Source organism: Mycobacterium sp. ITM-2016-00318 (assembly GCF_002968285.2).
Classification (GTDB): domain Bacteria; phylum Actinomycetota; class Actinomycetes; order Mycobacteriales; family Mycobacteriaceae; genus Mycobacterium.
Map to the genome: position 1 here is coordinate 2,732,343 of NZ_CP134400.1, position 56,447 is coordinate 2,788,789.

54 protein-coding genes, 2 rRNA genes and 1 pseudogene (2 of these 57 cut by a window edge) are annotated in these 56,447 nt (G+C 66.2%); 35 read left to right on the plus strand and 22 right to left on the minus strand.

Annotation, left to right across the window (positions count from 1 at the left end):
* Together uvrA and C6A82_RS13360 are read left to right on the plus strand one after the other, a co-directional pair.
* Positions 1–709, plus strand: the final stretch of a protein-coding gene (gene uvrA, locus C6A82_RS13355) for an excinuclease ABC subunit UvrA (protein ID WP_105346372.1). Its footprint begins 2,198 nt before the window's first position; the window shows 709 of its 2,907 coding nt (coding positions 2,199–2,907); its start codon lies beyond the left edge, outside the window; the stop codon is at positions 707–709.
* A 65-nt stretch (positions 710–774) separates the two neighbouring features.
* Complete coding sequence (locus C6A82_RS13360) at positions 775–1,506, plus strand: SDR family oxidoreductase (protein WP_105346390.1); 732 nt, start codon at positions 775–777, stop codon at positions 1,504–1,506.
* Positions 1,507–1,511: 5 nt separating this feature from the next.
* Here C6A82_RS13360 and C6A82_RS13365 read toward each other — a convergent pair whose 3' ends face one another.
* A complete protein-coding gene (locus C6A82_RS13365) occupies positions 1,512–2,369 on the minus strand; it encodes a GNAT family N-acetyltransferase (RefSeq protein ID WP_105346370.1) in 858 nt (285 codons plus the stop codon).
* Positions 2,369–3,538, minus strand: coding sequence for a winged helix DNA-binding domain-containing protein (locus C6A82_RS13370; RefSeq protein ID WP_105346368.1), 1,170 nt, complete (start codon positions 3,536–3,538; stop codon positions 2,369–2,371). Before C6A82_RS13370 ends, C6A82_RS13365 begins: the two co-directional genes overlap by 1 nt.
* Before the next feature lie 118 nt (positions 3,539–3,656).
* Between C6A82_RS13370 and C6A82_RS13375 the strand changes: the two genes are divergently transcribed.
* Genes C6A82_RS13375 through C6A82_RS13385 form a run of 3 tightly spaced genes read left to right on the plus strand, consistent with a single transcriptional unit; the run spans position 3,657 to position 7,044 of the window.
* The gene (locus C6A82_RS13375) at positions 3,657–4,139 is read left to right on the plus strand and encodes a lipoprotein LpqH (RefSeq protein ID WP_105346366.1); all 483 of its coding nucleotides are present in this window, start codon (positions 3,657–3,659) and stop codon (positions 4,137–4,139) included.
* 59 nt (positions 4,140–4,198) lie between these two features.
* Positions 4,199–5,830, plus strand: a complete 1,632-nt coding sequence (locus C6A82_RS13380; RefSeq protein WP_105346364.1) for a hypothetical protein — start codon at positions 4,199–4,201, stop codon at positions 5,828–5,830.
* Positions 5,812–7,044, plus strand: coding sequence for a CHAT domain-containing protein (locus tag C6A82_RS13385; RefSeq protein WP_105346363.1), 1,233 nt, complete (start codon positions 5,812–5,814; stop codon positions 7,042–7,044). The genes C6A82_RS13380 and C6A82_RS13385 overlap by 19 nt, the downstream gene beginning before the upstream one ends.
* Before the next feature lie 3 nt (positions 7,045–7,047).
* Here C6A82_RS13385 and C6A82_RS13390 read toward each other — a convergent pair whose 3' ends face one another.
* Positions 7,048–7,674: a hypothetical protein gene (locus C6A82_RS13390; protein WP_105346361.1), complete on the minus strand. Its 627-nt coding sequence runs from the start codon at positions 7,672–7,674 to the stop codon at positions 7,048–7,050.
* Positions 7,675–7,757: 83 nt separating this feature from the next.
* On the opposite strand from C6A82_RS13390, the gene C6A82_RS13395 reads away from it, so the two are divergent.
* A complete protein-coding gene (locus C6A82_RS13395; protein WP_105346359.1) occupies positions 7,758–9,065 on the plus strand; it encodes a hypothetical protein in 1,308 nt (435 codons plus the stop codon).
* Positions 9,062–10,153: a hypothetical protein gene (locus C6A82_RS13400; RefSeq protein WP_105346357.1), complete on the plus strand. Its 1,092-nt coding sequence runs from the start codon at positions 9,062–9,064 to the stop codon at positions 10,151–10,153. Before C6A82_RS13395 ends, C6A82_RS13400 begins: the two co-directional genes overlap by 4 nt.
* Here C6A82_RS13400 and C6A82_RS13405 read toward each other — a convergent pair.
* Positions 10,150–10,470: a hypothetical protein gene (locus C6A82_RS13405; RefSeq protein WP_199193824.1), complete on the minus strand. Its 321-nt coding sequence runs from the start codon at positions 10,468–10,470 to the stop codon at positions 10,150–10,152. The genes C6A82_RS13400 and C6A82_RS13405 overlap by 4 nt on opposite strands.
* 87 nt (positions 10,471–10,557) lie before the next feature.
* Here C6A82_RS13405 and C6A82_RS13410 point away from each other — a divergent pair, with 87 nt between their 5' ends.
* The gene (locus C6A82_RS13410; RefSeq protein ID WP_105346386.1) at positions 10,558–11,928 is read left to right on the plus strand and encodes an adenylate/guanylate cyclase domain-containing protein; all 1,371 of its coding nucleotides are present in this window, start codon (positions 10,558–10,560) and stop codon (positions 11,926–11,928) included.
* A gap of 6 nt (positions 11,929–11,934) precedes the next feature.
* Here the strand turns inward: C6A82_RS13410 and C6A82_RS26980 are convergent.
* The 3 genes and pseudogenes from C6A82_RS26980 to C6A82_RS13420 all read right to left on the minus strand — a co-directional run.
* Positions 11,935–12,087: pseudogene (locus tag C6A82_RS26980) on the minus strand (hypothetical protein); the annotation flags it as partial.
* Between the two features lie 15 nt (positions 12,088–12,102).
* The gene (lysX, locus tag C6A82_RS13415; RefSeq protein ID WP_105341797.1) at positions 12,103–15,408 is read right to left on the minus strand and encodes a bifunctional lysylphosphatidylglycerol synthetase/lysine--tRNA ligase LysX; all 3,306 of its coding nucleotides are present in this window, start codon (positions 15,406–15,408) and stop codon (positions 12,103–12,105) included.
* 70 nt (positions 15,409–15,478) lie between these two features.
* The gene (locus C6A82_RS13420) at positions 15,479–15,814 is read right to left on the minus strand and encodes a DUF1844 domain-containing protein (RefSeq protein ID WP_105341799.1); all 336 of its coding nucleotides are present in this window, start codon (positions 15,812–15,814) and stop codon (positions 15,479–15,481) included.
* Between the two features lie 220 nt (positions 15,815–16,034).
* Here C6A82_RS13420 and infC point away from each other — a divergent pair, with 220 nt between their 5' ends.
* The 5 genes from infC (at position 16,035) to C6A82_RS13445 (ending at position 18,535) form a co-directional block, all read left to right on the plus strand.
* Positions 16,035–16,649 (plus strand): translation initiation factor IF-3, encoded by a 615-nt coding sequence (gene infC / locus C6A82_RS13425; protein ID WP_199193585.1) that lies wholly within the window; start codon positions 16,035–16,037, stop codon positions 16,647–16,649.
* A 12-nt stretch (positions 16,650–16,661) separates the two neighbouring features.
* Positions 16,662–16,856 carry a 50S ribosomal protein L35 gene (rpmI, locus tag C6A82_RS13430; RefSeq protein ID WP_105341800.1) on the plus strand — a complete coding sequence of 65 codons (195 nt, stop codon included), beginning with the start codon at positions 16,662–16,664 and terminating at the stop codon, positions 16,854–16,856.
* A 49-nt stretch (positions 16,857–16,905) separates the two neighbouring features.
* A complete protein-coding gene (gene rplT, locus C6A82_RS13435; protein WP_311101327.1) occupies positions 16,906–17,295 on the plus strand; it encodes a 50S ribosomal protein L20 in 390 nt (129 codons plus the stop codon).
* 23 nt (positions 17,296–17,318) lie between these two features.
* The gene (locus tag C6A82_RS13440) at positions 17,319–18,065 is read left to right on the plus strand and encodes an RNA methyltransferase (protein WP_105342382.1); all 747 of its coding nucleotides are present in this window, start codon (positions 17,319–17,321) and stop codon (positions 18,063–18,065) included.
* Between the two features lie 143 nt (positions 18,066–18,208).
* Positions 18,209–18,535, plus strand: coding sequence for a hypothetical protein (locus C6A82_RS13445; RefSeq protein WP_105342380.1), 327 nt, complete (start codon positions 18,209–18,211; stop codon positions 18,533–18,535).
* On the opposite strand, the gene C6A82_RS13450 is transcribed toward C6A82_RS13445, so the two are convergent.
* Both C6A82_RS13450 and C6A82_RS13455 read right to left on the minus strand, forming a co-directional pair.
* Positions 18,532–19,773 (minus strand): acyl-CoA dehydrogenase family protein, encoded by a 1,242-nt coding sequence (locus C6A82_RS13450; protein ID WP_105342378.1) that lies wholly within the window; start codon positions 19,771–19,773, stop codon positions 18,532–18,534. The genes C6A82_RS13445 and C6A82_RS13450 overlap by 4 nt on opposite strands.
* Positions 19,774–19,811: 38 nt before the next feature.
* Entirely contained in the window at positions 19,812–20,843 is a 1,032-nt protein-coding gene (locus C6A82_RS13455) for an oxygenase MpaB family protein (protein ID WP_233216767.1), read from the minus strand.
* A gap of 97 nt (positions 20,844–20,940) precedes the next feature.
* On the opposite strand from C6A82_RS13455, the gene C6A82_RS13460 reads away from it, so the two are divergent.
* Genes C6A82_RS13460 through pheT form a run of 4 tightly spaced genes read left to right on the plus strand, consistent with a single transcriptional unit; the run spans position 20,941 to position 25,623 of the window.
* Positions 20,941–21,807, plus strand: coding sequence for an adenylate/guanylate cyclase domain-containing protein (locus C6A82_RS13460; protein ID WP_105342374.1), 867 nt, complete (start codon positions 20,941–20,943; stop codon positions 21,805–21,807).
* Between the two features lie 10 nt (positions 21,808–21,817).
* Positions 21,818–22,057 carry a hypothetical protein gene (locus tag C6A82_RS13465; RefSeq protein WP_105342372.1) on the plus strand — a complete coding sequence of 80 codons (240 nt, stop codon included), beginning with the start codon at positions 21,818–21,820 and terminating at the stop codon, positions 22,055–22,057.
* Positions 22,058–22,093: 36 nt separating this feature from the next.
* A complete protein-coding gene (gene pheS, locus C6A82_RS13470; protein WP_105342371.1) occupies positions 22,094–23,137 on the plus strand; it encodes a phenylalanine--tRNA ligase subunit alpha in 1,044 nt (347 codons plus the stop codon).
* A complete protein-coding gene (gene pheT, locus C6A82_RS13475) occupies positions 23,137–25,623 on the plus strand; it encodes a phenylalanine--tRNA ligase subunit beta (RefSeq protein ID WP_311101332.1) in 2,487 nt (828 codons plus the stop codon). The genes pheS and pheT overlap by 1 nt, the downstream gene beginning before the upstream one ends.
* A 56-nt stretch (positions 25,624–25,679) precedes the next feature.
* Here the strand turns inward: pheT and C6A82_RS13480 are convergent, their stop codons facing one another.
* The 7 genes from C6A82_RS13480 to C6A82_RS13510 form a co-directional block, all read right to left on the minus strand.
* Positions 25,680–26,519: a fumarylacetoacetate hydrolase family protein gene (locus C6A82_RS13480; RefSeq protein WP_105347174.1), complete on the minus strand. Its 840-nt coding sequence runs from the start codon at positions 26,517–26,519 to the stop codon at positions 25,680–25,682.
* A 6-nt stretch (positions 26,520–26,525) separates the two neighbouring features.
* Positions 26,526–26,678: an SDR family oxidoreductase gene (locus C6A82_RS13485; RefSeq protein ID WP_199193885.1), complete on the minus strand. Its 153-nt coding sequence runs from the start codon at positions 26,676–26,678 to the stop codon at positions 26,526–26,528.
* A gap of 97 nt (positions 26,679–26,775) precedes the next feature.
* Positions 26,776–27,312 carry an SDR family NAD(P)-dependent oxidoreductase gene (locus tag C6A82_RS13490; protein WP_199193884.1) on the minus strand — a complete coding sequence of 179 codons (537 nt, stop codon included), beginning with the start codon at positions 27,310–27,312 and terminating at the stop codon, positions 26,776–26,778.
* 12 nt (positions 27,313–27,324) lie between these two features.
* Positions 27,325–27,540 carry a hypothetical protein gene (locus tag C6A82_RS13495; protein WP_199193883.1) on the minus strand — a complete coding sequence of 72 codons (216 nt, stop codon included), beginning with the start codon at positions 27,538–27,540 and terminating at the stop codon, positions 27,325–27,327.
* A 309-nt stretch (positions 27,541–27,849) separates the two neighbouring features.
* Complete coding sequence (locus tag C6A82_RS13500; protein WP_199193882.1) at positions 27,850–28,221, minus strand: dihydrodipicolinate synthase family protein; 372 nt, start codon at positions 28,219–28,221, stop codon at positions 27,850–27,852.
* A gap of 18 nt (positions 28,222–28,239) precedes the next feature.
* Positions 28,240–29,445, minus strand: coding sequence for an L-2-hydroxyglutarate oxidase (gene lhgO / locus C6A82_RS13505; RefSeq protein WP_105347179.1), 1,206 nt, complete (start codon positions 29,443–29,445; stop codon positions 28,240–28,242).
* 100 nt (positions 29,446–29,545) lie between these two features.
* The gene (locus C6A82_RS13510; protein WP_233217058.1) at positions 29,546–30,640 is read right to left on the minus strand and encodes a cytochrome P450; all 1,095 of its coding nucleotides are present in this window, start codon (positions 30,638–30,640) and stop codon (positions 29,546–29,548) included.
* Positions 30,641–30,905: 265 nt separating this feature from the next.
* Here C6A82_RS13510 and argC point away from each other — a divergent pair, with 265 nt between their 5' ends.
* From argC to argH, 8 genes are read left to right on the plus strand one after another with little or no spacing between them, the layout of a single operon-like run.
* Positions 30,906–31,940, plus strand: a complete 1,035-nt coding sequence (argC, locus tag C6A82_RS13515) for an N-acetyl-gamma-glutamyl-phosphate reductase (RefSeq protein ID WP_105347171.1) — start codon at positions 30,906–30,908, stop codon at positions 31,938–31,940.
* 29 nt (positions 31,941–31,969) lie between these two features.
* A complete protein-coding gene (gene argJ / locus C6A82_RS13520) occupies positions 31,970–33,154 on the plus strand; it encodes a bifunctional glutamate N-acetyltransferase/amino-acid acetyltransferase ArgJ (RefSeq protein WP_105347177.1) in 1,185 nt (394 codons plus the stop codon).
* A complete protein-coding gene (argB, locus tag C6A82_RS13525; protein ID WP_105347169.1) occupies positions 33,151–34,023 on the plus strand; it encodes an acetylglutamate kinase in 873 nt (290 codons plus the stop codon). The genes argJ and argB overlap by 4 nt, the downstream gene beginning before the upstream one ends.
* Positions 34,020–35,186, plus strand: a complete 1,167-nt coding sequence (locus C6A82_RS13530) for an acetylornithine transaminase (protein ID WP_105347167.1) — start codon at positions 34,020–34,022, stop codon at positions 35,184–35,186. Before argB ends, C6A82_RS13530 begins: the two co-directional genes overlap by 4 nt.
* Entirely contained in the window at positions 35,186–36,109 is a 924-nt protein-coding gene (gene argF / locus C6A82_RS13535; protein ID WP_105347166.1) for an ornithine carbamoyltransferase, read from the plus strand. The genes C6A82_RS13530 and argF overlap by 1 nt, the downstream gene beginning before the upstream one ends.
* Positions 36,106–36,603: an arginine repressor gene (locus C6A82_RS13540; protein ID WP_105347164.1), complete on the plus strand. Its 498-nt coding sequence runs from the start codon at positions 36,106–36,108 to the stop codon at positions 36,601–36,603. Before argF ends, C6A82_RS13540 begins: the two co-directional genes overlap by 4 nt.
* Before the next feature lie 26 nt (positions 36,604–36,629).
* Complete coding sequence (locus C6A82_RS13545; RefSeq protein WP_105347163.1) at positions 36,630–37,832, plus strand: argininosuccinate synthase; 1,203 nt, start codon at positions 36,630–36,632, stop codon at positions 37,830–37,832.
* Positions 37,822–39,228 (plus strand): argininosuccinate lyase, encoded by a 1,407-nt coding sequence (gene argH, locus C6A82_RS13550; RefSeq protein ID WP_105347161.1) that lies wholly within the window; start codon positions 37,822–37,824, stop codon positions 39,226–39,228. The genes C6A82_RS13545 and argH overlap by 11 nt, the downstream gene beginning before the upstream one ends.
* On the opposite strand, the gene C6A82_RS13555 is transcribed toward argH, so the two are convergent.
* A complete protein-coding gene (locus C6A82_RS13555) occupies positions 39,223–40,011 on the minus strand; it encodes an alpha/beta hydrolase (RefSeq protein ID WP_105347159.1) in 789 nt (262 codons plus the stop codon). The two genes, argH and C6A82_RS13555, sit on opposite strands and share 6 nt — an antisense overlap.
* Positions 40,012–40,066: 55 nt before the next feature.
* Here C6A82_RS13555 and C6A82_RS13560 point away from each other — a divergent pair, with 55 nt between their 5' ends.
* From C6A82_RS13560 to C6A82_RS13570, 3 genes are read left to right on the plus strand one after another with little or no spacing between them, the layout of a single operon-like run.
* The gene (locus C6A82_RS13560) at positions 40,067–40,672 is read left to right on the plus strand and encodes a hypothetical protein (protein WP_311101336.1); all 606 of its coding nucleotides are present in this window, start codon (positions 40,067–40,069) and stop codon (positions 40,670–40,672) included.
* Positions 40,669–41,238: a hypothetical protein gene (locus tag C6A82_RS13565; RefSeq protein ID WP_158261658.1), complete on the plus strand. Its 570-nt coding sequence runs from the start codon at positions 40,669–40,671 to the stop codon at positions 41,236–41,238. The genes C6A82_RS13560 and C6A82_RS13565 overlap by 4 nt, the downstream gene beginning before the upstream one ends.
* The gene (locus C6A82_RS13570) at positions 41,235–41,747 is read left to right on the plus strand and encodes a hypothetical protein (protein WP_142406014.1); all 513 of its coding nucleotides are present in this window, start codon (positions 41,235–41,237) and stop codon (positions 41,745–41,747) included. Before C6A82_RS13565 ends, C6A82_RS13570 begins: the two co-directional genes overlap by 4 nt.
* Here C6A82_RS13570 and C6A82_RS13575 read toward each other — a convergent pair.
* Positions 41,725–43,029, minus strand: coding sequence for a hypothetical protein (locus C6A82_RS13575; RefSeq protein ID WP_105347153.1), 1,305 nt, complete (start codon positions 43,027–43,029; stop codon positions 41,725–41,727). The two genes, C6A82_RS13570 and C6A82_RS13575, sit on opposite strands and share 23 nt — an antisense overlap.
* Positions 43,030–43,050: 21 nt before the next feature.
* Positions 43,051–44,829 carry an ABC-F family ATP-binding cassette domain-containing protein gene (locus C6A82_RS13580; protein ID WP_105347151.1) on the minus strand — a complete coding sequence of 593 codons (1,779 nt, stop codon included), beginning with the start codon at positions 44,827–44,829 and terminating at the stop codon, positions 43,051–43,053.
* Positions 44,830–44,936: 107 nt separating this feature from the next.
* Here C6A82_RS13580 and C6A82_RS13585 point away from each other — a divergent pair, with 107 nt between their 5' ends.
* The 3 genes from C6A82_RS13585 to C6A82_RS13595 all read left to right on the plus strand — a co-directional run bounded on the left by C6A82_RS13585 (position 44,937) and on the right by C6A82_RS13595 (position 48,674).
* On the plus strand, positions 44,937–47,900 hold the full coding sequence (locus C6A82_RS13585) for an acyl-CoA synthetase (protein WP_105347149.1): 2,964 nt from the start codon (positions 44,937–44,939) through the stop codon (positions 47,898–47,900).
* 67 nt (positions 47,901–47,967) lie between these two features.
* The gene (locus C6A82_RS13590) at positions 47,968–48,456 is read left to right on the plus strand and encodes a hypothetical protein (RefSeq protein WP_142406013.1); all 489 of its coding nucleotides are present in this window, start codon (positions 47,968–47,970) and stop codon (positions 48,454–48,456) included.
* Positions 48,457–48,464: 8 nt separating this feature from the next.
* Complete coding sequence (locus C6A82_RS13595; protein WP_105347145.1) at positions 48,465–48,674, plus strand: Trm112 family protein; 210 nt, start codon at positions 48,465–48,467, stop codon at positions 48,672–48,674.
* 68 nt (positions 48,675–48,742) lie between these two features.
* Here C6A82_RS13595 and C6A82_RS13600 read toward each other — a convergent pair whose 3' ends face one another.
* From C6A82_RS13600 to C6A82_RS13610, 3 genes are read right to left on the minus strand one after another with little or no spacing between them, the layout of a single operon-like run.
* On the minus strand, positions 48,743–49,363 hold the full coding sequence (locus C6A82_RS13600) for a TetR family transcriptional regulator (RefSeq protein WP_105347143.1): 621 nt from the start codon (positions 49,361–49,363) through the stop codon (positions 48,743–48,745).
* Positions 49,364–49,367: 4 nt separating this feature from the next.
* Positions 49,368–50,186 carry an ABC transporter permease gene (locus C6A82_RS13605; protein WP_233217056.1) on the minus strand — a complete coding sequence of 273 codons (819 nt, stop codon included), beginning with the start codon at positions 50,184–50,186 and terminating at the stop codon, positions 49,368–49,370.
* Positions 50,120–50,884 (minus strand): ABC transporter ATP-binding protein, encoded by a 765-nt coding sequence (locus C6A82_RS13610; RefSeq protein WP_105347141.1) that lies wholly within the window; start codon positions 50,882–50,884, stop codon positions 50,120–50,122. Before C6A82_RS13610 ends, C6A82_RS13605 begins: the two co-directional genes overlap by 67 nt.
* A 60-nt stretch (positions 50,885–50,944) precedes the next feature.
* Here C6A82_RS13610 and C6A82_RS13615 point away from each other — a divergent pair, with 60 nt between their 5' ends.
* The 4 genes from C6A82_RS13615 to C6A82_RS13630 all read left to right on the plus strand — a co-directional run.
* A complete protein-coding gene (locus tag C6A82_RS13615; RefSeq protein WP_105347140.1) occupies positions 50,945–51,556 on the plus strand; it encodes a DNA-3-methyladenine glycosylase in 612 nt (203 codons plus the stop codon).
* Between the two features lie 18 nt (positions 51,557–51,574).
* On the plus strand, positions 51,575–52,861 hold the full coding sequence (gene tyrS / locus C6A82_RS13620; protein WP_105347138.1) for a tyrosine--tRNA ligase: 1,287 nt from the start codon (positions 51,575–51,577) through the stop codon (positions 52,859–52,861).
* 423 nt (positions 52,862–53,284) lie between these two features.
* Positions 53,285–54,806, plus strand: a 16S ribosomal RNA gene (locus C6A82_RS13625).
* A gap of 373 nt (positions 54,807–55,179) precedes the next feature.
* Positions 55,180–56,447: ribosomal RNA gene (locus tag C6A82_RS13630) — 23S ribosomal RNA — on the plus strand; it runs 1,850 nt beyond the window's last position.
* Together the 16S and 23S rRNA genes form the textbook arrangement of a ribosomal RNA operon.

Here is a 56,447-nt window from a genome sequence, read left to right on the forward strand (position 1 = left end):
GCGCGGTTACCAGCCGGGCCGGTTCTCGTTCAACGTCAAGGGCGGCCGGTGCGAGGCGTGCTCTGGCGACGGCACGATCAAGATCGAGATGAATTTCCTCCCCGATGTGTACGTGCCGTGCGAGGTGTGCAACGGCGCCAGGTACAACAGGGAAACCCTCGAAGTGCACTACAAGGGCAAGACCGTCTCGGAGGTGCTCGACCTGTCGATCGAGGACGCGGCCGAGTTCTTCGCTCCGATCAGCTCGATACACCGGTATCTCAAGACGCTGGTCGACGTGGGGCTGGGCTACGTGCGGCTGGGCCAGCCTGCGCCGACGCTTTCGGGCGGTGAGGCGCAGCGCGTCAAGCTCGCGGCAGAGCTGCAGAAGCGTTCGACGGGTCGGACGGTCTACATCCTCGACGAGCCGACCACCGGCCTGCATTTCGAGGACATCCGCAAGCTGCTCGACGTGCTCAACGGGCTCGTCGACAAGGGCAATACGGTCATCGTCATCGAACACAATCTCGACGTCATCAAGACGTCCGACTGGATCATCGACCTCGGCCCCGAGGGCGGATCGGGAGGCGGAATCGTCGTCGCCGAGGGTTCGCCAGAGGAGGTCGCCGCAGTCACGGAAAGCTACACCGGCAAATTCCTCTCCGAGGTGCTGGACGCGGTACCTGCCAAGACCACCTCGACGAGGCGTCGCAGGAAGGTCAGCGCGTAAGTTATATTCTCCCTATCTGAGAATGCCATTACCGCACGACACAGTAGGGAGACCATGTGAAAACGGTGGTGATCGGCGCATCGAGCGGGCTCGGGCGCTGCATTGGGGTCGGGCTGGCCGAGCGTGGCCATCGAGTGGCGCTGCTCGCCCGTCGACGTGAACGCATCGAGAAGGCGGCCGCGGAGGCAGGCGCGGACGCAGTCGCCGTCGAATGCGACGTGACCGACGAGGCGTCGGTGCGCTCGGCCATCAGAGAAGCAGCCGACGCCCTCGGCGGCATCGACAACATCGTCTACACCCCGGCGATCGGGTCGGTCGTGCGCCTTGTGGACACGGACGCCGAAACGTGGAGCCGCGTGTTCGCCACCAACGTCACGGGCGCCGCCATCGCGACGGCGGCGGCCATTCCGTTCCTGACGGAGTCGGCGGGCAAGGTGGTGTACCTGTCGTCGGACGCAGGCACCTACGGACCACCGTGGCCGGGGCTTGCCGCATACGGCGTCAGCAAGGCTGCCCTGGAACGGCTGATCGAGGCCTGGCGCGCCGAGCACCCGGGCGTCGGGTTCACGAGCCTCATCGTCGGCGAGTGCGCGGGCGGCGACGGCGATTCGGCGACGGGCTTCAGTACCGGCTGGGACCGGGAGCTCGCCGGGGAGTTCTATCCACAGTGGATCTCGCGCGGTTGCATGCCGGGGCAGCTCATGCCCGTCGAGGACCTTGTCGAGGTGGTTCACACCATCCTGCAGACCAAGTCGGCGACGTCGATGCCCGTCGTCGTCGCACGCGGCGCACCGTAGACCGCCTAATAGCCGACAGACGGCAGCCACGCCCCACGCGGATCGGTGTAGGCGCCGATGCTCATCAGCGTCGACTGCTGCACCAACTGCAATCCCGCGTTCAGGCACCACCTCATCAGCGCGGTGTTGCGTGACGGCACCAGAAAACCAAGGCCGACGATGGTTTCGGCCGCACCCAGCAGAGCGATTATGTCCCCGTCGGTCTCACCGACCGCGTGGAATAGATAGCCGTAGCCGGTCGCGTATCCGCTGATCGCGCCGCCACGTTCGACGACTCGTGCGGTGCCGGCGCCGATCCACTCAGTCAACTCGCCGTGACGATCGTGGCCGTGTACTCGCCGACATAACTCGTCGCAGCTTCCCACGTCGTTAGGGGTGGCGGTGCGGACGTCGCCCTCCGTCCTGCCTGGAGTCCTCATGTCGCCCTGGAACACCGACAGCGGTTCACGAACGGCGAACCCCAGCTTGGCATATAGAGAAAACGACCGGTAGTTGTAAGCGGTCTGGACGAGGCGAACACCGCGGGCGTCGCGCTGGGCGGAGCGCTGGAGAAGGCGTTGCATCAACTCCCTGCCGACGCCGCCCTGGACGGAAGGGTGGACGCTGACCGGACCGATGCCGATGATTTGGCCGCGCTCGTCTTGGAAGGCGCTCCCGACGACACCGCCGTCTCGCTCGGCCACCATGCCGAAGATGCCGTCGGTTCCCAGCATCGACTCCATCATCATGGCCGTGAATTCCGGTGACTGGGGCTCGATGGGAAACGCGTGGTGGGCGGCGAGCGACTCGAAGGCGGCGTACATGGCGCGTGCACAAGCATCGGCGTCGATCGGCGTTGCCTGGCGAATCACGGTGCCGGTCATCAGCTCATCGTCGCCCTCGACAGCGGTGAAGGGAAGCGCGGGCTGATCCGCACCCCGTCGAGCCAGTCGGTCAGCGCATCAGCCTGGTGTGTCAGTGCCGCGCGGCCGTCTCGCCCGACATCGTCGAGCAGTCTCAATTCGACGCGTCCGTCGGCGTCCTGCACCCAGCCACCGACCACCATCCCGTTCCACCAGGCTGTGGGCCCGGCGTTGCCGTTCGTGTCGAACACGTGGCTGCGGTGCTCACCGAGATACCAGCCTCGGTCGAACCATCCCATGGTCGTCGGGTCGAGGCCGGGCAGCAGCGCGCCCCAGGGGTCAGGTGCGGGTTCCTCATCGAGATCGTCGGGTAGCGCGAAGCCCGGCGTTCCGCCCAGATCCACCTCAACCGCGTCGATATCGCGCAGAGCTTGCCGCGCCCACGTCAACGTGTTGCCGAACCACCACTTGATGTCGGTGACGGTGGCCGGTCCGAAGGTGCGCAAATATCTCGAGACCAGTTGTGCACGTGCCGCTTCCAGCGTGATGTCATCACGACGCTCGGCGAGCCAGTCCGCGGCGGCCGCCCAGCGGGGCCGCGATGTCGTCCACGTCCCTTCATTGGGGCCGCGGACGATCTCGCCGCGGGCACTCAGCACGGTGAGCACTCGCGGCGAAAGCGGAGTGTTTCCGCCCCAAAGCTTTCCGGGTGCCGGATCGTAGGTGCCCGCCAGCTCGTGGAGTGCCGCGCGCAACTCTTTGGCGCTGGTCGGGCCGTTCTCGGCGAGGTGCCGCAACACCGCCTGACACGCGCTCTCCAACCACCGCTCACCGTCGCCGGCGATACCGGCCTTCTGCGCATCGGCGATGAGCCTCCGGCGTTCGTTTTCGGCGACCCGGTCGCTGGCGGCCGCCTGAACGTGCGGTAGGTAGGCGGCGCCGACCACCCACAGCGTGCGCCGCATCGCGAGGTGCTTGACGGCGCTGCGGCGCTCGTATAGCGCGGCGTCCAGGTCCGGCACCGCGAAGCCCGGCAGCCGGGCCCACAGCGACAGGTACGGGGTGGCTGGGTCGGTGGCATGCAAACCCACCAGGTCGCTGACCACGTCGTCAAGCTCGGTGGCGGGTGCAGCCAGAAACTGCCGCCGCGCCAGCCGGGCCCGCCGCTCGGCGTCAGAGAAAGACCGCATCGGTTGGACACCGTACCCACGCGGCCCGACGAAGTTTGGGATCGGTAGGGATCCGGCCCGTCTTGACTACGTCACGACGCCGCCGACACGGCGGCGCACGAACGAAGGGACTACGACGATGAACCGAGTTGTCGTTGGCGCGCTGGGACTGCTCGCAGGCGCCGCGCTGATGGTGGGTTGCTCGAACGACAAGGGTGGGTCGGAGCCGACCGCGGCCGCCGCAGGAACCCAGGCCGGCGCGGGCGGAGCCACCGACGTCAAGGTTGACGGGGGCGATCTCGCAGGGCTGGACAAGAATTCCGTGACCTGCGTGAAGCAGGCCGGCAAGATCACCGTCGCCAGTAGTGCGATCGGCGGTCAGCAGGGACTTGGCATCGTGATGACCGACGCCGACACGCCGACCGTGGAGTCGTTGGGCATGGTGGTGGACGGCAACGCCCTCGCCGTCAGCAACATGGGCGGCATGAAATCGGGCTCGGCCGAGGTCAAGGTGGATGGCGACACTTACACCATCAAGGGTGAAGCCACCGGCGCCGACATGAAGAATCCGATGGCCGGCATGATCACCAAGCCGTTCACCGTCACGGTGACCTGCAAATAACCGGAATCAGCGGAGCGGCGGGCGTGCATTGCGCGCCCGCCGCTTCCTAAGATTGCGCCATGAGCACTGCAGAGCTCCAGCGGGCTCGCAGCTTGATCTTCGCCGCACAGGAAGAGACGGCGAAGGATCTGCTGATCTCTTTGGGCGAGGACATCGAGGACGGCGAGCGGGACGACATCCTTCTCGAACTCTTCGCCCTGCTCGGTGAGCTCTACCTCGTCCGCACCGCCTACGACGGCACCGAGGAGTGTATTCGCCGCATCGACGACTGCCTTGCCGTCTACCGATCGATTGGGGCGGGCACCGATCCCCAAGCGGCCGCGCGGGTGACGATGTCGGACACCGAGATCGACCGCATGGTGTGTCGGTATACGCGCCGCGCCCAGTTCTTACGGACTGGGCTCGCGGCCGCCGCCCACGGTGACCACGAGGGAGCGGAACTCGCCCTGTTCGTCCTGTGCAACGACGAATCGGGCGGGGCGCACCCCGACCTGGCCGACGAGCACCGATTCCTGATCACGTACGCGCAGATTCTCTGTGCGGGCGCGCTGTGCGACGACGATCTCCATGTTCAATCGGTTCCGTTGTGGGAGAGAGTGATCGAGGCGATCGATCGACCCGGCGCGGGCAGCGAGTCCGACGACCATCTGCTCGTTGCGGGCGCCACCGGCTACGGCAGGTTCTGCATCGAGACCGGCAGGTTGTCCGAAGCGGAGCCGTGGCTGCGCAGAGCAGGCGCGCGAGCGGAATCCCGGGGCTGGGCGTTGGCGAAGGCGAGAACGCAACTCGAGCGCGGAACTGCCGCGTGGGCGTCGGGCGACGTCGGGCAGACCCAGACCCTGGTTCACGAGGCGTATCCCGCCATCGCCGAGGGCTATCGTGCCCACGACGTGTCCAGAAGCTGGCTGTACTTCGGCCTGATCGCCATGTCGTTGAACAAGCTCGACGATGCCGACGAGCGTTTCGGCTACGCCGAGAGGCATTGGCGCGAGGTGGAGAAGCCGCTGCACATCCACCGGATCCTGCTGCAGCGCAGTTGGGTCGACATATTGCGGAACCGCTTCGATGCGGCGACCGAGAAAGCCGCGCAGGCAAGGGAACTCCTAGACTCGTGGCCGCGCCACAGCTGGCTGCAGTACGCCAGGCTCGACGACCACATCGGCAGCATCCTGCGCGCGCAGGCGCTGGCCGAGCCCGCTGATGCCGCACGCAAACTCGAGCAGGCCGCCGAGCTGAAGGTGCCCGCAGCGCTCGCGGTGGACTCGGTACGGCACGCGATCGTCGACGCCGATGCCCGAATGCGGTGGGCCACTCTGGTGTCGGCGCGGATTCTCGCGGGCGCCTTCGCCGTGGCCTACGAGTGGGGTAACACCGGTCTGCTCAGCGAGCTCGTCGAGTACCACTGCGCGCGCGGTGCTTTCAGCACCGAACCGACCGACAGCGTCGCCGTCGACTGGATGGGCGCGGCCACCGCAGCGGTACCCGTAGAGGCAGATGACGAGTACGCGCTGGTTGCCGCGGGTTCGCCGGCGGCCTCGCTCACCGGAGGGCTGACCCGGCTCGGACCACTGCCGCCGCTGCGCATGGATCCCGATATGCCACCGATCATGAGCCGTTACCGCCAGTTGGCGCAGCAGCGGTACGGCCGTGAGATCACCTCGGGAGAGGTCGCTTGGTCGACGTGGCCGTGAGCGGCGCTCCGGGGCAGACCTTGGTCCTACGGTTCGCCGACGTCGGCGTCGCCACCTACGCCAGCCTTCGCGTCCTCGGTGCACCGTCGCGCACGGTCACCTGGGTGGTCGATGAGCCGACGCTGGTCACAGCGTTGGAGCAGCTGGCGCGGGCGCTACCGGACCCGCACGGCGCCGAAACCCAACGCGAGGCCGTCGAACGCGCCATCGCCACAGGGCCTTTCGCGTCACAGGGCGGCGAGTCGGAGATCGCGCGCCTGCTGGGCTCTCAACTCATCGCGGCAGCCGCATGGCAGCTGCTGAACGATTGCGCCGCATCGCCTCGCGCGGCTCTGTTCATCTCGCCCAGCGCGCGGCTGGCAAGGGTGCCGTGGTCCGCCTTGGCGATGCCAGGCGACGACGGTTTCCGGCTCATCGAACTCGTCGATGTGCTGATGGCTGCACCGCCCAACATCGTGAACGCGTCGCGGTATGCCGTCGACTGGCAGACCAGGAAGGACGAACCGCCGCTGCTGGTGCTCGATCCGCGCGTGCCCGGACAGCGGCCCGATTCCCCGCTGGGATCGGTTCTGGGCCGACCGTCGCCGGAGACGCCGTTGGCGCGCCATTTCGGCGAGTTGATGAAGCGTCGAGCCGTACTGCCCGGGGTGGCAACCGCTGTCGAGTTGTTCCGGCGCAGTGATGCAGGCCGGGGGTGGCTGGCCGGCCAGCTCGCGCTCTCACCGAGCAGACTGCTCTATGTGGGACATGCGACTGCCGCGGACGGCGATGTGGGCCATGCGGACCGCGCGGCGCTGCACCTCGCAGACGAGCGGCCACTGACAGCGGCGGATCTGATGTCGGCCCGGCTGCCGTTTCCGCCTCGAGTCGCGCTCCTGGCGTGCGCGTCTGGTGGCGACTATCAGTTCGACGAGGCGACGGGGCTTGTCGCCGCCTTCATTCTGGGCGGTGCGCAGCTGGTGACGGCCACGCTGTGGTCGCTTCCCACTGCCGCCGGCTACCGGCACTTCGCCCCGGATTCCGTTGACTTCAGCGCTGATCCGATGGCCGATGCGATCGTGGCGGTCGACACCGCCCACGAAAACCCCGACGCGGGTGGCGCAGTCAACCGTTGGCAACGCGCGCAGATGCGGAGGTGGCGCGATGGGGATGTGACCGCGAGCCCGCTGTATTGGGCCGCGCTGGTCACATTCGCCGTCGGCGGGGCCCGGTGACGGTCAGGCGGGCGGCACAGACACCGCGACCTCGGTCTCGTCCTCCGGCCGGAAAAACGTGTCGATGACACTGCCCGGTGCGACCTTCGTCATCGAAGACGCTGGTATCAAGGCGGTTTCGTGGACGGCGAACTGACCGCCGCCCGGCCTGCGAACCATCAGGTCGAGCTCGACCTCGCGGTAGTCCTCCAGGCGTTCACCGGTTGCACGCATACCGGTGATGACGCTGTGGGAGCGGATTCCGTGCCGGATCAGCCCCAGCTGGTGGCCGGTGAGCAGTCCCTTGTCGACGAGCATCTGATCGAAGGCGGCACGGACCGCCATCATGTCGTCGGCCAGCGAAAGGCGTTCTCGGGCAGCGGGGTCGAAAGCGACGAGCAGGACGGCGCCGGGACGCAGCGTCGAGGTGATGGTGTCGTCTCGGAGCCGGCCGGCGAATCGCAGCCCCGTCACGCTCTCGACCTCGATCGTGGCCGCGTCAGTGATCGTGGATACGACGCCGACGCCGACGCCGACGCCGGTGGCGGTAGCGGGGTGTTTCGCCGATGCGCGGGAACGGGTGAGAAGAAGGGTCGTGGAGATGCCGACTCCGATAACGGCAAGCACGGTGGGCAACATCGCATGAGGCATGCATCTAGGTTCGGCCGGCGGCTCGGCTACCGAACCCAACTTTCCGGCTAGGTGATATTCACCCCCGCTCCTATCCTCTAGGAATGACCACGGGTGCTGCAGCAGGCACGGCGATCGCGGTGGCGCGGCCGCGTCAAGCCGTGATCGACGCAGCCTGGCGGGCGATCGGCCAGGGCGTCGAGGTGCTCAGCGGTGACGACGGCGGTCCGTTGCGCAGGAGCGTCAAGCGGATCATCGACCCCCTTGTGCTGCGGTTGCGCTCGAATACGCAGTACTCGGCGCCGTTCGTCGACGCCGTCGTGGCATCGGCGATGCACGAACTGATCGTCGGCAACGCGGCCGCGCTGCGGGACGCAGCAGCGTGGTTCGAGGTGCTCAAGCGTGAACGCCGCAGGCTGCGCATCACGGCTGGCAACGCGCAGGAACTGTACTTTCCCGTCTGCTTCGAACTCGCCGTTACCAAAGGGTCGCCGTCAGGCGCCGATGACGAAGCGGCAGCGGTGCTGCGTGACATTCACGCCGACCGTGATCGCACCGGTGTCGAGGTGCTCAACCGCTTCGTCGCAGACGAGCAGGTCGTCGCGAAACTGTCAGAGCAGCTTCGACACAGCTGGCGAGACGTGCGGGCAGGCGGCGAGATCACCGGCCCGTTCCTCGCGGGGCTGTCCACGGTGCTGGGGTCGGCGCAGGGCCATTCCGAGAAAGTGGCACGGCAACGGGTGTGGTCGGCGCTGATCGCCGACGCAACGCCGTACAACCTCGGCGCAAAGGCTCATGATGCGAAAGCAGACCTACCGTGGTCGATCGTATCGCTTGGGTTGAGTTCGGTTGAGCCGCAACAACCTCCGGCGGTCGTAGGTGGATCAGCCTCTGACCGGCCGCTGAATCGTTCGGTCGTCGACCGCGTTCGTGGCACGCTGCGGCGCGCCCTCGATCGCGATGAATTGCCTGACGTCCCACTGCTGTGCGCGGAAGAGGTCGACAGGTCCTGCGCGCCATGGGGGCTGCTTGCCGAGGACAATCAGGCCACGCTGATAGCCGGAATCGAGATCGCGGTCGATCTCGCGCCACTGACCGACGCGGTGCCGCGCTATCAGCTGTCCTGCCTGATTCAGGCGCGGCTGCGCAAAGAGGCCTACGTCATGCATGCGCGCCGGTATCTGGTGGAGGGCGGCCCGATTCACCCCCGCCAACAGCAGGTGAACGACGATCTCTCCGAGTTCGCGCGTCCGTATCTGAGTCGGTTGTGGGCCCGACTGCACGGCCGCGACGTCTGGCAGGAGCCGTGCGCCGACGTCGACGACGTTCGGTCGCTGCTCGAGGGGGTTGCACGATCGGTGAGCCTCGACCACCGTCAGCGGATCAAGGCGATGTTGCAGGAGGCCGGATGAAACTCGTCGCCGAATCCGGTTTGTGGAGCACCGGCCCGCAGTCGACACCGACTCCGCTTGTCGCGGTGCTGGAAGTCAGCGGCGCCGTGCTGTCGTGGACGATCGACGACGCTGCGGTTGCTCCGACCATCACGTTCACTGACGTGTCCCGCGCCGACTGGCTGTGGCGCCTGCTCGGCGAATCCGGCCACAGCGCGGTCGCGGCAGCGATGAACGGACGCCTACCCGACAATGCCCAGACGATCGACGTGAACGGCGTCGCCGTGCTGCCCGGATCGGTGGACCAGCTGCGGCGGTTGGCACTCGGTCACTGGATGCGGCGCTGGTGGCCTGCCAGCCATCGCGACGGTATCGCTGCCCTCAACGGCGCCCTGCTCGACGCCGAGATCGCGCTCCTGACATCGGGTGCGCAGGACTTCTTCGGCGATGACACCTTCGACTCGGACATGGCTGGGCTTCTCGCTGGCCATTCGGCAGCCTTGAATGAACTTGTCAGGGTGGGGGATCCGCGCGTCGTCGACTTGGTGCGTTCCGCGAGCGAGCTGACCGACGACGTCGGCATCGTCCTCGCCGAGCCGGTCGCCACTGCACCGCAGCGCGACGATTACGCCCTCGCGGCGGGCGCCGATCGGGATCGGCGAGCCACCGAAGCCATTGCGCGAGGGACCACCTCGGTGGCGTGGGCGGGCGTTCCGCCTGCGATATTCGACGCCGCGGAGAACACGGTCGACTGGCACGTCGAGGCGGCGGCACCCGGTGTCGATGCCGTTGTCGCGGTGGAGTTGTTGGGGTCCGGCTCACCCGCGGGTATCGCCGCGCGGCTGCGAGCAGGCGATCTGCGCGGCGAGGGTGTCCTCGATTACCGCGGGCACGCCCGCTTCCCGCTGCTCGACGCGCAGCAGCAACCGGTGACGGAATCAGCGGCCTGGAACCACGATTGGCAGTTTCCCAGGCTGACGGTCGGTGTCGACGTCGATGAATCGGCGCAGACGCGCGGCCGGGTTCGCGACTTCGCGCGGGTCCGCTTGGCTGCTCCTGCCGGCGATGCCTTTCTCGCCGAGATACTGGCCGCCGAATCGGATTATTAGGACTTCTCGTCGTCTGAGCGCATCGATTTGCGGATCTGTTCCAGCCGTTCCGCTGCCGCGCGTTGACGCTCCTCGTACTGCTCTTCCACTGAGCGGCCCTCTGGAGTTTCGGCAGCGAGTTCGGTCGCGCCGATCGCAGTTCCGTACCGCGTCTCGATCTTCTCGCGGACCGATTCGAAGGTCGGAATCCCGTCAGGCGTGTACCCGGTATCGGCGGCCTCCGCGGGCGGCGGGGCGGGTGGTGGAGGCTCGAGCGCTTCGGAGGTGGCTTCTTCCGGCTCGGGCGTTGGCTCGTCAGCGGTCGGATCGCCGGACATGAAGTCACAGTACTCGGAATGTGGTTCAGCTTTGTCGGAACCACCGCTGGTCGGATCCGGCGGTGGGACACTGCGGTCATGGCGCGGATGCCGGATACGCACTACGCAACAGGCCCCACAGGCAAGATCGCCTACCAGGTCATCGGAGATGAACCCATCGACCTTGTGATCGTGCCCGGCTGGATATCCCATATCGACAAGCAATGGGACGACGCATCGTGGCGAGGGTTCATCGAGGAACTCGCTTCGTTCGCTCGTGTGGTTGTCTACGACAAGCCCGGTACCGGTCTGTCGGATCCCGTTGACGGTGTACCGACGGTGGAGAACCGGGCCGACGACTTGCGCGCAGTGATCGACGCGGCCGGCTGCGAACGACCGGCCCTGTTCGGGTTTTCCGAGGGCGGCCTCATCAGCACGTTGTTCACCGCGTCCTTTCCTGAGCGAGTCAGCGCCCTTGTCCTTTATGGAACCGGTGCTGGCGGAACCCCGGACAATCTGGACATGTCGACACAAGTGCGGGCTTTCGAATTGATCGCCAAACTTCGATCGACAGTCGAACACTGGGGCGAGGGCCTGACGATTGATTGGGCGGCGCCCAGCAAGAAGGGCGACGCCGAGGAGCGTCGGAGGATGGCGGCTTTCGAGCGTGCCGCGATGAGCCCCAAGATGGCACTGATCACCTGGCAGGCGGTCCTGCGCCAGCTCGACATGGCGGATGTATATGCCAACGTGCGAGTTCCGACTCTGGTTCTACATCGCAAAGACGACATGATTCCCGTCGAACTCGGGCGGGCGTTGGCCGCGAGGATCTCAGGGGCTCGCCTGGTCGAGCTTGAGGGGATCGACCACATTCCGTGGTATGGCGACTACAAGTCGATCACCGGCGAAATCGAGGAGTTTCTCACCGGCCAGCGTCACCAACATCTGCCGGATCGGGTACTGGCCACGGTGCTGTTCACCGACATCGTCGAATCCACCCGACGCGCGGCCGAGCTAGGTGATCACCGCTGGCGCGAACTACTTCAACGCCATGACGAGATAGCACGCGTCGAAATCGCTTCCTATCAGGGCCGTTTCGTCAAGCAGACAGGCGATGGTCTGCTTGCGACCTTCGACGGTCCAACCAGAGCTGTCCTCTGCGCGACGGCACTCTCCGAGCGCATGCCACAGATCGGTCTCGATATTCGTGGCGGTCTGCACACAGGTGAGTGCATACGTCGAGGCGATGACATCGGCGGTATTGCGGTTCACATCGCGGCCCGGATCGCAGCAAAGGCCTGTGCAAAGGAAGTGCTCGTGTCGAACACCGTGAAAGACCTGGTCTACGGCTCCGGAATCACCTTCGAGGATCGGGGCGCACACAACTTGAAGGGCGTCCCCGGGGTATGGCAGTTGCACGAACCGACCGGTTACCACGATCCGGTTGAGAACGCGCTTGCCGCGGCGGAACAGTACTAGCGCCACCTACTCGCGGCTGTCTGTTCGAACGAGGGGGCTGACCGGCGTGGGCGGGAGCGGGGTGGGCGGCACATCGGGTGTTCCGATCTGGCCGGCCAGCCTGGGCAGGGCGGCGGCGAATGCGTGCGAGGCGAACGGCCAGTCGTGTCTGCCCGGCCGACTGTGAGTCGGCTACTACCGGGGTTTGGCCAGTGGAAAAGGCAGCGTCTCACGGATGCTGCGGCCGGTGATCAACATGACCACCCGGTCCACACCCATGCCCAGTCCGCCGGTCGGCGGCATCGCATACTCCATGGCCTGCAGGAAATCCTCGTCGAGCTCCATCGCCTCCGGATCGCCGCCCGCCGCAAGCAGCGACTGCTCCTGCAGGCGCCTGCGCTGTTCGACCGGGTCGGTGAGTTCGCTGTAGGCGGTGCCCAGCTCGACTCCCCACGCCACGAGATCCCAGCGCTCGGCGACCCCGGGAATGCTGCGGTGCGGCCGGGTCAGCGGCGACACCGACGTCGGGAAGTCCTTGTAGAACGTCGGCTCCTCGGTTCGGTCCTCGACCAGGCGCTCATAGAGCTCGAGGACGACCGCGCCGGCGTCCCAGTGGTTGAGGTACGGGATGTCGGCGGCGTCGCACAGCCTGCGCAAGGTAATCAGGTCGGTTTCCGGCCCGATCTCCTCGCCGAGCGCCTCGGACACGGCGCCGTGCACCGTCTTGACCGTCCATTGACCGGAAATGTCAATCTTTTCGAGCGTGCCGTCGTCGCCGGGCCTCAGAAAAACGTGTTCACCGTTGGCGGCGAGCGCGGCGTTCTGGATCAGTTCACGGCAGCCGTCGATCCACACGTTGTAGTCGGCGTGTGCCTGATACGCCTCCAGCAGCGTGAATTCGGGATTGTGGCTGAAGTCAACGCCTTCGTTGCGGAACGCGCGGCCGAGTTCGAAGACTCTTTCGACGCCGCCGACGCACAACCGCTTGAGGTACAGCTCCGGTGCGATGCGCAGATAGAGATCGAGATCGTAGGCGTTGATGTGGGTGAGGAACGGGCGTGCGTTGGCGCCACCGTGAATCTGCTGCAGTATCGGGGTCTCGACCTCGAGAAACCCCTTTCCGACCAATGTTTCGCGGATGGCGTGCAGCACGCCGCTGCGCGCTCGGATGAGTTCACGGGCTTCGCTGTTGATCGCCAGGTCGACGTAGCGGGCGCGTACCCGGGCTTCCTGGTCGGTCAGGCCCTTCCACTTGTCGGGGAGTGGGCGCAGGCACTTGCCGATCAGCCGCCAGCTGCCAACGATCAACGACCGGATGCCCGACCGGCTGTTGCCCATCGCGCCGGTCACCTCGATAAGGTCGCCGAGGTCGATCGCACCGGTGAAGTCCGCGGTGGTCCCGCTATTCAGTTCCGAGTTGTCAAGCAGCAGTTGAACTTCACCTGACCAGTCGCGCAGCTGCGCGAACAGCACACCGCCGTAGTCGCGAATTCGGAGCACCCGGCCCGCCACGGTCAACCCGGTGCCGTCGGCGGTCTCGATCGCCTGGTCGACCGTGTGACTCGGTGCCTGTCCGACGGGATAGGCGTCCACGCCACTGGCTTGCAAATCCTTGAGCTTGGCCATCCGGACGCGCACCTGTTCGGGCAGCCGGGGCGCGTCGCCGTTCTCCGGCAGGTCGGCCCGCAGTCCGGCCAGGTCGGGCGCGCTGCCGTCGTGATGCAGCAGACCCGTGGCGACGAGGCGCTGCGGAGCGGCAATGTGCTGTCCGGTGTGTTGTTCGTTGCGGCGTGAAAACGGAAGAACCAGAAAGCCTTCTGCGATCACCGATGCGACGCCGACCCGCGGGACCAGCCGGGCGTCCTCATAGCAGGCGTAGCGCGGCACCCATTCGGGCTTGTACTTCATGTTCGAGCGGTACAGCGTCTCCAGCTGCCACCAGCGGGAGAAGAAAACCAGCAGCCCCCGCCACAGCCGCGCGACCGGACCTGCGCCGAGCTGCGCGCCGTGCTCGAACGCCGACCGGAACATCGCGAAGTTGAGCGAGACCCGGCTGACGCCGATGCCCTCTGCCTGCTGCAGCAGCTCGGTGACCATGAATTCGATTGTGCCGTTTGGTGATTGCGGTGACCGTCGCATCAAGTCGAGCGAGACACCGTTGTTGCCCCACGGCACCAGCGACAGCATCGCGACAACGGTCTCGTGCTGCAGCGCCTCGATCAGCAGGCAGTCGCCGTCGGCCGGATCGCCGAGCCTGCCCAGCGCCATCGAGAAGCCGCGCTCGCTCTCGGTGTCGCGCCAGGCGTCGGCCCGTTTCACGACGGCGGCCATCTCGTCGGGGGAGATGTCGCGGTGTCGCCGCATTCGCACCGTGAGCCCGCCACGGCGCGCGCGAGTCACGGCCTGGCGGACCGCGCGCATGTCGGGGCCCGACAGCCGGAAACCGTCGGGGTGCAGGATCGCCTCGTCGCCGAGTTGCAGCGCGTTGAGTCCTGCTTCGCGAAACGATTGCGCCGCAGCCGAGCTGGCGCCCATCACGCCCGGCGCCCAGCCGTACTCCTGGCACAGTCGCAGCCACGCCTCGATCGCCTGCGGCCACGACTTCGGATCGCCGACCGGGTCGCCGCTGGCGAGGCATACTCCGACCTCGACGCGGTAGGTGATCGCCGCTCGTCCGTTCGGCGCGAACACCGCAGCCTTGTCCCGTCTCGTCGCGAAGTAGCCGAGCGAGTCGTTCTTCCCGTACAGCTTGAGCAGCCCGCGGATCGCCGATTCGTCCTCGCCGGTGAGTGCATTCTCGGAGCGCTGCGACCGGAACAGCACGATCGCGGCGGCCATCAGCGCCAGAGCGCCGAACAAGCCGAGAACTGCGTTGACGAGCACGTGCGGGTGCTGGCCGTCGAAGGCGTTGGAGTCGACGCCTGCGAAGGCTGCGACGCGGTTGACGGCGTAGGCCAGCCGGTAGTCGCGCTCCAGCGAGCCGGGAAAGAGTTCGAGCAGACCCCAGCCCACCAAAATTCCGATCGCCAGCCCGGCGATCAGCGTGAGCGCCGCCTTGAACAGCGCACCGCGGCGCACCTTCGCCCAGAACTCCTTGCGGGCTAGGATCAGGAAGACGACCGCCGCGATATGGAAGGCGAGGCCGATCATCTCGCCGGTCTCCTGCATCCACGTCTCGCCCCTTGCGACGATGTCGTAGACGTTCCAGACGATCGACGCGGCCATGTAGAGGACGAGGATCAACCAGGCGAGGCGTTTGCGGGCCGCCAGCGCAGCGGCCAGCAGCGCCAGCACGAAGGCCCACGCGAAACTCGTGTCGGGGAAGTTGAAGATGTAGTCGTTGACGAACTCGCGAGGTTCCTTGATGAGCCATCGGATGCCCGGTGAGACGCTCGCCAGAAGTGACAGCGTGGCGATGACGCCGACCGTCCAGCCTGCGGCCGCCGGCACCCAGGAATAGTGGGATCTGGGTCGGACCAGCGGCGGGCTAGTGAGGGTCATAGGCCGCGAGGATATTCGCTCATCCGCAGAAATGGGTGTGACGCGACGCGGGAGGCATCAGAAGCAGGCGTTACCAGACCGGGCCGGTGTATTTCTCGCCGGGACCCTGGCCGGGGTCGTCGGGAGCGGCGCTGGACTCGCGGAATGCCAGTTGCAGGCTCTTCAATCCGTCGCGCACCGGGCCTGCATGCGGGCCGAGGTACTCCGCCGATGCCGAGACCAGGCCGGCCAGTGCGGTGATCAGCCTGCGCGCCTCGTCGAGGTCGCGCTTGGGGCTGTCATCGGGGTCCTCCGACGAGAGGCCGAGTTTCTCCGCCGCGGCGCTCATCAACATCACCGCCGCCCTTGTGATCACCTCGACGGCGGGAATGTCGGCCAGCTCGCGAATGTCAGGAACCTCGGTCATGCCTGCTAGACTGGCACGCGCGACCGTCCCGGCACATGTCAGGGACAGCAAGTGGAGTCCCAACTCCCACCACTGACCATATCGGTGCAGTGGTCCGGTCACAGGCACCTAGTGCCTGTCCTGGTCGGCTTTGGGCCCTGCTTCGAGCAGGGCTTCTGTCGTTTTGACGGCAGTGCTGAAGGAGCTGGGTTTCCTCGAAGAGGACAACATAGGAGGCCCCATCAGCACTGAGACCCGTGTCAACGAACGCATTCGAGTACCTGAAGTCCGCCTCATCGGACCGGGTGGCGAGCAGGTAGGAATCGTGCGTATCGAAGACGCTCTCCGCGTCGCCGTCGATGCCGATCTCGATCTCGTAGAAGTAGCCCCAGACGCCAAACCGCCGGTTTGCAAGATCATGGACTACGGCAAGTACAAATACGAGGCGGCTCAGAAGGCACGCGAGTCTCGCAAGAACCAGCAGCAGACCGTCGTCAAGGAACAGAAGCTGCGTCCCAAGATCGACCCCCACGATTACGAGACCAAGAAGGGTCACGTCATCCGCTTCCTGGAAGCCGGGTCGAAGGTCAAGGTGACGATCATGTTCCGCGGACGCGAGCAGTCGAGACCCGAGCTCGGCTACCGACTCCTGCAGCGGCTGGGCGCCGACGTCGCCGATTACGGTTTCGTCGAGACGTCGGCCAAGCAGGACGGGCGCAATATGACGATGGTGCTGGCCCCGCATCGCGGCGCGAAGACTCGCGCCAAGGCGGCGCACGACGCCGATGCACCCGCCGCCCAGCGCGCCGGCGCTGCGCCGGCCGAGCCCCCAGCGACACCGACCGAAACAACATAGAACTGAGGACACATGCCCAAGGCGAAGACCCACAGCGGAGCGTCAAAGCGGTTCCGGCGCACCGGCACCGGAAAGATCGTCCGCGAGAAGGCCAACCGTAGGCACCTGCTCGAGTACAAGTCGAGCAAGCGCACCCGCCGCCTCGAGGGGCGCACCGAGGTGTCGGCCAACGACAAGAAGCGCGTCAACAAGCTGCTCAACGGCTAGCTTTCGCGCCCCACTGACCTGTTAGACCTCAACGACAAGGAACACCCCCATGGCACGCGTGAAGCGCGCAGTCAACGCCCAGAAGAAGCGGCGGACAGTACTCAAGGCCTCGAAGGGCTACCGCGGGCAGCGGTCCCGGCTGTATCGCAAAGCCAAAGAGCAGCAGCTGCATTCTCTGAACTATGCGTACCGTGACCGCCGTGCCCGTAAGGGCGAGTTCCGCAAGCTGTGGATCTCCCGGATCAACGCCGCGGCCCGCGCCAACGACATCACCTACAACCGGCTGATCCAGGGCCTGAAGGCCGCGGGCGTCGAGGTGGATCGCAAGATCCTCGCCGAGCTCGCCGTCAGCGATCCGACCGCGTTCACCGCGCTGGTGGACGTCGCCACGGGCGCGCTGCCCGAGGATGTGAACGCCCCGTCCGGCGAGGCTGCCTGACACTCACCGAGCGCTCCGACCGGGTGGCGGCAGCGATCAAGCTGCACCGCCACACCGGTCGTCGCCGCGCCGCACGCTTCCTCACCGAGGGGCCCAACCTCGTCGAGGCCGCGTTGCGGCGTGGGCTCGTCATCGAAATCTTCGTCACCGAGGCCGCGTTGACCCGATTCGCGCCGATGCTCGGTGATGCGCCGGTGCACCTCGTCACCGACCGCGCCGCAAAAGCTCTCTCGGACACGGTGACTCCGGTGGGCCTGGTTGCGGTATGTGAAGTGCCCGCGACAAGCCTCTCCGATGTGCTTGGCGCTTCACCCGATCTGATCGCCGTTGCGGCCGACATCTCGGAGCCCGGCAATGCGGGCACCGTGATTCGAATCGCCGACGCGATGGGCGCCGACGCCGTCGTACTCGCGGGCCACAGCGTCGACCCCTACAACGGAAAGTGCCTGCGCGCCTCGGCGGGCAGCATCTTCGCAATCCCTGTGGTGACCGAAACCGACGCCGGGGGAGCGGTTTCCGCGCTCTGTGACGCCGGACTGCGCGTTCTGGCGACCAGCCTCGACGGCGACACGAGCCTGGACGACGCCGACCTGACAGGGCCGACGGCATGGTTGTTCGGCCCCGAAGCCCACGGCCTGCCCGCGGACTTGGCGGCGATGGCGGCCGCACGCGTCCGGATCCCGATGGCGGGCGGCGCCGAGAGCCTCAACGTGGCGGCGGCCGCGGCCATCTGCCTGTACCAGAGCGCGCGAGCACACCGCCTCAACTAATCGCTGAGTCGTCGAGTGTGCGGTTTCGCCCGCGACCCGCCGCGAACGCGTCCGCAGCCGCACAGTCGCCGTCGCCCAGCGACTCTTGAGCGACAACGGAGCGACAGCCGCTCGATGTCAGACCGGCGTGTCATGGTCTGACGGTGAGCCAACTGCTGACGGTGAGCGGCACCGACCTTCGTTACCTGCTTACCGCGTATCTGTTCGACCATGGACCCGCGACGGTCGAGGAACTGGTCGACGCGTTGGCTTATCACGGCTTCCGGCCGATCGGACGGCCTTCGAAGGCCGTTTCGGACGCACTGCGTTGGGAGACGGCGCGCGCACGCGCAATCCGGATCAGCCGCGGGAATTACCGCCCTGGAACGATGTCGCGGGCGACCCGACACCGGATCATTGCGCGGGTGCGGACACTGCACGACGAAGTCGCTGCGCTGTCGCGCCGCCGTGATGCGGGCCTGACCGCTTAGTCGCTGAGCAGGCCCCGCGCCACATGCGTGATCTGTACTTCGTTGCTCCCCGCGTAAATCATCAGCGATTTGGCGTCGCGGGCCAGCTGCTCGACGCGGTACTCCGTCATGTAGCCGTTGCCGCCGAACAGCTGCACCGCGTCCATCGCGACATCGGTCGCCGCCTGCGAGCAGTACCACTTGATCGCCGATGCCTCAGGCAGTGAGATCTCCGCTCCGGTCTGTGCGGCTTCGATGACCCGGAAGAGCATGTTGCGGACGTTCATTCGGGCCACTTCCATATTGGCGAGCTTGAGTTGGATCAACTGGAACTGGCCGATCTCCTGGCCCCACAAGGTGCGGCTCTTGGCGTAGTCCACGCATAGCCGCAAACACTCTTCGATGACGCCGAGAGCCATTGCGGCGACGCCGATCCGCTCGGCGGAGAAGTTCGACCGCGCGCTGGCCCGGCCGTCGCCGGCGGAGTTGTCCTCGGTCTCGCCCAGCAGCCGGTCCCGGCCGAGACGGACGTTGTTGAAGAACAGCTCTCCGGTGCGTGAACTGTGAATACCCATCTTGCGGAAGGGCTTCGACTGGACGAAGCCCTCCATCCCGCGATCGAGTACGAACGTCAAGACCTTGCGGTCGCGCTTGTCAGCTCCGTCGCCCTCGTCGAGCTTGGCGTACACCACGACCACGTCGGCGTCGGGCCCGTTGGTGATGAATGTCTTCTGCCCGTTGAGGATGTAATCCGCGCCGTCGCGGGTCACATACGACTTCATGCCGCCGAAGGCGTCCGAGCCGGAGTCGGGCTCGGTGATCGCCCATGCGCCGACCTTCTCGTAGGTGACCAGGCCCGGCAGCCACCGTTCCTGCTGCGCGAGCGTGCCGCGGCCCGCGATGGTCGGCACCGTCAGACCGAGGCTGACGCCCATGCCGGTCACCACACCCATGCAGACCCGGCACAGTTCGCTGACGACGACGAAGCCCATGCCCGCCGAGCCGCCGTCGCCGCCGAACATTCCGCCCGACCCGCCGCCGCTGGATTTTTCGGTGCCCTCGCGCATCCGGGCCAGTCGCTTCTCCAACGATTCCTTCGCCAGCGCATCGATCCCGAAGGTGGCGAACAGCTTGCGGATGATGGGGTAGGGCTCCATCTCACCGCTTTCCAGCGCGTCGACATGGGGCCGAACCTCTTTGTCGATGAACTCGCGCACTGCGTCGCGCACGGCGATGTCTACGTCAGACCACTCCAGCATGCGACCGAGCCTATGCGGACGCGAGGAGCATACGAATTTCAGGCCGCCGTGCTACGGCCACGTGCGGGGCGTAGCCCTGCAAGCGAGAACGTGGTGTGCACCAGCGAGCCGGCGCGATCGAGCAGGCTCTTGCGGCGCGGGACGTAGTGCATCGGCAGGTCCCTTCGGTCGCGGGGCGGCGCCATGAATGCGGGTGCCTCCACCAACGGCGCGTCGTCGGGTATCCGGCCAGACGCGCGCCGGTAGGCGGCCAGAGCACGTGGGTGCAGTCGGATCTCGTCGGGCACGACGACGAACGCCATCTCGACCAGCTTCCCGAACAGCCGCAGAAGCACCTCGTCGCCCGGGGTCCACCGCATGCCTGCCTTCTCGCGCACCACCGGGTCGAACAAGCCCGCAGCGATCCAGCGCTGGCCGGCCACCATCGGCTTGAAGATCTGGTCCCACACCGGGGTCGGCATCAGCACGAACCACGGCTTGGGGATCTTGATCGAGAAGATGTCGAGGGTGGCGCGGTTGATCTCCAGTTCGTCGCTGCACACCCGGTCCCAGTACTCGCAGAACTCCTCCCACGACTTGGGCACTGGTCGCATGCTCATGCCGTACTGGGCGTACCACTGCACGTGCTCATCGAAGAGTTGCCGCTTGTCGGCCTCGGTGAGGCCGCCGCAGAAGTACTCGGCGGTCTTGATGACCAGCATGAAGAAGGTGGCGTGCGCCCAATAGAACGTTTCGGGGTTGAGGGCGTGGTAGCGCCGCCCTTCGGAGTCGACGCCCTTGATGGTCGAATGGAAGCCCTTGACCTGTTGACCCGTCCTGGCCGCCCGTTCGCCGTCGTAGACAACGCCCATGATCGGGTACACCGAGCGCGCCACGCGCTGCAACGGCTCGCGCAGCAGGATCGAGTGTTCCTCGACCGCTGCGCCGAGTTCTGGATACATGTTCTGCAGCGCCCCGATCCAGACGCCCATCATTCCGGTGCGAAGGTCCCCGAAGTATTTCCAGGTCAAGGAGTCCGGTCCGAGCGGGTCGGCCGGGTGGGAACGCCTCGTCGTCGAACTGGCCGTCACAAATTCAAGATAAGCTTGACAACGCACGTTGTCCACGATTTCGGGGCGCGTCGCGAGCGTGTTTGCCCGCCGAAAGTGCGGCATTTAACCTTGCGCAATGAATGTCGAATCGTTCGAAGAACGGTCCGGCACGTCATCGGGACCGCGGGGATGGCTGCGGAACACCAACCACAACCCTGGCATCGTCGGGTTCCTGCGGCGTGCACGTCGTTCCCTGCCAGGGGACCCCGATTTCGGCGATCCGTTGTCCGCCGCAGGTGTTGGCGGGCCGAGCGCCGCCGCCCGCGCCGCTGACCGGCTACTCGAACGCGACGTCGCATCGCGGGAGGTGAGCCTGGCCGGACTGCAGGTCTGGCAGGCACTGACAGAACGGGTTTCAGGCAAGCCCGCCAACCGTGAGGTGACGCTGGCCTTCACCGATCTCGTCGGGTTCTCGGCCTGGGCGTTGAAGGCGGGCGACGATGCCACGCTGAAGCTGCTGCGCCGGGTCGCGCAGGTCGTGGAACCGCCTCTGCTGGAAGCCGGCGGGCACATCGTCAAGAGAATGGGCGACGGCACCATGGCGGTGTTCGCCGACCCCGCCACCGCCGTCCGCGCGGTTCGCAACAGCCTCGATGCCGTGAGAGATGTTGAGGTGGAGGGCTACACGCCACGGATGCGCGCCGGAGTGCACACCGGCAGGCCGCAGCGCATCGGCTCGGACTGGCTCGGCGTCGACGTCAACATCGCCGCCCGGGTGATGGAACGCGCCGCACGCGGTGGCCTGATCGTGTCGCAGGCGACGATGGACCGCATTCCCGCCGAGGATTTCGAGGCGCTCGGCCTGTCCGCCAAGCGCATACGCAAGCAGGTCTTCTCACCCAGACAGGACGGCGTGCCTACGGATCTGGCCATGTACCGCGTCAAAACTCGCAGAGAGTTGCCAGGCGACGACGAGGAGAACGGCGACCTCACCAACGCATAGTGGTCGGGAGATGTTGTTTCGTGTGCTGCGGGCGCTGGCCCGGATCCGCGTCACCGTTGCTTACGCGGCGACCCTGACCGCTGTCACGACCGCGCTGATGGCCGATGGCGGCTCGGCGCTGATCGTCGCCGGGTTCGTCGGTGCGTCCGGCGCCGTTTTCGCCGAGCTCGCGGTCGGACGGCGACGGACTCGCGCGAATGCGCCGCAACCGGTCGGGGCGGCCTGCGCGCTGTCACCCGGTGTCGCGTGACGCCGCTCTCATCTGGGGATCACCTATGATCGCCGGGTGGCTGATCAGCCCATAGACCTGTCGGAGGAAGCACTGGCCAAGCTGGTCGGTGCGGCCCGCCATGCCTTTGACCAAGCCGGCGACCTCGACGCCCTCGCGCGGGCAAAGACCGAACATCTGGGCGACCGATCGCCGCTTGCGCTCGCCCGCCAGGCGCTGGGTTCGCTGCCCAAAGCCGACCGCGCCGACGCAGGCAAGCGGGTGAACGTCGTGCGGGCACAGGCGCAGCGCAGCTACGACGAGCGCCTGGAGGTGCTGCGAGCCGAGCGGGACGCCGCGGTGCTGGTCGCCGAGAGCATCGACGTGACGCTGCCGTCGACACGCCAACCGATCGGCGCCCGTCATCCGATCACGATCCTCGCCGAGCACATCGCCGACACGTTCGTCGCGATGGGCTGGGAGCTGGCCGAAGGGCCCGAGGTCGAGACCGAGCAGTTCAACTTCGACGCGCTCAACTTCCCGCCGGACCATCCGGCCCGCAGCGAGCAGGACACCTTCTACGTCGCACCGGACGGCTCGCGCCAGGTGCTGCGCACGCACACCTCACCGGTGCAGATCCGCGCCCTGCTCGAACGCGAGCTGCCCGTGTACATCATCTCGATCGGCCGCACGTTCCGCACCGACGAGTTGGACGCCACCCACACTCCGGTCTTTCACCAGGTCGAGGGCCTCGCCGTCGACAAGGGGCTGACCATGGCCCATCTGCGCGGCACGCTGGACGCCTTCGCCCGGTCTGAGTTCGGACCGCTGGGCCGCACCCGCTTCCGGCCGCACTTCTTCCCGTTCACCGAGCCGTCCGCAGAAGTCGACGTCTGGTTCGAGAACAAGAAGGGCGGCCCAGGCTACGTCGAGTGGGGCGGCTGCGGCATGGTCAACCCGAATGTGTTGCGCGCCTGTGGTATCGACCCAGAGGTGTATTCGGGCTTCGCGTTCGGGATGGGGTTGGAGCGCACGCTGCAATTCCGCAACGGCATCCCCGATATGCGCGACATGGTCGAGGGTGACGTCCGGTTCTCCCTGCCGTTCGGGGTTGGCGCCTGATGCGACTTCCCTACAGCTGGCTGCGGGCCGTCGTCCAGGCTGGCGCTCCCGGCTGGGACGTTCCCGCTGACGAACTCGAGCAGACGCTGATCCGCATCGGCCACGAGGTCGAAGACATCATTCCGGTCGGTCCCGTCAGCGGCCCGCTGACGGTCGGCCGTGTGCTCGAGATCGATGAGCTCACCGAGTTCAAGAAGCCGATACGTGCGGCCAAAGTTGCCGTCGGCGAGGCGCAGCCTCGCGACATCGTTTGCGGTGCAACCAATTTCGCTGTCGGTGATCTGGTCGTCGTGGCTCTGCCCGGCACCACGCTGCCCGGCGACTTCACCATCACCGCGCGAAAGACGTACGGCCGCGCGTCCGACGGCATGATCTGCTCGACGGCCGAGCTGAACCTCGGCACCGACCATTCCGGCATCCTCGTGTTGCCGCCTGGCACGGCCGAGCCGGGCACGCCCGCCGCCGACGTGCTCGGCCTCGACGACACCGTGTTCCACCTCGCGATCACTCCCGACCGCGGCTACTGCCTCTCGGTCCGCGGGATGGCCCGCGAGATCGCCAACGCCTACGACCTGGACTACGTCGATCCCGCCGACGTCGCGCCGTTACCCGTCGACGGCGAGGCACTGCCGGTGTCGATCGACCCAGGAACCGGCGTGCTGCGCTTCGGGCTTCGCCCGGTCACCGGAATCGATCCGGCCGCGGTTTCGCCGTGGTGGTTGCAGAGGCGGCTGTTGCTCAGCGGGATCCGGGCGATCTCACCTGCGGTCGACGTGACGAACTATGTGATGCTCGAGCTCGGCCACCCGATGCACGCGCATGACCGCAGCCTGATCACCAGAGGCTTCCGCGTCCGCTTCGCCGAGCCGGGGGAGACCGTGGTCACCCTCGACGACATCGAACGCAAGCTGGACAGCGCTGACGTCCTCATCGTCGACGACGTCGCCACCGCTGCCATCGGCGGCGTGATGGGCGCGGGCACCACCGAGGTGCGCGGCACCACCACCGATGTGCTTCTCGAGGCCGCCGTCTGGGATCCGGCCGCGGTGTCGCGAACACTGCGGCGGCTGCATCTGCCCAGCGAGGCCGCGCGCCGCTACGAGCGTGGCGTCGACCCGGCTGTCTCAGTCGCCGCCCTGGACAGATGCTCGGCGCTGCTGGCCGAGATCGCAGGCGGCACAGCCGAACCCAAGCTGACCGACTGGCGCGGCGAGCCGCCGCGCGCCAACTGGTCACCCCCTCCGGTCGGCATGCCGGCCGATCTGCCCGACCGCACCGCAGGGATCGACTATCCCGAGGGCACCACCCAGCGCAGGCTCACCCAGATCGGCGCGAAGGTGGCCGTCGAAGGCTCGCTGGTCACCGCCACACCGCCGAGTTGGCGACCCGACCTCAAGCAGCCCGCTGACCTGGTCGAGGAGGTGCTGCGGCTGGAGGGCCTTGAACGCATTCCCTCCGTGCTTCCGCAGGCGCCTGCCGGACGCGGCCTGACGCCGGTGCAGAAGCGTCGTCGCGCGGTCGGTAAGTCACTGGCGCTCAACGGATATGTCGAGATCCTCCCGACGCCGTTCCTACCCGCGGGTGTATTCGATCAGTGGGGACTGCCGCGCGACGATCCGCGTCGGACCGCGTGCACCGTGCTCAACCCCCTCGAGGCCGACCGCCCGGAATTGGCCACCACACTGCTGCCGGGACTGCTGGAATCGCTGTCCCGCAACGTTTCCCGAGGCGCTGTCGACGCGGCACTGTTCGCGATCGAGCAGGTGGTCGAGCCGACCTCGCAGACGCGCGCGGTCGAATTGATCCCGACCGACCGCAGGCCGACCGATGCCGAGATCGCGACCCTCGACGCGTCGCTGCCGAATCAACCCGAACACGTCGGCCTCGTGCTCACCGGCCTGCGGGAACCGGCAGGTCCGTGGGGGCCAGGCCGCCCCGTCCACGCCACCGATGCGTTCGAGGCCGTGCGGATCATCGGCCGCGCTGCGGGCATCGAGTTGACTCTGCGCCCCGCGCAGTATCTGCCCTGGCATCCCGGCCGATGTGCCGAAGTGCTCGTCGGCGACACAGTCGTCGGCCATGCGGGCCAACTGCATCCTGCGGTGATCGAACGGTCAGGGCTGCCGAAGGGCACGTGCGCGGTCGAGGTGAACCTCGACGCCATTCCGCTCACCGAGACACTGCCGGCACCCGCGGTGTCCCCGTTTCCGGCGGTGTTCCAGGACATTGCGCTCATCGTCGGTGACGACGTGGCCGCGCAGAGCGTCGTCGACGCGGTGCGCGAAGGCGCGGGGGAGCTGCTGGAAGACGTTCGGCTGTTCGACGTGTACACCGGTCCGCAGATCGGCGAGGGCCGCAAGTCACTGGCCTTCGCACTCCGTTTCCGGGCAGCGGACCGGACGCTGACCGAAGACGAGGCCAGCGCCGCCCGTGACGCCGCGGTCGCGAACGCCGCGCACCGGGTCGGAGCCGAGCAGCGCCGCTGAGATTGCGATTTCGGCGCGCTGACCGACGCTCAGCGCACGCCAACGCGCCGAAATCGCTACTGCACGGGGTTGGTCAGCGATGCGAAGCCGTCGCCCAGTTCGCAGCGCACGATATCGCCCGCCACAATGGGCACCGCGCCCGGCGTTCCCGTGGACAGTATGTCGCCGGGATAGAACGGCATGACGTGACTGTGGAAGCTGAGCAGCTCCGCGGGGGAGAAGGTCATGCCCGCGACGGTGTCCTCACGATGCACCGTGCCGTTGTCCACGGTCGCGACCCGCAGTGCCTGCAGCGGTCCTACCGAAAGCACCTCGTCGAGCGTGATCAGATCGGGCCCAAAGGAGAAGAAGGTCGGGTAGTTCTTCACGCGGGTGAGATAGCGCGGGTTCTCCAGCAGGATCGCCTCGGCGGTCTGGTCGAGGACGGGCACGACACCCGCGACGTAGGACATCGCTTCTTCGACTCCGACCTGATAGCAGGTCCGGCCGATGACGAGGCCCAGTTCCGTCTCCGCCGTGACGCGACCGATCCCCTGCGGAACCACGGTCGGCTCATCCGGTCCGACGATGGTGTGGTCGCCCTTGATGAACGAGGCGGGCGATGTGCGCGGAGCCTGCTCGCCGAGGTCTCCTGCGTGCGCGCCGTAGTTCAGGCCGATGCCGAGGATCTTGTGTGGCCGTGTCCACGGCGCGGCGACAGGTGAATCGGGATCCACGCAGGCAGCGTCGGCGACACCGGCAGCGACCGCGTCGGCGAGCCGGTCCAGCGACCCCGCCTCCAGCAGGCCGAGAAGATGGTTTGGCGCGCCGCCGAGAATGCGATCGACACGGGCGAGCCTGCCGTCGGGCAGTGCGACACATGCCGCGCCGTCGGCCGTGAGCGTTCGAAGGCGCATGCCGGCCTAGACGACGCTCTTGAGCTGTCCGCCGTCCACCCGGATCACCGAGCCCGTCACGTACGATGCCCGCTCGCTGCAGAGGAAGGCGGCGACATCGGCGTACTCGTCGGGACGCCCGTAGCGACCGAGCGCCATCGTCGCCGCACTGGCGGCCATCACGTCGTCGGTGCTCTTACCTTCCCGATCCGCTCTGCGTTCATCGAGAATTGCGTGCGGGCGGTGGCGATTCGGCCGGGCACGATGATGTTGGCGGTCACACCGTCGCGGCCCACCTCATCGGCGAGCGTCTTCGACCATGTGTGCAGGCTGGCGCGCAGGGTGTTGGAGATCGCGAGGTTGGGATGGGGCTGAGCGCGCCACCCGACGTCGAGGTGAGGATGCGGCCCCAGGCGCGCTCGCGCATACCGGGCAGCACCCTGTCGGTGATCACGATGACCGAGAGGATCATCTGCTCGAAGCTCGCGCGCCAGGTGGCGGCGTCCTGACCCGCGGCAGGCGTCGGCGGCGGACCGCCGGTGTTGTTGACCAGAATGTCCACCGGCCCAAGGGAGTTCTCGATTTTGGACACATGCCCGTCGATGGAATCGATGTCGCCAAGGTCCCAGGTGAGCGGCAGCGCCTTCGCACCTGCGCTCTGGACCCGCTTCACGGTCTCGGCGATTTTGTCGGCAGTGCGTCCTGCCGCCGCGACGTTGGCGCCCTCTTCGGCGAGGCGCACTGCGATCGCGCTACCGAGACCGCCGCCTGCGCCGAGTACGAGTGCGGTACGTCCGGTGATGCCGAGATCCATGGCACGGCTCCTTCAGTGGGTGGCGGTGATGGCGGGCAGGGTCGCAAGATGTTTCTCCAAAAGCGGGATCAGTTGTTCCGGCAGCTTCAGCGCGGGCGGGCGGACCCGGCCGGTGGCGATGACACCGCGTCGTCGAAGCAGTTCCTTGCGAATCGAAAGGCCTACCCCGCAGCTGCCCCTCGAAGTTGGCCAGCGGTAACCACGGCGCCCACGCGTCTCGGGCCGCATCGAAGCCACCGTCGCGATGTGCGCGCAGCACGGCCGCCAGCGCAGCCGGATGGCTGAAACCCGTCATCGCACCGGCTGATCCGGCAGCCAACTCGTCGAGCAGTCCGACGCCCCCGAGACCGCCGAAGACGGGCACGTCGAGCTTCGACGCCAGGTGCGCCACGGCGACGGACGTCGGTGGCGTCTCCGATTTCACGCCGACTGCGAACTGGCAGGCCGCCACGATCTCGACGACCTCATCGTCGCTGACGTTGACGCCCGACACGACCGGGTAGTCCTGGATGAGGATGCCGACACCGGTCGCTTCGTTCAGTCGCCGAGCGAGTCGGCCGCGGCCGCCGGATCCGGGTCAGCGATCTGCGCCATCAAGGCGACCGGTGGGCGGGACACCGCGCCGAGCAGTCGCTGTGCCTGCCCGACGACAGCGTCTGGATCACGTTCGGACAAGCCGAGCACGAATGGAAGGTCGGTCGATGACGCGACGGTCTGCGCGACGCTGTTGGCCTCGTCAGGGTTCAGCGACGCGGCCTCACCGAAGACGCCGAGCGCAACGAGGCCGCCCGCACCGTCGGCGGCGAACGAGGCCACTTCGGAACGCAGCGACTCGAGGTCCACCGCGAGATCGTCATCGAAGGGGGTGGCGAGGACGCCCCAAAGTCCCTCCGAGAGAGGCCGAGTCACGGAGCTACCTGCCTTCTTCTATTGCTTTTCCGTCGTTGTGACGATGTGCTCGGCGATGGCGAGCGAAGACGTGGCCGCAGGGGACGGGGCGTTGCGAAGCAGCACGATACGGTCGCGGATGCTGATCCGGAAGTCATCGACGAGACCGCCATCGGAATCGAGCGCCTGGGCGCGGATGCCCGCCACGCCGGGAACGACGTCGTCGTCGTCGAGTTCAGGAACGTACGCGCGGGCGGCGGCGATGAACCGTCGCTTGCTCAGCGATCCGCGCATCTCGGTGATTCCCGTCCGCCAATGGCGGCGCGCGAACCGCCAGAATGCCGGTGTGCGAGCCACTTCGGCCATGTCCGGAACCGAGATCGTGCCCCAGGTGTAGCCCTCGCGAGCCAACGCGAGCACGGCGTTGGGTCCGATGAGAACCTCCCCGTCGACGCGCGGGGTGACGTGCACACCGAGAAACGGGTAGCGCGCATCGGGCACCGGATAGACGAGTCCGTTGACCAGGTTGCGCCGCTCCGGCTTGAGCGCGTAGTACTCGCCGCGGAAGGGCATGATCACCGGATCGGGGTCGTCGCCTGCAAGCTCGGCAAGCCGATCGCTCTGCAGGCCACCGCAGACGATGACCCGGTCGAACGTCGCTTCGGCGCCACCGCTTGCGCCGCGGACCGTTACCACCACTTCGGTGCTCGATGCGCGCAACCCAACGACCTCGTGTCCGAGAAGGACCTTGGCGCCCGCAGCGGCCGCGTCGGCGGCGAGCGCCCGCGTCACCTCGGCGAAGTTCACGATCGAGGTGGAGGGGGAGTGCAGCGCGGCGACACCCCGCACATGCGGCTCCAGCTCGTGTAACTCCTCTGGTCCGATGATGCGGACGCCCGGTACGCCGTTGGCCAGCGCCCGCTCCAAGATGTTGTCAAGCCGTGCGCGTTCGACGTCGTCGAGGGCGACCAGAACCTTGCCGCACGCGATCCGCGGGATGTCGCGCTCGGCGCAGAACTGCTCGAGGAGCCCGACACCGCGACGACAGAGCACCGCCTTGTTGGAGCCCGGCTCGTAATACAGGCCGGCGTGCACCACGCCGCTGTTGCGCCCGGTCTGATGCGACGCGAGGCGATCCTCTTTCTCGAACAGGGTCACCTCGGCGTCGGGGCGGCGGCTAAGAATCTCGCGCGCGACCGCCGCCCCGAGGATTCCGCCACCGACGACTCCGACCCGGTCTGTCACCGGCGCGGGCGAGTCGGGCACGTGCAAGTCTCCGAGCATGGGGGTGGGGCAGGGTCAAAGACCATTGTGTCGCGCAACGCCTCGGCGCGCTCGGCCGAGCCTAGTTCGGGCTCACCAACAGTCGGACCGGGCTGCGGCCGAGCACCTGCCGCCATGGTATGTCGGCCGGATCCTCGCTCAGGCGCAACGGCGGATCGGCGGCGAGAACAGCGCGCAAGGATTCTTCCACCGCGATCTTGGCCACTGCCGTACCAAGGCAGTAATGCGTGCCCGCGCCGAAATTCAGCAGCCGCCCTTGTTCAGGTCTGGTGAAGCGCTCGGGATCGAAGCGATTCGGTTCGAGCCACGCTGTCTCGTCCCGACACGCAGCAGCGATGCACAAAAACACCATCGAGCCGGCCGGGATGGTGGCGCCGTGCAGGCCTATGGGTTCCGTCGCAGTGCGGGGAATTATCGGGATGCTTGGCTCCATGCGCATCGTCTCGGCAGTCGCACTTGACAGCCGAGCGTCGTCGCAATGCACTCCCGTGAGGTGTTCGAGGTTCTGCAGTGCCACCAACGTGCTGCACGGAATCTGACTGCCGGCCGTATCATGACCGGCGACAAGCAGATTCGCGATCATGTTGACCGTTTCGGTGTGAGTCAGGCGCTCACCGTCCGTCTCGGCTGCATGCAGGGCGGTCACGAGATCGCTTCCCGGGCTCTCCTCGCGTCGAGCCGTCAGTCCGTCGACATAGGTTTGTAGTTCTGTGATTGCGCGCGTCGCGTCCGCTATCTGGTCGGGTGTCATGACGTAGAACACCGGGCTCAGATCCTCGGCCCACTGCCGGAAAACCTCGACATCTTCGTCGGGCACGCCGAGAAGGCGACAGATCAGCCGGGTTGCCAACGCCGAACATGCCGCCACCAGGTCGCCGCCTTCCTGGACGGAAGAGACCGCGGTGGCGGCCATCTGTGCGGCCTGGCCCCGAAGCGCCTCGACGGACCGCGGCGTGAACGCCCGCGAGACGAGCGACCGAATGCGACGGTGGTAGTCGCCCTCCGTCGTGAACATCAACCCGCCGTACCAGTCGCGAAGGGCTCCGTCGGCGATGCCCATCATGTCGAACAATGACAGCCCGATCCCGGAAAGTCGCTGATCGTGGGCGAGCCTTTCGCAGTCGTCCTGACGCAGCACAATGGTGGCGCCGGTCATTTCATCCACGGCTAAGGGGCCCTGACGGGCCGCCTCGCGGAGAAGATCGTGCAGTTCACTGGTAAACGAGCCGGTCAGATCGATAACCGCTCTGCCCCCAACACCCATACCTCGGAGTATGCGGCATAATCGCAGATGAAGCGGAGAAACGTCAGCTTGACAACGCAGGCGCTTCCCGTCGCAAAGATCTGTGCAGCTAACAGACTGGCAAGCGCCACGTAGAGTTAGTTTGCAGTGCTCTGCATAAACATGCAGAATTCACTGCATGACTTCTGTGGCTGTTGCCGGTGCCAGCGGATACGCCGGCGGCGAGATATTGCGGTTGCTCCTCGGCCATCCCGCGTACGCCGACGGACGGCTCACGATCGGGGCACTCACGGCGGCCGCCAGCACGGGCACCACGCTGGCCGAACACCACCCACACCTCCTGCCGCTGGGTGCCCGAGTGCTGGAGCCCACCGATGCCGATGTGCTCGACGGGCACGACGTCGTGTTCCTCGCGTTGCCGCACGGCCACTCCGCGACGCTCGCCGAGGAGCTGAGCGCCGACACCGTGATCGTCGACTGCGGCGCCGATTTCCGGCTCACCGACCCGGCGGCGTGGGAGCGGTTCTACGGGTCGACCCATGCGGGCAGCTGGCCCTACGGCCTGCCGGAACTGCCAGGGGCACGCGATCGACTGCGCGGCGCCACTCGCATCGCCGTTCCCGGCTGTTACCCGACGGCGGCGCTGCTCGCGTTGATGCCTGCGGTCGCCGAGGATCTGGTGGACCCCGCCGTGACCGTCGTCGCCGTCAGCGGCACCTCCGGTGCGGGGCGTGCCGCGAAGACGGATCTGCTCGGAGCCGAGGTCATCGGTTCCGCGCGCGCCTACAACATCGGCGGCAAGCACAGGCACACACCGGAGATCGCCCAGGGTCTGCGCGCGGTGACCGACAGAGACGTGACGGTGTCGTTCACCCCGGTCCTGATACCGACGTCGAGAGGCATCCTCGCAACGTGCACGGCCCGGACGGACGCACCGCTGTCCCAACTGCGCGCCGCCTACGAGAAAGCCTACGACGCCGAACCTTTCGTGCATCTCCTGCCGGAAGGTCGACTGCCCAAGACCGGTGCGGTGATCGGTAGCAACGCCGCCCAACTCGCGGTCGCCGTCGACGACGACGCCGGGGTGTTCATCGCGATCGCAGCAATCGACAACCTCGTCAAGGGCACCGGTGGGGCAGCGGTCCAGTCGATGAACCTCGCCATCGGCTGGCCGGAGACCGAAGGACTGTCGATCGTGGGGGTGGCACCGTGACGGGTACCGCAGCCGGTACCACCAGGCTGATGCGGACGCAGGGCGTCACGGCCCCCGAAGGCTTCCGCGCCACCGGCATCGCCGCGGGCATCAAGGCCTCCGGCGCACTGGACTTGGCGCTGGTGTTCAACGAGGGCCCGGATTACGCTGCCGCGGGCGTGTTCACCCGCAACAAGGTGAAGGCCGCGCCGGTGCTGTGGACCCAGCAGGTGCTGACCACCGGTCGGCTGCGCGCGGTGATCCTGAACTCCGGCGGGGCGAACGCGTGCACCGGACCGGGCGGATTCCAGGACAGTCACGCCACCGCGGAGGCCGTCGCCACCGCCCTGTCCGACTGGGGCACCGACACCGGCGCGATCGAGGTCGCCGTGTGTTCCACCGGTCTGATCGGTGATCGGCTGCCGATGGACAAGGTGCTCGCCGGTGTCACCGACATCGTGCACGAGATGGCGGGTGGGCTCACCGGTGGCGAGGAGGCTGCCAGAGCCGTCATGACCACCGACAAGGTTCCCAAACAGGTTGCGCTGCATCATCCGGGCAATTGGACCGTCGGCGGAATGGCCAAGGGGGCGGGCATGCTGGCCCCGTCGCTGGCGACCATGCTCTGCGTCCTCACCACCGACGCGGTCGCCGACGCCGCCGCACTGGATCACGCGTTGCGCCGGGCCAGCGCGCTGACCTTCGACCGACTCGATGTGGACGGCAGCTGCTCGACCAACGACACCGTTCTCGTACTCGCTTCTGGCGCAAGCGCGATCGCGCCGACTCAGGACGATCTCGACGAGGCACTTCTGAAGGTGTGCGACGACCTGTGCGCACAGTTGCAGGGCGACGCCGAAGGTGTCACCAAGCGGGTCATCGTCACCGTCGTCGGGGCGGCGGATGAGGCCGAGGCACTCACCGCGGCACGCGTCGTCGCACGCGACAGCCTCGTCAAGACCGCCCTGTTCGGCTCCGACCCGAACTGGGGTCGTGTGCTGGCCGCCGTCGGAATGGCTCCCGTCCGGTTGGATCCCGAGCGGATCAGCGTGTCCTTCAACGCTTCCCCTGTGTGTGTGGACGGTGTCGGAGCGCCGGGCGCGCGCGATGTCGACCTGTCCGGCGCCGATATCGAGGTGACGATCGACCTCGGCGTCGGCGACGGGACAGCCGACATCCGAACCACCGACCTGTCGCACGCGTACGTCGAAGAGAACTCGGCGTACAGCTCATGACGACACCGACGCAGACCAAGGCCGACGTGCTCGCCGCCGCGCTACCGTGGCTGAAGGCGTTGCACCACAAGGTGGTTGTGGTCAAGTACGGCGGCAATGCGATGACCGATGACGCGCTGCGCCAGGCGTTCGCGGCCGATATGGTCTTCCTGCGCAACTGCGGTATTCATCCCGTCGTGGTGCACGGGGGCGGCCCGCAGATCACCGCGATGTTGAAACGTCTCGGGATCTCGGGCGATTTCAAGGGCGGCTTCCGCGTCACCACCCCCGAGGTGCTGGACGTGGCGAGAATGGTGCTGTTCGGCCAGGTGGGCCGCCAGCTGGTGAACCTGATCAACATGCACGGGCCCTACGCCGTCGGTATTACCGGCGAGGACGCGCATCTGTTCACCGCGGTGCGCCGAAGCGTCACTGTCGACGGGGTCGACACCGATATCGGTCTGGTCGGCGACGTGGAGCAGGTGAACACGGCTGCCGTTCTGGATCTGATTGCCGCCGGACGCATTCCAGTGGTCTCGACGATCGCGCCGGATGCTGACGGCGTCGTGCACAACATCAACGCCGACACCGCTGCGGCCGCGCTGGCCGAGGCGCTCGGCGCCGAGAAGTTGCTGATGCTCACCGACGTCGAAGGCCTCTACACCAGCTGGCCCGACCGTGACTCGCTGGTGAGCGAGATCGACGTCGCCGCACTGACACAACTACTGCCGACCCTGGAGGCGGGCATGGTGCCGAAGATCGAAGCCTGCATGCGAGCCGTATCGGGCGGGGTGCCCAGCGCACACGTCATCGACGGCCGCGTCGAGCACTGCGTGTTGGTGGAGTTGTTCACCGACGAGGGCGCTGGAACGAAGGTGGTCCCCGCATGAACCTGCAACAGCGCTGGGATCGCGTCATGATGAACAACTACGGCACCCCAGCCGTCGCGCTGGCCACCGGAGACGGAGCGGTCGTCACCGATGTCGACGGCAAGTCGTACATCGACCTCCTCGGCGGCATCGCGGTGAACGTCCTCGGCCACCGTCATCCGGCGGTCATCGACGCGGTCACCGCCCAGATGAACACGCTCGGCCACACTTCGAACTTCTATGTGACCGAGCCGGGGGTCGCGCTCGCCGAGGCGCTCGTCGGCCTGCTCGGCGCCGAGGCGCGGGTCTTCCTCTGCAATTCCGGCACCGAAGCGAACGAGGTCGCGTTCAAGATCACCCGGCTGACGGGTCGCACGAAAATCATCGCCGCACAGGGCGCATTCCACGGCCGGACAATGGGTTCCCTCGCGCTGACCGGCCAACCCGCGAAGCAGGAGCCGTTCGCGCCGCTACCCGGTGACATCGTGCATGTGCCGTACGGCGATGTGGCCGCGCTGGCCGAAGCCGTCGACGACGAGACCGCGGCCGTCTTCCTCGAGCCGATCATGGGCGAGGCGGGTGTTGTCGTTCCGCCCGAAGGCTATCTGGTGGCTGCTCGCGAGCTGTCGACGACCAGGGGCGCATTGCTGGTCATGGACGAGGTACAGACCGGAATGGGGCGTACCGGAACGTTCTTCGCCCATCAGCATGCCGGCATCACCCCCGACATCGTCACCCTGGCCAAGGGACTCGGCGGTGGTCTGCCGATCGGCGCCTGCCTCGCAGTGGGGCCCGCAGGCGAGCTGTTGACACCGGGGATGCACGGCAGCACGTTCGGCGGCAACCCGATCTGCGCAGCCGCGGCGCTCGCGGTGTTGCGGGTGTTGGCCGACGAGGATCTGGTGTCGCGGTCAGATGTCCTCGGCAAGACGCTGCACCACGGCGTCGAGGCGCTGCGCCACCCGCTCGTCGACCACGTGCGCGGTCGCGGTCTGCTGTGCGGAATTGCGTTGACCGCTCCCGAGGCCAAGGTCGTGGAGGCCGCGGCCCGCGAGGCCGGGTTCCTTGTCAACGCCGCTGCGCCGCAATTGATCCGGTTGGCGCCGCCGCTGGTCATCACCGAGGCGCAGATCGCCGAATTTCTCACTGCGCTGCCGGGCGTCCTGGACAAGGCGGTGTCGTGATGCCCCGGCACTTCCTGCGGGACGACGACCTGTCGCCTGACGAGCAGGCCGAGGTGCTGGCGCTGGCCGCTCACATGAAGAGCGACCCCTTCTCGCGGCGTCCGCTCGAGGGACCGCGCGGTGTCGCGGTCATCTTCGACAAGAACTCCACGAGGACCAGGTTCTCGTTCGAGGTGGGCATAGCGCAGCTGGGCGGACACGCCGTGGTCGTCGACGGGCGCAGCACGCAGCTCGGTCGGGAGGAGACGCTCGAAGACACCGGAAAGGTGCTGTCGCGCTACGTCGAAGCGATTGTGTGGCGCACGTTCGGGCAGGACCGACTCACCGCGATGGCAGCCGGCGCGACAGTGCCGATCGTCAATGCGCTCTCCGACGAGTTCCATCCCTGCCAGGTGCTGGCCGACCTTCAAACGCTGGCCGAGCGCAAGGGCGCGCTGAAGGGCCTGCGGCTGTGCTACTTCGGCGACGGCGCCAACAACATGGCGCACTCGCTGATGATCGGCGGCGTGACGGCGGGCATCGACGTCACCATCGCCGCGCCGCGCGGATTCGAACCGAGTAAGGAGTTCGTGGCCGCCGCCGAGCAGCGAGGTCAGCTGACCGGCGCATCGGTGACGGTCTGCGGTGATGCCGCGACAGCCGCGGCGGGCGCCGACGTGCTGGTCACAGACACCTGGACCTCGATGGGTCAGGAAAACGACGGGCTGGACCGGATCTCACCGTTCAAGCCGTTCCAGGTCAACGCCGAGCTGCTTGGCCTGGCTGACTCGGAAGCCGTTGTGCTGCATTGTCTCCCCGCACACCGCGGCTATGAGATCACCGACGACGTCATCGACGGCGCACACAGCGCAGTGTGGGACGAGGCCGAGAACCGGTTGCACGCGCAGAAAGCGCTGCTGGCATGGCTGCTGGAGGCGTCATGACCGCAGGCAGAGCTCCGGAGATCAGCACCACGAGGGCGGGTAGGCAGGCACGCATCGTCGCGATCCTGTCGTCGAACCCGGTTCGCAGCCAGACCGAACTGGCCGCGATGCTCGCCGCCGAGGGCATCGAGGTGACCCAGGCGACGCTGTCGCGCGATCTGGAGGAACTGGGCGCAGTCAAGCTGCGGGCCGCCGACGGCGGCGTCGGCGTCTACGTCGTGCCCGAGGACGGTAGCCCGGTGCGCGGCGTCTCGGGCGGAACCGAGCGGTTGACGCGGCTCCTGAGCGACCTGTTGACGTCGACCGACGCCAGCGGGAACCTCGCCGTGTTGCGCACACCGCCGGGAGCGGCCCAGTATCTGGCCAGCGCGATCGATCGTGCCGCGCTGCCCTATGTCGTCGGCACGATCGCCGGCGACGACACCCTTTTCGTGGTGGCCCGCGAGCCGATGACCGGCGCCGAACTGGCCGCCACTATCGAGAACCTTCGATAGGCCTGTCAACAAAGGAGATTGATTACATGTCCGAACGCGTCATCCTGGCGTATTCAGGCGGTCTGGACACCTCGGTGGCGATCAGCTGGATCGGCAAGGAGACCGGCCGCGAGGTCGTCGCCGTCGCGATCGACCTCGGCCAGGGCGGCGAGGATATGGAGGTCGTGCGACAGCGAGCGCTCGACTGCGGTGCCGTTGAGGCCGTAGTCATCGACGCGCGCGACGAGTTCGCCGACGAGTACTGTCTGCCCGCCATCAAGTCCAACGCGCTCTACATGGATCGCTACCCGCTGGTGTCCGCGCTCAGCCGCCCGCTCATCGTCAAACACCTCGTATCGGCCGCGCGCGAGTACGAAGGCGGCATCGTCGCACACGGCTGCACGGGCAAGGGCAACGACCAGGTCCGGTTCGAGGTCGGATTCGGTTCACTGGCACCGGATCTGGAAGTACTGGCGCCGGTCCGCGACTACGCGTGGACGCGGGAGAAGGCGATCGCCTTCGCCGAGGAGAACGCGATTCCGATCAACGTCACGAAGCGCTCGCCGTTCTCCGTCGACCAGAACGTATGGGGCCGAGCGGTGGAGACCGGTTTCCTCGAGCACCTGTGGAACGCGCCGACCAAGGACGTGTACGACTACACCGAGGATCCGACCGTCAACTGGAGCTCGCCGGATGAGGTGATCGTCGGATTCGAGAAGGGCGTGCCGGTTTCGATCGACGGCAGGCGCGTGACCGTGCTGCAGGCCATCGAGGAACTCAATCGCCGCGCGGGCGAACAAGGCGTCGGCCGGCTCGACGTCGTCGAAGACCGGCTGGTCGGCATCAAGAGCCGCGAGATCTACGAGGCGCCGGGGGCGATGGTCTTGGTCACTGCCCACACCGAACTCGAACACGTCACGCTCGAGCGGGAGTTGGGCCGCTTCAAGCGCCAGACCGACCAGCGATGGGGTGAGCTCGTCTACGACGGCCTCTGGTATTCGCCGCTGAAGCGGGCGCTGGAAGCGTTTGTGGCCGATACTCAGGAACATGTGACCGGCGAGATCCGGATGGTGTTGCACGGTGGGCACATCGCCGTCAACGGCAGGCGCAGCCCCGAATCCCTTTACGACTTCAACCTGGCCACCTACGACGAGGGCGACACCTTCGACCAGTCCTCGGCGAAGGGCTTCGTGCACGTGCACGGACTGTCCTCGAAGATCGCCGCGCGAAGGGACCTGGGTGAGCACTAACGAGGGGTCGCTGTGGGGCGGGCGGTTCACCGACGGCCCGTCGGATGCGCTTGCTGCACTGAGCAAGTCCACGCACTTCGACTGGGTGCTCGCGCCCTACGACATCAGGGCGTCGAAGGCGCACACCCGTGTGCTGTTCCGTGCCGGGTTGCTGAGCGAGGAGCAGCGCGATGGTCTGCTCGCGGGACTGGACAGCCTCGGCGAAGATGTGGCCGACGGCAGCTTTCTGCCGATCGTCACCGATGAGGACGTGCACGGCGCGCTGGAACGTGGGCTGATCGACCGTGTCGGCGACGATCTCGGTGGGCGGCTGCGGGCGGGCCGATCGCGAAATGACCAAGTGGCCACGCTCTTTCGGCTGTGGTTGCGTGATGCGGTCCGCAGGATCGCCGATGGTGCGCTTGACGTGGTGTCAGCGCTGGCGACACAGGCCGCGGCGCATCCGACGGCGATCATGCCCGGCAAGACCCATCTGCAGTCGGCCCAGCCGATCCTGCTTGCCCATCACCTACTCGCGCACGCACATCCGCTGCTACGCGACGTCGACCGGCTGATCGACTTCGACGCGCGCGCGGCGGTGTCGCCCTACGGCGCCGGCGCGCTTGCGGGCTCGTCACTGGGGCTCGACCCGGACGCCATCGCCGAAGAACTCGGATTCGCGGCCGCCGCGGACAATTCGGTCGACGCCACCGCCGCACGCGATTTCGCTGCGGAGGCGGCGTTTGTTTTCACGATGATCGGCGTCGATCTGTCTCGCTTGGCCGAGGACATCATCCTGTGGAGCACGACTGAGTTCGGCTATGTGACACTGCACGACTCGTGGTCGACCGGCAGTTCCATCATGCCGCAGAAGAAGAATCCCGACATTGCCGAGCTTGCGCGGGGCAAGGCGGGCAGGCTGATCGGCAACCTCACGGGCTTGTTGGCGACGCTCAAGGCGCAGCCGTTGGCATACAATCGCGATCTTCAAGAGGACAAGGAGCCGGTATTCGACTCGGTGGCCCAGCTCGAGCTGTTGCTGCCCGCTATGGCCGGCCTCGTCGGAACGTTGCGCTTCGATGTCGACCGGATGGCGGAATTGGCCCCGCTGGGTTACACGCTCGCCACCGATATCGCCGAGTGGTTGGTGCGCAGGGGAGTGCCGTTCCGGACCGCGCACGAGGCGGCCGGCGCGGCGGTGCGGGCCGCCGAAGCAAGGGGAGTCGGGCTCGAAGTCCTCGAGGACGCCGAGCTGACCGCTATCCATCCGGAGCTCAACGGCGACGTGCGCGAGGTGCTCACCGTGGCTGGTTCGGTGAACTCTCGCGATGCCCGCGGCGGCACCGCGCCGATTCAGGTGGCCAAACAACTCGGCGTCGTTCGCAACACCGCCGAAACTCTCCGCGCGCGCCTATAGGCCACGGTGGCCGAGCCACTGGATCATCCGCTCGGCGACCGCCTGCCATCCCGGCTCGAGCATCATGTCGTGGCCCATGTCGGAGAAGAACTGGGCGTCGGTGCCGTGAGCGCGCGCCGTCGCCCGGACCTCTTCCTGCGTCAACGCTCCGTCGTCGGCGGCGCCGAGCACCAACATCGGCGTGCTGATCAATTCCGGCTGTGGCAGATCGCCAAAGCTCATCTCGCGCATCGCGCGTCCGCTCTCGGGCTGCAGTCGTGCCGCGCAATCGACGACGATCTCTTCGGGCGTGTGCGAACAGAAGAGGTGGTCGCGGACCAGAACGGGAGTGCCGACCACGTCAAGGGTGGTGCCGATCGTGCTCGGCTTCAGCAGCCCCGCCCACGGGTGGCGTGCAATGAGGCGCAGCGAGGCACGGAAAGTGCCCTGTGGCGGTGCCGAGGCCATCAGCACGCCCGCCGGTGCGTGGTGGCTCTCCAGGAGCTTCTGCACGACGAATCCGCCCATCGAGTGCCCGACAAAGATGGGCTCGCTGTCGAGTAGAGCAGCGGCGGCATTCACATCGTCGACGTAGTCGGCGATCGAGTAGGTCCGCAGGCGCTGGGAGGCCGGGCTCCTGCCGTGCCCGCGAAGGCTGACGGCTACGGCCTGAAACCCGTTCTCAGCGAAGAAGTTCAGGAAGTGTTCGTCCCAGCACCACGCAGCGTGCCAGCCACCATGGACGAACAGCAGCGGCACCGGATGGGCTGCGGTGCAACGGCCTCTGTCGATGACCTCCTGCATCAGACACAAAGGCTAGTGCACCGCGGCGTCTTCGGTAGCCACTAAAGTCAGCAACATGGAGGGCCAGCCACCCGCACCCGTCGAGCGGACCAGCCGATGGAGTCAATGGTTCGCTCGCTTGACCGCTTCGCAGACCAGGCGGGTGGCGCTTCTTCTCGTGCTCGTCGCCACAGCGGCCTTCGGCGGCCTCGATACCGTCAACAAACAGGTCACGCCGTTCAAACCCGGTGAGGAGTTCAACGACGGCGAATACACCGTCACGATCGAGCGCGCGAGAGTGGTCGACGAGCTGAAGGGAACCTACGGGTCTCCGAAGCCGGGGATGAAGTACCTGGGTGTACTCACCACACTGCGCAACGACGGCACCGTGCCGGGGCGACTCCGCGATCAACTTGATCTGCGCGATGTGCCCGCGAAGGATTTCTTCGGCGCCTTCCGGTTTCGCGACGGTTCGGCCATTCAGAACCTCGGCCCTGGGCTCACCGAGCAGTTGGTCTTCGCCTGGCAGGTTCCCGATGCCGTCGCGCAGTCCCTTGCTTCGGTCACCATTCGCGTCTGGAAGAAGACCTACACACAGCTGAAGGTCACCTACGGCGGCAAGGAGTGGATCGACACCGACAACTACGGGCAGGTCGTCGTGCCCGTGCAGGGGCCGTCGTGAAGCTACGCATGCCCGACGCGCGACGGGCGCTGGCCGCTGCCGGGGTGGTCGTCACCGTAGCGGTAGCCGCCGTGTTGTGGCAGAACCTGCCGACACCGACCGACGTGCTCGGTCCCTTCGAGGTCTGCGGCGATGCGGGCACCTCCACGAGGGGTCGGGGCGTCACGGCCACCGTGACCGAAGTTCGCGTCGCCCGGGAAGTCAACTCCGTCAAGCCCGCAGGTGTCTGGGTGGTGGTCGATATCGCGCTGGAGGGCACAGTCAGCACCGAGCCGGCCCACAGCCAGCTGGTCGTCGGGCCCAACGCCTATACGCCGTCCGATGTGTTCTTCACCGACACTGTGTTCGGCGAGATCAGTCCGGGGATAACACTGCGAGGTTCCTGGGTGTTCGACGTCGCCGCCGCGCTCGTCGCGCCGGAGTCGTCGGACCCGTTGACGCTTCTGCTCTGGGTCGGCGACGGCCGGCTCGATTCACGTCTGAACATCGGGATCCCCACGCAAGGCTCGCATTTCGACCGGGTCGACGAAGTGACACTGCGGAAGCCGGAAAGTTCCGCATCGTGAGGGCCCGGTTGTCGAAGTTGTGGGTGCGCAACGTGATCGGAGCGGTCGCCGCGTTGGTGTCCATCGCGGTGGCCATATTCACCGGTCTGAGCGACTCGTGGGCGACCTATCGCCACACCGTCGTTCCCGGAGGCGTTGTGCCCAGGGGGCAGAGCGGCGAAGCGGATGGGTACACGTGGAAGATCGATGCGACGAAGTACCTGAACCGCAGTCCGCGCAGCTACGGCCCGGCGCTACCCGCAGGCACCGTGTTGAGGGTCGTCACCGTCGAGCGGACCGGGCCGCCCCCGCAGAAAGTGGTCTGCAACGGTGTCATCACCGACGGGAAGCGCCGATGGAAAAGCCAAGGCGTCGGCGGGTTCACGGCACCCGAAGGTGACGGCGTGACGAGCCTGTGCAGTCGGATCGGGCTGCTTCAGTTCACGTTCCTGCTGCCCCAGGATGCCGTGCCGACCGCGATGGACATCGTGCAGTTCGACGGCCGGATCACGGTGCGGCTGCTTTTGTAGTGGAGTCGTCCTTGGCGCCAACCTGCTCGAGGCAGTACGCCACGGTCGCCGCAATCAGACACACCCGCAGCGGCTCGACGATCACGTGCGAGACCAACGCGATGGTGTCGGCGAAGCCGTTCCAGAACGTGATCGGGTGCGGGCCGAAAAGCCATGCGATGGAACGGAAGAGGTAACCGATGCTGACCTCGGGGCGGTAGAAAGCGCCCGCCATGTCGAGCCATGCCAGCGCGAGATAGCCACATATATACAGCGTTATCGCGAGCGCGCCGCCATGCAGAATCAACCGCGCAGAGTCGACGATGTTCGAGTAGTTGCCCATCCTTGCGCGTGCCCATCCGGCGAATCTCGTGCCGACGTCATTGTCGACGCGCCAGCCTCTCTGGCTCAATCTTCTCCGGCCGGCATCCGCGCGTTCGAAGACGATGTCGGCGCGGTCGCCGACGACGCGGCGCGCGACGTCCCGCCAGTCAGGCATGGAGACGCCGTAGACGATGCCGGCCACGGCGAGCCACAGCAAGGGGATCGTCGCACCGCCGAACGCGGTGCGCAGCACTGCCATCGCGGCGTCCCACAGTATTTCGAGCGGCGTGAAATATGAGAAGAGCTCGGCGCGAATGGAATCTGCCCACACGATGATTCGTCGCTCACCGATCCAGCCCATCGGATCGAGCACGAAGGTCGCTCCCTGAGTGGCCGCGAAGCTGAGCGTGAGGAAGACCCAGAGCGCATCGACGTACACCCGTATCCCGATCACCCAACGCGGCAAGCTGTCCTTGAATCTGCTGAGCACGTAGCGCGCGACAAGGGCAGCGGCGATGATCGCCCACGTGACGCCGCTGATCGGCAGTTCGTCGGGGTGTAGTCCGCCACTGGACTGGCCAGTTGTCAACGCGGTCGTCATCGAGTCGGCGACCCGATAGTCCAGCGCCGCGGTCTCGAATTCCAGCCAATCTTCGGCGAACAGTTTCCACGCCAGATAGATCGCGAAGAACGGCACGATGATGTTGGCGAAGACGTCGACACTGCGCGCCGACCGTCGGGGCAGTGCGGCCAGGACGGGTATCGCCGAGCGCAGCACCAGGAACATCGCGCCGTACGAGCCGAGCCGGGCCAACCCGGCGAACGGCATGATCAGCGACGCCCAGACGTCGTTGTCCCAGCCGACATACGCGGCGAGTTCGATGGCGCCCTTGCGCCCGAACCAGCCGAGGAGGTAGAGCGCGGCGAGTTGTGGGAAATAGTGCCACCACATTGCGAAGGGCCGAAGCACGTAGCGCACAGCAACATCGTAAGCAGTGATCTATTCGTCGGCGGCGCGCAGCCACGCCTCCTCGAGCGAATCCTTTCTCGCCAGCAGCTGGTTGAGCTCGGCGTTGAGCTCACCGAGCCGGACATGATCGGCGGCGGTCTCGGCCATCGCGTGATGCATCGCGGCGATCTGTTCGTCCAACTTGGCGAGCTGCCCTTCGATGCGCGCCATCTCCTTGCTTGTGCGCCGCGCGCGCGCCGATGCCGTCTCAGTGCGCTGCGGCTCGGGTTGGGGCGATTCGGGTTCGGCGGCGACGCGCTCGTCGAGGTATTGCTCGACGCCGCCGGGCAGCAGGTCGCAGCGCCCTGAACCGGTCAGCGCGTAGGTGACGTCGGTGACGCGTTCCAGGAAGTACCGGTCGTGAGTGACCACGATCAGCGTGCCGGGCCAGTCGTCGAGGTAGTCCTCGATGACGGTCAACGTGTCGATGTCGAGGTCGTTGGTCGGTTCGTCGAGCAGCAGCACATTGGGCTCGTCGAGGAGGATGCGCAGAAACTGCAAGCGGCGCCTCTCGCCGCCGGACAGCTCGCCGATTCGGGCGGTCAGCTTGTCTCCGACGAAACCGAAATCCTTTAGCAGGGTGTCGGCGCTGATCTCGCGTCCAGCCGCCAATTGGCTGATTCGCCGGTGGTGTTCAACTGCATCGATCACCCGTTCTGCGCCTGTCAGCTCGACCAGTACCTGGCTCAGGTAGCCGATCTGCAGCGTGGTGCCGCGTTTGATCGTGCCCGCCGCGGGCGCCAGGTCACCGGCGAGCAGCCGCAGCACCGACGTTTTGCCGGTGCCGTTGACCCCGACTAGCCCGATTCGCTCACCAGGCCCGATGGACCAGTCGACCTTGTCGAGGATGACGCGGTCACCGACCTCGAGGCGCAGCCGGTGCAGGTCGAAGACGTCCTTGCCGAGCCTCGTGGTCGCAAAGCGCTGCAGCACAAGCGAATCACGCGGTGGCGGCTCGTTGGCGATGAGTTCGTTGGCAGCTTGGATCCGGAACTTCGGCTTCGACGTCCTTGCGGGCGGTCCGCGGCGCAGCCACGCCAACTCCTTGCGCATCAGGTTCCTGCGTCTGGCCTCGGTACCGGCGGCCAGTCGCATCCGCTCGGCGCGAGCAAGCACATAGGCGGCGTATCCGCCGTCGTAGGCGTCGACCGCGCCGTCGTGCACCTCCCACGTCTTGGCGGTGACCGCATCGAGGAACCAGCGGTCGTGGCTGACGACCACCAGGGCCTGCGACCGCCGACCCGACAGGTGCTGCGCAAGCCAGCCGATCACTTCGACGTCGAGGTGGTTGGTCGGCTCGTCGAGCACCAGCACGTCGTGTCCGGCGATGAGGACGGCGGCGAGCGCGACCCGGCGTCGCTCACCGCCGCTGAGGTCGGCGACGTCGGTGTCGAGGTCCACCGCCGCAAGCAGGTGCTCGACGACTGCGCGGGTGTCGGGTTCGGCGGCCCAGATGTGGTCCGGCCTGCCGCCGACTTCTGATTTCCCGTCGCTTCGCTCGCTCAGGACGACCTCGCGAATCGTGGCTCCGGCTGCGAAGTCGTCACTTTGCCGCAGGTAACCCACCGATAAGCCCGACGTGTGGGTGACCCGACCAGAATCGGGCTCGCGGGTGCCGGTCAGCACTCCGAGCAGCGTGGATTTGCCGTCTCCGTTGCGCCCGACCACGCCAACGGCGTCGCCCTCGTCGACGCCGAGGCTGACGCCGTCGAGCAGTGTCCGGGTGCCGTAGCCGACCGTCGCGCGTTCGACGTTGATCAAGTTGGCCATCAGCCGCCGATGATAGGTAGGGCATCTCGCCGAGGACGCCGCAGGCTCTGTGCCATGATGACCTCGGCAATCGGGGGACATCTGTGACAAAAGGGGAACCGCCGGTGGTGGACCTTGGTGCGATAACCAGGCCAGTGGGCCGGTTGGTGGCCACCGCGCAGAACGGTCTGGAAGTGCTGCGGTACGGCGGCCTCGAGACCGGTGCCGTGCCGTCGCCGTTCCAGGTCGTGGAAAGCGTGCCGATGTACCGGCTGCGGCGCTACTTCCCGCCGGATACCCGGCCTGGCTCCAAACCGCCGGGCCCCCCGGTGCTGATGGTCCACCCCATGATGATGTCGGCCGACATGTGGGACGTCACCCGCGACGAGGGTGCGGTCGGCATCCTGCACGCCGCGGGCATCGACCCGTGGGTGATCGACTTCGGTGAACCCGACAAGGTCGAGGGCGGCATGCAGCGCAATCTGGCCGACCACGTCGTCGCGCTGAGTGAGGCCATCGACACCGTCAAGGAGACGACCGAGCGCGACGTTCATCTGGCCGGCTACTCGCAGGGCGGGATGTTCTGCTACCAGACCGCGGCGTTCCGCCGATCGAAAGATCTCGCGAGCATCGTCGCGTTCGGCTCGCCGGTGGACACGCTCGCCGCGCTGCCGATGAACCTTCCCGCCGGGCTGGCGGCCGGTGCCGCCGACTTCATGGCCGACCACGTGTTCAGCCGGATCGACATTCCCAGCTGGCTCGCGCGCACCGGCTTCCAGATGCTCGACCCGATCAAGACCGCGCAGTCGCGTTTGGACTTCCTGCGGCAGCTGCACGATCGCGAAGCGCTGTTGCCGCGGGAGCAACAGCGACGATTCCTGGCATCCGAGGGCTGGATCGCGTGGTCGGGCCCCGCGATCGCCGAACTGCTCAAGCAGTTCATCGCGCACAACCGGATGATGACCGGCGGGTTCTCCATCCACGGGGACCTTGTGACGCTCAGCGACATCAACTGCCCGGTGCTGGCGGTGGTCGGCGAGGTCGACGACATCGGCCAGCCCGCTTCGGTGCGCGGCATCAAACGCGCTGCGCCGCAGGCTGACGTATATGAATTCCTCATCCGCGCAGGCCATTTCGGCCTCGTCGTCGGATCGAAGGCGGCCACTCAGACGTGGCCGACGGTGGCCCAGTGGGTCAAGTCGATCGACGGTGACGCGGATCTGCCCGAAGGCGTCGTGCCGATGGCGCTCCAGCCGTCGGAGCCGAACGAAAGCGGTGTACCGCTGGCATCGCGAATCGCCCACGGCGCCACCGCCGCCGGCGAGATGGCGTTCACCATCGCCAGATCTGCCGCCGAGGCGGTCGTCGCCGCCAACAAGTCGGCGCGCGCACTGGCAGTCGAGACGGTCCGCACCCTGCCCAGGCTGGCCAGGCTCGGCCAGATCAATGACCACACCCGCATCTCACTCGGCCGCATCATGAGCGAGCAGGCGCGGGATGTGCCCAACGGCGAGGCCCTGCTGTTCGACGGGCGCGTGCACACCTACGAGGCGGTTGATCGCCGCGTCAACAACGTGGTGCGCGGCCTGATCGAGGTCGGCGTTCGACAGGGCGCGCATGTCGGTGTGCTGATGGAGACCCGGCCGAGTGCGCTGGTGGCGATCGCCGCCCTGTCGCGTCTCGGCGCGGTCGCCGTGCTGATGCCTTCCGACGCCGATCTGGCAACCGTCGTGCGGCTTGGCGCGGTGTCCGACGTCATCGCTGACCCGAGCAATCTCGACGCTGCCCGCGGCCTCTCGACGAGGGTGCTCGTGCTCGGCGGCGGCGAGTCGCGGGAACTGCACGTGCCCGATGACGCCGACGTCGTGGACATGGAGCGGATCGACCCTGACGAGGTGGATCTGCCCGGCTGGTACCGGCCGAACCCGGGCCTGGCGCGCGACCTGGCGTTCGTCGCATTCAGCACGGTGGGCGGCCAGTTGCTCGCTCGCCAGATCACCAACTTCCGCTGGGCGTTGTCGGCGTTCGGGACCGCATCGGCGGCCAACCTCGGCCGCGGCGACACCGTCTACTGCCTTACCCCGTTGCACCATCAGTCGGGGCTGCTGGTGAGCCTGGGCGGCGCGGTCGTCGGTGGTTCTCGAATAGCCCTGTCGCGGGGCCTTCGGCCGGACCGGTTCATCCAGGAGATCCGCCAGTACGGCGTGACGGTGGTGTCCTACACGTGGGCGATGCTGCGCGATGTGATCGACGACCCGTCGTTCGCGCTGACCGGCAACCATCCGGTGCGGCTGTTCATCGGCTCGGGTATGCCGACGGGCCTGTGGAAACGCGTTGTGGACATCTTCGAGCCCGCCCACGTCGTCGAGTTCTTCGCGACCACCGACGGCCAGGCGGTCCTGGCCAACGTGGCCGGAGCGAAGATCGGCAGCAAGGGGAGGCCCCTTCCCGGCGGCGGCGACGTCGAACTCGCGGCGTACGACCCGGAGGACGACCTGATCCTCGAGGACGACCGCGGCTTCGTGCGAAGAGCGGAGACGAACGAAGTCGGCGTCATGCTGGCGCATCCGCGCGGGCCCATCGACCCGACGGCGTCGGTGAAGCGCGGCGTGTTCGCTCCCGCCGACACCTTGGTGTCCACCGAGTACCTGTTCCGGCGTGATCTGGACGGCGACTACTGGGCCGTGGACAACCGCAGCCTCGTCATCCGCACCGAACGCGGACCTGTCTACGCGGCGCCGGTCAACGACGCACTCGGCATGATCGACGCGGTGGACCTGTCGGTGACCTATGCCGTCGACATCGGCCGGCAGCGGGTGGCGGTGGCCGCCCTCGCTCTGCGCCCCGGCGGAAGCATTGCAGCAGGAGATCTCTCTGAGGCGCTCGCGGAACTTCCCGTCGGAGGGGCGCCCGACATCGTGCACGTGGTGCCCGAAATGACCCTCAGCGCGTCGTACCGACCGCTGATCAGCCCGCTGCGTGCGATGGGTGTGCCAAAGCCCTCACGTAACGCCTGGTACCTCGACGTGGATACCAATAAGTACAAGCGACTGACGGCCGCGGTGCGCACCGAGATCATCGGCGCGGACTGAGGCCGTGCCGCAGGTCCGACACACTGTTAGGGTTGCACCGCCCCCGCGAGGAGCACTGGAGGATCGGATGACATCGCAAAACGGTAGGCGCCGCCTGGTCGGTGCCCTTGCTGGCGGCATGGTCGCCGGCGCACTTTTTGCGGGCATCGGCGCGCCGACTGCCGTTGCCGCTCCAGGCGACGATGAGACGACCGATACCGAGGCTCCCGCGGCGCCGAAAATGACGGGCGAGCAGGCGCTGGCCATCATTCAGCAGGACTATGACCTGGGCGCAGGCGGCGGTCAGCTCTCCAATCTCGTCCATGAGGTGCTCACCCTTCGAAATCTCGGCTTCCGGCCGTCGAAAGCGAACCAGACGGCCATCACCGAGGCGCTCGAGAAGCGGCCCAACCAGGCGCCCCTCGTGGAGGCCCTCAAGGCGACCGTCGCCTACCAACGCAAGCTCCAGTCACAGGCGGCCGCACAGCAGGCCCAAGGCGGAAACAACAACTTCGCCATCGGCGGAGCGCCCGCTCCCTTCGATCAGGGCGGCACCATCATGGGTCATCCCGGCTGATTCACCTCGTGCTCGACGACACGCTGCGCAGCATCCTGGTCTGTCCCGAGGACCGCGGTCCGCTGCTGTTGATCGGTGACGACGAATATCTCTACAACCCTCGGTTGCGTCGGGCGTACCGGATCGAGGACGGCATCCCGGTGCTGCTGGTCGACGAGGCGGTGGCGATCGACGACGACGCCGAACACGAACGGCTGCTGAGCCGCGCGAAATCCTGACGGTTCGTCACTATTCGGGCGCCTCCCCTTCCCCTCAGCCCGCCGGAACGCAAGTGCAGGAGCCGTTTTCACACTTTGGCCAACCCGGGCAAGTCCTCGGTCAGATAGCGCTGCAGGTTAGGGGCGATCGTTTCCGCGATCTGGTCAACGGGAAGGGATCTGAACGGTTCCAGCTCGAGGATGTAGCGCGCCATCACCACACCGACCAACTGCGACGCCACGAACTGGACGCGCACACGTCCGCTGCCCGGCGGATTGTCGACCCGCGAGCCGACCTCGACGGCGATGACATCCTGCAGGAACGACCGAACGAGCGAGACATCGTTGCCTGCGAGAATCGACCGCAAAGTCGCGATGAAACCCTTGCCCATCTCGGAATCCCACAGCGGCAACAGGATCGACGGCAGCACATGGCCGATTCGGTCGACGGGAACTTCTCGCAGCGGTCCGATCACGGCCATCGGGTCGATCGGGATGTGGATCGCCGCGGCGAACAACTGCGTCTTGGTGCCGAAGTAATGGTGTACCAACGCGGGATCCACTTCGGCGTCGGCGGCGATGGCGCGGATCGACGTCTTGTCGAACCCGTTGCGGGCGAACAGCTCCCGGGCGCAGTCGAGAATGCGCTCACGGGTGACCGAGGTCCCGGGCGGTCGCCCGGGACGTTTGCGCTCGGTGTTGGTCGTCAAGACTTCACGGTGTCCTTCGTCGTAGCGTCGCAGCGGCCAGGCACAGGGCGATGACCGCGAATCCGATCACCACCACGATGTCCCGCAACGCGATCGCCGTCAGGTCCGGGTAGGCGCCGACCTGCTGCAGCGCTTCAAGAGCGTAACTGGCGGGCAGCACGTTGCTCACCCATTGCAGCCAATCGGGCAATACGTTGCGGGGAACGATGATGCCGCACAACAGCAGCTGCGGGGCGATGACCAGGGGCATGAACTGCACCGCCTGAAATTCTGTCCTCGCGAATGCACTGCACAGAAGGCCGAGGCCGACTCCGAGCACCGCATTGATGATCGCGATCACGAACACCAATAACGGGCTGCCCTTGGTGTCCAGTCCGAGGAGCCAGAAAGACACGACGCAGGCCAGCGTGGCTTGTGCGGCCGCCGCGATCGAGAACGCCGTACCGTAGGCGGCCAGCAGATCCAGCCGGCGCAGCGGTGTGGTCAGGATGCGCTCCAATGTTCCCGAAACCCGTTCGCGCTGCATGGTTATCGACGTGATGAGGAACATGACGATCAGGGGGAACACGCCGAGCATGATCAGGCAGGCGTTGTTGAACGGTGACGGGGTACCCGGCCGATGGGGCGCGTTCTGGAACATGAAGTACATCAGCGTGATGATGAGACTCGGTACCACGAGAATCATCGCCACGCTGCGATGGTCTGCCGCGAGCTGGCGAAGAATGCGTCCGGTGGTCGCGACGTAGCTCTGCGGGTTCAGCTTGCTGCGGCTGCGGTGCTGTGCCGGATGACGGACAGAAACGCTTCCTCCAGTGATTGACATCCCGTGTCCTCTCGTAGCTTTCGTGGTGTGGTGTGGGCAAGTAGGTGGCCGTCCCGCATCAGCAGCAGGTCACCGCAGTGGTCGGCCTCGTCCATGACGTGGCTGGAGACCAGCAGTGTCGTTCCACGCCTGGCCAACTGATCGAACTGCTGCCACAGGTCGACGCGCAGCACGGGATCGAGGCCGACGGTCGGCTCGTCGAGAACCAGCAGATCCGGAGCGGCCACCAGCGCGCAAGCCAGCGAAACGCGTGTCCGCTGGCCGCCGGAGAGATTGCCGCACACGGCCGTTCGGTGATCATCGAGTCCCACCGCGGACACGGCTTCGTCAGCGGCCTTGGAATCCATGCCGTACAGGGCGCCGATGTACCGGACGTTGTCGATGATTCGAAGGTCGTCGTAGATCGTGGGGGCCTGCGGCATGTATCCGACACGCCTGCGCAGGGGCGCCGAGCCCGCCGGTTGGCCCAGCACCGTGACGCTGCCACCGGTGAGGATCTGCGTCCCCACGATGCTTCGCATCAATGTGGTCTTGCCGCAGCCTGAGGGGCCGAGCAGACCGGTGATCGTGCCGCGCGCGATCTGCACCGACAGGTCGTGGATGGCCGGGCGCTTGCCACGCACCACCCGGAGATGGTCGATGGTCACGACCGGTTCGACTCCCCGCTGCAACAATTCATCACTCGATGAAGTCATCATGTGGTGAATACTGCTCCCCGGGCGTTCGGAGTGTCAAGGGGCGAAGGCAGAATCGCCACGATGACCGCGCAATTGCTGCCCGCCGTTCCCGTGGACGCGGCCCGCCGTCTACTGGGAGCAGCGTTGGTCGGACGCGGGGTGAGCGCGATGATCATCGAGGTCGAGGCGTACGGCGGCCCGCCCGACGGTCCGTGGCCGGATGCCGCGTCGCACTCCTTCCGCGGCCGACGCGGGCGAAACACGGTGATGTTCGGACCGCCCGGGCGGATGTACACCTACCGCAGCCACGGCATTCACATCTGCGCCAATGTCGTGTGCGGCTACGACGGAGTCGCCGGGGCGGTCCTGCTACGTGCCGCGGCGGTCGAGTCCGGACTCGGCATTGCACGAGATCGCCGGGGCGAATCCGTGCGCCCCGCAGCGCTGGCGCGGGGCCCAGGCAACCTCTGCTCGGCGCTGGGAATCACGATGGATGACAACGGGATCGACCTCTTCGATGCTCGCAGCCCGGTGCGGCTCGAGCTGTCCGAGGAGCACGCCTCGGTCGACGGGCCTCGCGTCGGCGTCAGCCAGGCGGCCGACCGGGCGTGGCGGTTCTGGTTGGCCGGCCGGGCGGAGGTGTCGCTGTACCGCCGCAGTCCGCGGGCACCGGCGCCCGGCCAGAGCGACTGATACGGGAAGATCGGGACCATGGGAACGGCCAACATCCTCGACGAATTGGACTGGCGTGGGCTGATCGCGCAGTCCACCGACCCGGATGCGCTCGGGCAGCAGCTGGCCGCGGGCCCCGTCACCGTCTATTCGGGTTTCGACCCGACAGCGCCGAGCCTGCATGCGGGGCACCTCATACCGCTGCTGACGCTGCGCCGGTTCCAGCAGGCCGGCCACCGGCCGATCGTGCTGGCGGGCGGAGCGACCGGCATGATCGGCGACCCCCGCGAGGTCGGCGAACGCACGCTGAACACCGCGTCCACCGTCGCCGACTGGACAGATCGCATCCGCGGTCAGCTCGAGCGCTTCGTCGACTTCGATGACACAGCGTCGGGCGCGGTCGTCGAGAACAACCTCACCTGGACCAGCGAGCTGGCCGCGATCGAGTTTCTCCGCGATATCGGCAAGTACTTCTCCGTCAACGTGATGCTCGACCGCGACACCGTGCGGCGACGCCTCGAGGGCGAGGGAATCTCCTACACCGAGTTCAGCTACATGCTGTTGCAGGCCAACGACTACGTTGAGTTGAACCGGCGCTATGGCTGCACGTTGCAGGTCGGCGGCTCCGATCAGTGGGGCAACATCATCGCCGGGGTGCGACTCGTGCGCCAGAAGCAGGCCGCGACCGTTCACGCGTTGACCACCCCGCTGGTCACCGACTCCGATGGCAACAAGTTCGGGAAATCGACCGGCGGCGGAAATCTCTGGCTCGACCCGGAGATGACGAGTCCCTACGCGTGGTATCAGTACTTCTTCAACACAGCCGACGCCGACGCGATCCCATACCTGCAGTGGTTCACCTTTCTGTCGCGCGACGAGGTCGCCGAGCTCGAACACGCGACTTCGGAACGCCCTCATGAGCGCTCGGCACAGCGCAGGCTCGCTCAGGAACTCACCACGCTGGTCCACGGAGCGTCGGAGTGCACGGCCGTCGAACACGCCAGTCAGGCGTTGTTCGGACGGGCCGATCTTGCGCAGCTCGACGAACCGACACTGGCTGCGGCCCTTCGCGAAGCCGGCAACAACCAGGTGGCGGAACTAGCGCCGAATGCGCCACACGGCATCACCGACCTGCTCGTGGCCAGCCGACTGGTCGACAGCAAGGGCGCCGCCAAGCGCACGGTCGCCGAGGGAGGCGCGTACGTCAACAACGTCCGCGTCGAAAGCGAGGACTGGACCCCGCAGCCGTCGGACTTCCTCCACGACCGGTGGCTGGTACTGCGTCGCGGCAAGCGGAATATCGCCGGGGTGCAACGCGTTGACTGATCTGTCGGTGCTGACGCATGACCGCGCACGCAAGGAGTGAGTGTCGGAAGTGCGCACGACCGGCGGAACCGTTGAGACACACCGCCGATCAGCCCATTTGACTCCGACTTTTCCCTCACGTAACTTGTTGAAGTCGTCGCGACGCGGTCCAGCCGCTGAGCGCGACGGCGTCCCAGAGGGAAGTTCCCGCTTCGGCGGGTTCCTGACCGTCCGCACTACGAGTACGCGGCCAAAAGCCGCGGGCTTGTCGCGCGGGTTGTTTGAGAACTCAATAGTGTGTTTGGTGGTTTTTGTTTGTTGTTTTTTGTCGTGTCCGCATTTTCCCGTTTGGGGGCATGACGTTGTTTTTTTGCCAGTTTTGACTGGTTGCTTTGATCGGATTGTTCTGATTCGAATTCTGCCTCGTTGTGTTTGAGGGGTTTTTGTTTGGAGAGTTTGATCCTGGCTCAGGACGAACGCTGGCGGCGTGCTTAACACATGCAAGTCGAACGGTAAGGCCCTTTCGGGGGTACACGAGTGGCGAACGGGTGAGTAACACGTGGGTGATCTGCCCTGCACTTTGGGATAAGCCTGGGAAACTGGGTCTAATACCGAATAGGACTACGCGATGCATGTCGTGTGGTGGAAAGCTTTTGCGGTGTGGGATGGGCCCGCGGCCTATCAGCTTGTTGGTGGGGTGATGGCCTACCAAGGCGACGACGGGTAGCCGGCCTGAGAGGGTGTCCGGCCACACTGGGACTGAGATACGGCCCAGACTCCTACGGGAGGCAGCAGTGGGGAATATTGCACAATGGGCGCAAGCCTGATGCAGCGACGCCGCGTGAGGGATGACGGCCTTCGGGTTGTAAACCTCTTTCAACGCCGACGAAGCGTAAGTGACGGTAGGCGTAGAAGAAGCACCGGCCAACTACGTGCCAGCAGCCGCGGTAATACGTAGGGTGCGAGCGTTGTCCGGAATTACTGGGCGTAAAGAGCTCGTAGGTGGTTTGTCGCGTTGTTCGTGAAAACTCACAACTCAATTGTGGGCGTGCGGGCGATACGGGCAGACTGGAGTACTGCAGGGGAGACTGGAATTCCTGGTGTAGCGGTGGAATGCGCAGATATCAGGAGGAACACCGGTGGCGAAGGCGGGTCTCTGGGCAGTAACTGACGCTGAGGAGCGAAAGCGTGGGGAGCGAACAGGATTAGATACCCTGGTAGTCCACGCCGTAAACGGTGGGTACTAGGTGTGGGTTTCCTTCCTTGGGATCCGTGCCGTAGCTAACGCATTAAGTACCCCGCCTGGGGAGTACGGCCGCAAGGCTAAAACTCAAAGGAATTGACGGGGGCCCGCACAAGCGGCGGAGCATGTGGATTAATTCGATGCAACGCGAAGAACCTTACCTGGGTTTGACATGCACAGGACGCCGGCAGAGATGTCGGTTCCCTTGTGGCCTGTGTGCAGGTGGTGCATGGCTGTCGTCAGCTCGTGTCGTGAGATGTTGGGTTAAGTCCCGCAACGAGCGCAACCCTTGTCTCATGTTGCCAGCGGGTAATGCCGGGGACTCGTGAGAGACTGCCGGGGTCAACTCGGAGGAAGGTGGGGATGACGTCAAGTCATCATGCCCCTTATGTCCAGGGCTTCACACATGCTACAATGGCCGGTACAAAGGGCTGCGATGCCGTGAGGTGGAGCGAATCCTTGTTAAAGCCGGTCTCAGTTCGGATCGGGGTCTGCAACTCGACCCCGTGAAGTCGGAGTCGCTAGTAATCGCAGATCAGCAACGCTGCGGTGAATACGTTCCCGGGCCTTGTACACACCGCCCGTCACGTCATGAAAGTCGGTAACACCCGAAGCCGGTGGCCTAACCCCTTGGGGAGGGAGCCGTCGAAGGTGGGATCGGCGATTGGGACGAAGTCGTAACAAGGTAGCCGTACCGGAAGGTGCGGCTGGATCACCTCCTTTCTAAGGAGCACCAATTCATTCCCCCGTGCCTCACATGTGTGAGGGGTTCGCGGTTGGGATATCAGTGCCGGCGCCTGTAGTGGGTTGCCGGTGGGTGCACGACAAACGTTGAGCCGGTTCGGGTTTCGAGTGATCGAACGCCGGTGAGGGATCACCAGACACACTATTGGGCTTTGAGGCAACAGGCCCGCTATCTCTTCGTCCCGAGGGTGGGAAACCGGGGATAGGGTTTAGGTTGTCGCCCTGCTTTGGTGGTGGGGTGTGGTGTTTGATTTGTGGATAGTGGTTGCGAGCATCTAACACGCAGACGTTGTTTGTGTGTTGATGTGCAATTTCAGAGTTTTTTAACTCATATGATTTTTGGTTTTTTGTGTTGTAAGTGTTTAAGGGCGCATGGTGGATGCCTTGGCACTGAGAGCCGATGAAGGACGTGGGAGGCTGCGATATGCCTCGGGGAGCTGTCAACCGAGCGTGGATCCGAGGATGTCCGAATGGGGAAACCCGGCGCGAGTGATGTCGTGTCACCTGCTGGTGAATATATAGCCAGTTGGGAGGTAACGCGGGGAAGTGAAACATCTCAGTACCCGTAGGAAGAGAAAACAATTGTGATTCCGTGAGTAGTGGCGAGCGAAAGCGGAGGATGGCTAAACCGGATGCATGTGATACCCGGCGGGGGTTGTGTGTGCGGTGTTGTGGGGCGTTTCTTCTCTCATCCGCCGATGAGGGCGAAAGTGATAAACCGTGGTGTTAGGTGAAGTGGCCTGGGATGGCCTGTCCGGAGAGGGTGAGAGCCCCGTAACCGAAAACATCGCGGCTTTCGTGGAACTGTCCCCGAGTAGCAGCGGGCCCGTGGAATCTGCTGTGAATCTGCCGGGACCACCCGGTAAGCCTGAATACTTCTCAGTGACCGATAGCGGATTAGTACCGTGAGGGAATGGTGAAAAGTACCCCGGGAGGGGAGTGAAAGAGTACCTGAAACCGTGTGCCTACAAGCCGTCAGAGCCCTCCACCTCGTGGTGGGGTGATGGCGTGCCTTTTGAAGAATGAGCCTGCGAGTCAGGGACATGTCGCGAGGTTAACCCGTTGAGGGGTAGCCGCAGCGAAAGCGAGTCTGAATAGGGCGTATCCCCGGTAGGGGTGTAGTGGTGTGTTCTGGACCCGAAGCGGAGTGATCTACCCATGGCCAGGGTGAAGCGACGGTAAGACGTCGTGGAGGCCCGAACCCACTTAGGTTGAAGACTGAGGGGATGAGCTGTGGGTAGGGGTGAAAGGCCAATCAAACTCCGTGATAGCTGGTTCTCCCCGAAATGCATTTAGGTGCAGCGTTGCGTGTTTCTTGCCGGAGGTAGAGCTACTGGATGGCCGATGGGCCCTACTAGGTTACTGACGTCAGCCAAACTCCGAATGCCGGTAAGTCAATAGCGTGGCAGTGAGACGGCGGGGGATAAGCTCCGTGCGTCGAGAGGGAAACAGCCCAGATCGCCGGCTAAGGCCCCTAAGCGTGTGCTAAGTGGAAAAGGATGTGCAGTCGCAAAGACAACCAGGAGGTTGGCTTAGAAGCAGCCACCCTTGAAAGAGTGCGTAATAGCTCACTGGTCAAGTGATTGTGCGCCGATAATGTAGCGGGGCTCAAGCACACCG

Bases quoted from the DNA above. Each gene is read 5' to 3' on its own strand.
- C6A82_RS13365 (WP_105346370.1), bottom strand. From the start codon at position 2,369: ATGACCGGCACCGTGATTCGCCAGGCAACGCCGATCGACGCCGATGCT.
- C6A82_RS13370 (WP_105346368.1), bottom strand. From the start codon at position 3,538: ATGCGGTCTTTCTCTGACGCCGAGCGGCGGGCCCGGCTGGCGCGGCGG.
- C6A82_RS13375 (WP_105346366.1), top strand. From the start codon at position 3,657: ATGAACCGAGTTGTCGTTGGCGCGCTGGGACTGCTCGCAGGCGCCGCG.
- C6A82_RS13380 (WP_105346364.1), top strand. From the start codon at position 4,199: ATGAGCACTGCAGAGCTCCAGCGGGCTCGCAGCTTGATCTTCGCCGCA.
- C6A82_RS13390 (WP_105346361.1), bottom strand. From the start codon at position 7,674: ATGCCTCATGCGATGTTGCCCACCGTGCTTGCCGTTATCGGAGTCGGC.
- C6A82_RS13395 (WP_105346359.1), top strand. From the start codon at position 7,758: ATGACCACGGGTGCTGCAGCAGGCACGGCGATCGCGGTGGCGCGGCCG.
- C6A82_RS13400 (WP_105346357.1), top strand. From the start codon at position 9,062: ATGAAACTCGTCGCCGAATCCGGTTTGTGGAGCACCGGCCCGCAGTCG.
- C6A82_RS13405 (WP_199193824.1), bottom strand. From the start codon at position 10,470: ATGTCCGGCGATCCGACCGCTGACGAGCCAACGCCCGAGCCGGAAGAA.
- C6A82_RS13410 (WP_105346386.1), top strand. From the start codon at position 10,558: ATGCCGGATACGCACTACGCAACAGGCCCCACAGGCAAGATCGCCTAC.
- lysX (WP_105341797.1), bottom strand. From the start codon at position 15,408: ATGACCCTCACTAGCCCGCCGCTGGTCCGACCCAGATCCCACTATTCC.
- C6A82_RS13420 (WP_105341799.1), bottom strand. From the start codon at position 15,814: ATGACCGAGGTTCCTGACATTCGCGAGCTGGCCGACATTCCCGCCGTC.
- rpmI (WP_105341800.1), top strand. From the start codon at position 16,662: ATGCCCAAGGCGAAGACCCACAGCGGAGCGTCAAAGCGGTTCCGGCGC.
- rplT (WP_311101327.1), top strand. From the start codon at position 16,906: ATGGCACGCGTGAAGCGCGCAGTCAACGCCCAGAAGAAGCGGCGGACA.
- C6A82_RS13450 (WP_105342378.1), bottom strand. From the start codon at position 19,773: ATGCTGGAGTGGTCTGACGTAGACATCGCCGTGCGCGACGCAGTGCGC.
- C6A82_RS13460 (WP_105342374.1), top strand. From the start codon at position 20,941: ATGAATGTCGAATCGTTCGAAGAACGGTCCGGCACGTCATCGGGACCG.
- C6A82_RS13465 (WP_105342372.1), top strand. From the start codon at position 21,818: ATGTTGTTTCGTGTGCTGCGGGCGCTGGCCCGGATCCGCGTCACCGTT.
- pheT (WP_311101332.1), top strand. From the start codon at position 23,137: ATGCGACTTCCCTACAGCTGGCTGCGGGCCGTCGTCCAGGCTGGCGCT.
- C6A82_RS13480 (WP_105347174.1), bottom strand. From the start codon at position 26,519: ATGCGCCTTCGAACGCTCACGGCCGACGGCGCGGCATGTGTCGCACTG.
- C6A82_RS13485 (WP_199193885.1), bottom strand. From the start codon at position 26,678: ATGGCCGCCAGTGCGGCGACGATGGCGCTCGGTCGCTACGGGCGTCCC.
- C6A82_RS13490 (WP_199193884.1), bottom strand. From the start codon at position 27,312: ATGGATCTCGGCATCACCGGACGTACCGCACTCGTACTCGGCGCAGGC.
- C6A82_RS13495 (WP_199193883.1), bottom strand. From the start codon at position 27,540: ATGCGGCCCGAGACGCGTGGGCGCCGTGGTTACCGCTGGCCAACTTCG.
- C6A82_RS13510 (WP_233217058.1), bottom strand. From the start codon at position 30,640: ATGACCGGCGCCACCATTGTGCTGCGTCAGGACGACTGCGAAAGGCTC.
- argC (WP_105347171.1), top strand. From the start codon at position 30,906: ATGACTTCTGTGGCTGTTGCCGGTGCCAGCGGATACGCCGGCGGCGAG.
- argJ (WP_105347177.1), top strand. From the start codon at position 31,970: ATGCGGACGCAGGGCGTCACGGCCCCCGAAGGCTTCCGCGCCACCGGC.
- argB (WP_105347169.1), top strand. From the start codon at position 33,151: ATGACGACACCGACGCAGACCAAGGCCGACGTGCTCGCCGCCGCGCTA.
- C6A82_RS13530 (WP_105347167.1), top strand. From the start codon at position 34,020: ATGAACCTGCAACAGCGCTGGGATCGCGTCATGATGAACAACTACGGC.
- argF (WP_105347166.1), top strand. From the start codon at position 35,186: ATGCCCCGGCACTTCCTGCGGGACGACGACCTGTCGCCTGACGAGCAG.
- C6A82_RS13540 (WP_105347164.1), top strand. From the start codon at position 36,106: ATGACCGCAGGCAGAGCTCCGGAGATCAGCACCACGAGGGCGGGTAGG.
- C6A82_RS13545 (WP_105347163.1), top strand. From the start codon at position 36,630: ATGTCCGAACGCGTCATCCTGGCGTATTCAGGCGGTCTGGACACCTCG.
- C6A82_RS13555 (WP_105347159.1), bottom strand. From the start codon at position 40,011: ATGCAGGAGGTCATCGACAGAGGCCGTTGCACCGCAGCCCATCCGGTG.
- C6A82_RS13560 (WP_311101336.1), top strand. From the start codon at position 40,067: ATGGAGGGCCAGCCACCCGCACCCGTCGAGCGGACCAGCCGATGGAGT.
- C6A82_RS13580 (WP_105347151.1), bottom strand. From the start codon at position 44,829: ATGGCCAACTTGATCAACGTCGAACGCGCGACGGTCGGCTACGGCACC.
- C6A82_RS13590 (WP_142406013.1), top strand. From the start codon at position 47,968: ATGACATCGCAAAACGGTAGGCGCCGCCTGGTCGGTGCCCTTGCTGGC.
- C6A82_RS13605 (WP_233217056.1), bottom strand. From the start codon at position 50,186: ATGTCAATCACTGGAGGAAGCGTTTCTGTCCGTCATCCGGCACAGCAC.
- C6A82_RS13610 (WP_105347141.1), bottom strand. From the start codon at position 50,884: ATGATGACTTCATCGAGTGATGAATTGTTGCAGCGGGGAGTCGAACCG.
- C6A82_RS13615 (WP_105347140.1), top strand. From the start codon at position 50,945: ATGACCGCGCAATTGCTGCCCGCCGTTCCCGTGGACGCGGCCCGCCGT.
- tyrS (WP_105347138.1), top strand. From the start codon at position 51,575: ATGGGAACGGCCAACATCCTCGACGAATTGGACTGGCGTGGGCTGATC.